Source organism: Nocardia sp. NBC_01377 (assembly GCF_045040005.1).
GTDB classification, from domain to species: Bacteria; Actinomycetota; Actinomycetes; order Mycobacteriales; family Mycobacteriaceae; genus Nocardia; species Nocardia noduli.
In genome coordinates this window covers 229795-287149 of the sequence record NZ_CP109567.1, presented here as the reverse complement: position 1 = coordinate 287149, position 57355 = coordinate 229795, and the positions used below count along the sequence as shown (strand labels likewise).

The following is a 57355-nucleotide window of genomic DNA, read 5'->3' as shown; positions in this document are numbered from 1 at the left end:
CCTGCCAGTCGATGCTAGGCCGCTCGACGAATCGTCCAGCACCCGAGCCGACGCTGCGGCAGCGCACCACAATGTCACTGTTGAGGTCATGGTCTTGCCTGCCGAGGCGCACGTACACAGCGAATGGTCCTGGGACACCGGCGGTCTCGACTCGACCGCTGCGGGTCGAATGCGATTGACCTGCCAGCGGGCGGTGGACATGACATCGGGTTGCCCGCGATCGCGTTCACCGAACACCTCGATCTGGACCACAACTGGCGCACCAGCGTCGAGGAGACCTGATAACCCGTACCGCCGAGAATCAGCCCTTCTCGGCGGTCAGCGCATGACACGCAGGTCAGGACAGTCGGCGGTCCAGCCACGCTCGTCCCCTCGCTCCGTCCTCAGCAATCCTGGCGTCTCGGAAACCCACAGGTGGCGGGCCTCCTACTGACATTGTGGTGACGAGAACCTGGAGGACGGTAGCTATTCGGCCGTTGCACTATTCCTCGCGGAAACCCGGCCGAACCTCGACAAGCCTGCGAATCCGTACTGGCCAGCGGCACGAGTACGCTGCGGCATGAGCGCATGCGCTTGAAGATGGTTGATGTACCAACCGGGTCGAGCCACTACCGGATGTCCGCCGAGTCATGTGGGTATGGTCGGGGCTGCGGCCTGGCCGAATCCAGCTGGCGAGCAGTCGTGCGGTTATGCGCTGAAACCTACTGGTTAGAAGGGGTTTCATGCTCCTGGCTGACGGTGCGTGCAGCCTTGAGGATCGAAACCGTGGAACCAAATCTGAGGTGCTTGTCGCCTCTCTGCTTGGCGGTATCATCGAGCCCGACCCCGGTGCAACGGTCTCCCAAGTCGACGGTCGCAGGGCTACGCGAGGACTCGGCCACGGCCAAGAAACGCCACCTCCGCCTGTCCCCGAACGACGGCGAAACCCGCGTTCGGGAGCACCGTCGCCACCTTCGCCGTATGTGCCGTACTCCGCACGCGATCACAAGCGGCTCTCACCGGCGGCATGTGCACCCCGTGCTCGGCTCCGGTCTTCACCTACTTTCTATCGGTGCTCGGCGCCGCGATGGGATCGACCACCGAACTGACCCGGCTCACAACTCTGTGCACCATCATCGACCTCGACAACCCGATCCACTCGATCCCCCGCCATCCGACGCCCACCGAGCCTTCGTGCACGGGGGAGGCGTTCAGCAAGTCGTCCCAAGCTGCGAATGCACTGTCCGTCAGAATAGGTCGTAGGTTTCGCGAGCCAGTCGGAATCCGTTGCCGGTCCCGGTGTCGCGACATGTGACGCCGTTCTCGGCGCTGTCACACGTGAACGGCCCGGCAGTCGAGTGGGAGCCGTAGGGCAGGCGGGGCAGGGCCTGTGACGGCAGGGGCTGCGGCGCACATGGGAAGCGGGGACGGTCACCCACGACCAAGACGACTACGTGTCCGTATCGGTTCGAATCGCAATCGGGGACCGGTGGAGCGGTGAAGGCTATATCCGTGGCCTCGCACACCACCGCCGGTGGTGTCGCATTCGGCTCGATCCTGCATGCGATATTGCCGCTCGGTGAGACGAATTCCGCTGTTCCCGGCGGTGCGGTGTGTGTTGCGCTGCGGGTGTCCCGCGTCGATGGCCCCGATCGATGGAGGAAGACCGCTGCCAGGATCGTGACCACGATCAGCGCGCCGACGGCCGCCTGCGCCCGTCCCGCCTTTTGATCGTCGGTGAGTTCGTCACACCAGACGCAGTCGGTGGTCCAGAACGGGAGAGCGCTCTCGCATTGCCGACATGTTTTTCGGGAATGCTCGGGCCTGCCGGGTGCGGGCAGACGACGCGGGTAGGGGCCGCTGCGGAAGCCCGCCCCGTGCTTCGAACGAATGCGGTGAATCTCGAATCCGGACAATGCCGTGATGGTGATCACCGACCCACACAGCGTGATCGCATAGAGTCCGGTCGGCAGCGAATTCGGCCCATCGGTGAGGACGTCGACCAGTGCCGACAGCCAGGAAACGACGATCGCTATCACGGGTGCCAGCAGTGGGTGACCGTCCGCGGCGTTGAACCAGTACTTTGCAACCAGGAACACCATGCGCAGTACGAGCGCCGCCAGCGCGAGACCGACAGCGAGGAATACCGGAAACACCAGCAGCATCACCAGCGCAGCCCAGCCGCCGAGCAACGCCCACAGCACTGTGCTCGCTATTCGGACGACGAAGGGTAGCGCTGCGAGAATCGAAACGAACAGCGCTCCGAGACCGAGGGTGCGTAGAGGCCACTTCATCTCGCGGACTGTGTCGGACCGAACCCTGATGTCGCTGATTACTACGAATACGCCGATGGCGACGAGAGAAACGGGAACACCGATAACCGCGGGAACAAGCGGACGGATGAGCAGGCCGGTAAGGACCTGCTCGCTACGGTCACCGATGAACGTGTCCAGCAATATCACGTTGATCGCGAGTCCGGCAGACGCCCGCACGCTGGCGAGCCGATCGACCAGTATGTCCTTGGGTATCAACCGGAACTCCGGCCGAAAGACGTTCTCGGCGATTTGCCAGCCAATGAGAATCGGCCGGAGCAGGCTCTCCCACAGGAGAACCCACCACGTGGCCGAATCGTCGTCTCGAGTAGACATTGTTCACAGACTTTCGGGGTGACCGCGGGGCATGCGGTAGCCGACGGATCGGTAGGCCAAAGGGAATGACCTACCGTCCGAGATCGGAGATAGAGCGAGTCAGCGGCAGCTTGCCCAGTTCTCATGATTGCCGTCTTCGAGACCAAGAACTCGCGGCAGGTCGTAGCCGAGGTCGGTGTTCCAGACCTGGAAATATTTCGTTTTGCCGTCGGAATGGTCGAAGGTGAACTTGTAATCGCTGTGTGAATCGGGATAGTAGGTGCGGGCATCGCAAGTTTCATGCGGCCACGCGAAGGCGTTAGCCTGTGCGGCGGCGCCGATGGCGAGAAACGCGGCGATGACGCCACTGGCTGTGAGTGCGGTCAATATCGTGCGGGCGCCGACGATATTCGAGAGCATGATGTTTGCACCTTTCCTCGGTGATCAGATCGGCCTCCGGTGAGAACCACCCGAGACTCGTGCGATGTCAGCGGCAACTGGCCCAGTTGTCGGGGTGGCCCGGGTCGCCGAGTCGCAAAGGCAGGTCGGGTACCTGATAACCGTTCATCTTCTTGCCGGGCATCCAGACTTTGAAGTACTTCACGTTGCCGTCGGAGTGATCGAATTTGAACCGGTACAGGCTGGTGGCGTCGGGTTCGTAGGTGCGGGCTTCGCACGTCGAATGTGGCCACGCGAGAGCGTTTGCCCGAGCGGCGGTGCCGACGATGAGAGCGCCAGCAGTGAGTCCGATGCCGGCCAAAGCGGCGAACGTCGTATGAATATAGGGCATGAAGGATTCTTTCTCGTCGGTGTTCGGAACACGCGGACCGTGCAGCGAGAACGCCGCGTCCACGACAATGTGTGCATGTGCCGTATTCAGTGGTGCGATCGCAACCACTATCGGTTCGGTTCAGCGCCGGAATCGGAATCGATACGAGTTGGTGAAGCGTTGTCCCCACCGGTTGCATCCGAACGAGCGGTGGGGTGTAGACATCGAGTGCGACAAGGCCGTTTCAACTCCGCGATGCGCAAGAGTCGCTCGACGGGCCGTCGCGGTCGACCGGTTCGGATCGCCGTCGCACCGTAACGAATCGGCAACGGTGGGTCCGGGCGCAAACCCGTTGCTCACCGAATCGCTTCCCTGTCATGACCTTCCGATCGAACTGACAGGAGCAGCGACATGACACCCGAGTCGTCCACACACAGTGGTGAGCACGATCGAATTTCGTGTGCAACGACATGAGAGCGGCTGTCGATACTCGCCTGGGCGAGGGTGGCGAGCGAAGTGGCGGCGGCTCCGGTGATGACGTACTTTGCGTGACGAGAACGGTTACCGTGCAGTCGAACCGGGGTAAGCGGAATCGCCGGATGTGGGAGGGAACCCCTGTGGGTACTGGGTCGCGGCACGCGTTCGATGAATGGTTGGGGCGGCCGATCACCGAGGCTCCCGTGGAGTCGCATCGGGCGGTTTTCGAGCACATCGTCGGTGTCGATCTCGCTGTGGCCGCCGCGTATGCCGCACAGAAGGCGTTCCACGTCCTGCGTGAGATCGACGCGGACATGCGTTACAGCTACGAAGACATCGCCCAGGATGTGATCGTCGGTCTGACCGATCCGCTTCCCGCCGAACCGATTCGGCACTGGCGGGCGATCATCGTGCAGAACGTGCGATGGCGGGTGCTGCATCTTCGCCGTGAGCGACTCGCCGCGATGCGCCATCCCGGTCGACGTGTCGACTACGACAGTGCGGTGGCGCAGTTGAGTGATTCGAGCGCGGTGGACGATCACGACCGTCTGCTCGCTCGTGAGGAAATCGCGGCGGCTTTGGACGCCGTCCCGGATCCGGAGGTACGGGCGGTGCTGCGGGCGACGTTTGTTCTTCCGACCCACGACGGCGGCTATGACATCCGATCCACCGCGGAAGCCTCCGAGCTGCTGGGCATCAGCCAGTCCAAAGTCAAACGTCTGCGCGCCAGCGGAGTTCTTGTCCTCAGACAACTTCTCGATCCGCAGCCGGGTCGTGACGACGGTAAAGGATCAGACCGATGAGTTCGGACAGCAACGATTTTCGCAACGCCCAGCTAGATGACCTGGTCGCGAGCATCACCGACGATGACCGTTCGCCGATGCCGATCGAGCCCGAATTCCTGGCGGCCGGAGACCGGATCGCCGACCGTTTGACCGGGCAGTGGGCACGCCGGTCGACCCGCGAGGCCACCGTCACCGCGCTGAGCCACCGGGCGCGAGGCGTGCGGGTGCCGGGCTTCACCGCCGAGATCCGTGCGGCTGCCTCCGATACCGCGGGGCCGGTCCAGCGGATCTGCGATCGTGAGCTCGGTATCGAGTTTCGGCGGTCCTCGCCGGACGGGCATGCCACCAGTATCGATGTGACCGCGCACAGCGACCGCGCGTCGGCGGGCGATATCGTCTCGATCCAGGTCACCGGCGCGACCCAGCGCACCGAACTGCTCGTCGTGCTCCATGAGAAGCAGCAGGGCACACTGACCGGGCAGATCGTCACCTCACAGATCACCCTGTCCGATGACCTCCAGGTCGCTGTCGTCGAATCATCCACCCTGACAGCCGAACACGCGAGCGCGGTCACCGCCGCGGTACGGAACTCCCCGACCGCAGGACGTAACGCGTGGCGGAGCATCGCCCGCCAGTTGCCCGCCACGCACCCGGTGCGCGCGGCCGTGATCAATGGACTCCGGTGAACGATCAAGGCGACCACGACAAGGAAAACCTGCTCGAGGCACTGACCGGGGCGCAGCAACGGTGGATCGCGTTGTGCCGTCGCGCCGTCACCGACGGTGCCGACGCGACTGCGGCGTTGATGGGCGATACCCCCGAGACACGAGTCCTGGCCCAGCGATCTCGTGCCACATGGCGACGGACCACAGCAGAGGCGGCTTCCTCCCTGGATGGGGAGGATCTGCTCGAACTCGAAGCCGAGTTACCTGATCCCGGTGATGCCCGGCTCCCTGCTGATCTGTCCGCCGCGCGTGCGACGGCGGCGATCGCGAACGCGTTGACCGGCGCGATGCCCGTCGACGAGGCGTGTGCGGTGTTCCTGGCACACACCGAGCGGGCAGGCCTGCATTCCACCGGTACCCAACTGATGCCTGCCAGTGCCGCGAACAGCGACAACGAGTCTCTCAATGCCCTGATACTGGCGTTGCTCGGGCACGGCGGGGCACCCGCGCGGGGCTACGGGATCCTGGTCGCGCTCGAACTCGCCGCGGCCAGGCCCCCACGGCGACGGTCCACCCACACCCGGGTGCTGTTCGCGACCTACAGCGGACGCGGCGGAGAAGTCGGCACCCTACGCCTCGAACAGCTCAAGCATGGCCCGTCCGGTTTGCATCCCGACCCGGCACGGATGGGGTTCCTGCAGGCCGACCCTGCGTTCACCGACAGTTTCGCTGCGGCGTGGTCGATCAGCCATCTGGCCGACACCGACGCGTGCGTGCTCTGGTCGGTCACCCTCGAACGAGGCACACCCGCCAACGCCATCGTCGGAAGGTCGATGGCGGCCGCCCTCGCGGTCGCTCTCGACGACCTCGCCCCACGCCATCAACTGCTACGCCAGCTACGACCACGCCGACTCGACCCGCGATGCGCTGTCACCGCGGGACTCGACGGCGACACTCTCACCCCGGTCACCGGATACGGCGACAAACTCGCCGCAGCACAAAAGCATTCGCTACGGGTCATCGTGGCCGCAGCCGGATGCGACGCCGCCGTCCAATCAGCGCCACACGACTTCACCGACCGCGTCCTCGGCGCGCACACCGTCGGCGACGCCATCCGCCACACACGAACACGCCTCAACTACAAACTATGGGCCGCGGCGCTGGTCGTGGTACTCGGTGCCGCGACCGTCACCGGGACGGGTCTGAAGTTCGCTGAGCTACGCGAGGAGTCGGCGCGGGCGCAGGCACGAGCACACGCGAGCCTGTATGCCAGCGTTTCCCAGCTCGCCCGCGACCGGGACCCGGCGACCGCCCGACAGATCGCGCTGGCCGCGTACCGCACCCACGACGGCGAGGACACCCGCTCGGCGCTACTGGACAGCACCTCCACGAACGCGCCCATCCAGCTCGCCACCAAGCCTGCCCCGCTCGCGTTCATCGATGACGGCCCGCAACTGGCCACCACGCCCGACGGTGACCTGCTCGCGCTCGGCAGGGACGACGGCACCGTGGACCTGGCGCGCGTGACCGAGACCGGCGTCATCGGGCTGCCGTCGTTCGATGCCGGTGGCGGCCACATCCGCGCACTTGCCCTCAGTGGTGATCAGCGATGGATCCTCACCGCGGGACAGACCCGAACCAGCTTGTGGGACATCTCGAACCCGGCAACTCCGACCCGTCTGGCCGATCTGGATCTCACCCGAGAACTGCCGTGGTCGGTGGCTTTCAGCCCCGACCAGCCTCTGCTGGTGCTGGGTACACAGAACGGCAAGGTCCTGCGATGGAGCCTCACCGATCCTGCCCTCCCTGCCCCGTTGCCTGACCTGGCTGTCGTGGGAGGACAGCATGTCAACGTCGCGGTCAGTGACCGCGCGGTCGCGGCCGCCGCACCCGTCCTGATTCCGCCCGGAACTTCGCGCAGCGTCGTCCAAATCTGGGACACCTCAACCCCCGAGGTCACCGACTCGGTCTACGCCGAGTCGATCGATCCATTGCGGGGTGCCTATGTACGGTCGATCTCCTTCACCGCCGACGGCACCACGCTCATGGCCGGTCTCGACATCTCCGAAGTGCTGCGGTGGCGCATCGGTGCAGACCTGGCCCGACCGGAGCCGCTGGCGGCGGTGCGTGGGGACGGGGTCAAGCTGCACGACGCGATTCTGGGTAACGGCGGGGAATGGTTGCTCACCGCCGGGGCCGATCAGCGCATCCGCATCCGTGACCTCACCACCGGCGAAGACCAGATCTCGCTGACCAGCCCGATGCCCTTCCAACTACGCCTGCTGCGACACGGGCAATCCCTGGCCGTCATCGGCTTCGACTCCTCACTGCAGATCTACGACCTGCCCGGAGCGATCATCCGCACTGCCCCACGCACGCTGATCCGCATGCCCGCCGCAGGCCCGAACAGGCCGTCGGCGAGTGCTCTACTGCCCCACTTGCGTGCGTTGACGGTCATCGACACACCACGCGAACAAGAGTTGCGGGAGTTGGAACCCACCGGAATCAGCAGTGTCCTGGCCGTGTCCCCGGACGGGCGCCGCGCGGTCACCGACGACGAACGCAACATCCAAATCTGGAACATCGAAAACCCCGACACCCCAGTCGCACTCGGCCCACCGATCACCACCTCGAGCAACTTCGAAGTCCACTCACTGACCTTCGGGCCCGACGGTCTGCTCGCCGTCGCGCGACCGTGGTCGTCGACAGTCGCGCTCTGGGATGTCTCCGGTACCGGCCCACCACGCCCAAGTGATTCGATCAGGTATCCGCGGGGGTTTCCGAGCTCGCTCGCCTTCAGTTCCGACGGAACGTTGCTGGCGGTGGGCAGCGACACCGGAGGAACGGCCACAGTCTTCGATATCAGCGACCCTGCCGCGGTACGCGTGGTCGCTGAGGTGTCAGGTTTCGACACCGACGGCAACTTGATGTCGCTGGCGGTCAGCTCACGGAAGATTCTCGCTGTAGGAACGATCGACGGAACGCGACTCTACGATCTCGCCATAGCCGACTCGCCGCGAGAGATCCCCCTGACCGGGCCACCGAATCTGGCGTCTTCGGTCGCGTTCGACCAGCGAGGTGACCTGCTGGCATCAGCCGACCCGATCGGAGGCCGGATTCATCTGTGGAACCTCACCGACATCGACAACCCCACCAAGTACGCGACCCTGACCGGCGGGAAGCAACGGATGATGCAAACCTTCATCTCCTTTCCCGCCGACGGGGTATTGGCCGAATCGGCGACCGACGGCACATTGCGGCAGTGGCGGATCGACGCCGCCGCCGAAGCCGAACGTCTCTGTCACAGCGGAACAACACCGATCACTTCCCAGACCTGGGCGAGCTACCTACCGGGAATGCCCTACGTCTCGACCTGCCCGACACGATGACACCGAAGGAAACCTGTTGACCAACAACGCAGTACGCACCCTGATCGGGGGACTCGCGCTCGTGCTCGCCGCTCTGACTGTTCCCGCCGCAGCCGCTCGCGCAGAGACCCACGAATGCGCCCCCGCCAAGGAGCATCCGAATCCGGTGATAGTGATGCCCGGCGGTGGGATCTACAGCGACAGCGGCGCCGACACAGCGATCGAGTTCCTGTACGGGGCGTTGCGCCGGACGCTGCGCGAGGCCGGATTCTGTACCGTCGCGTTCCCGCACGGCATCGTCGCCGGAATCCAGGGCGCCGGGCCGATACCGGACTCGGCGACCGCCTTCGCGGCATTCGTGGACCGGGTGCGGGCCGAGACCGGCGCGGACCGAGTCGATGTCGTGGCCCATTCCGAAGGCGCGCTGGTCACCAACTACTACGCCAAAGTCCTACACGGCGCGCCCAACCTGCGCCGCATCGTCATGTTCTCACCGGTCACCCACGGAGCAGACCCCGCCCAGGTCGCCACTGTCATCGGAGCCGGGACCTACCCAGGCGGCCCGGAACAACTCGTCACCGACTTTCCCGTACTGGTCCAGGCCGCGGGCACCGTGCTGACGCCATTTCCGGCCGCGATGCAGTGCGTAGCCGGATCGGAAGTGATCGAGGCCGTCACCAGAGGCGGGATCACCCAACCAGGAATCCGCTACACCGTCCTGGCAACAAGAAAAGACCCCTTCCTGACACCAGCCGAAACGACATCGTTCATCGAGGAACCCGGCGTGCTCAACGCCTACTACGAGGATCTCTTCCCCGCCGAAGCGCCGACGACACACAACACCATGCCCTCCTCACCATCGGCCATGAACTGGGTACAGAAGCAACTGACTTGACGAACACGTCGAGGTACCGTCGGATTCACCGGAGGCACCGAACCTCCCCAGCGGTCGAAGACCGAGGTTGCACCATGACCAGGGGTCGTTCCTGCGCCGCCGTGTACGTGAATTACCGGTCGTCGTGGCGGGCGTGGTCCTGATGGTGTCGACACGGTTCGCCGAGAGCGAGATCGACCGGCGCCAAAACCATTTCGCCGACTGTCGGGGTTCAGCCCGAGATCACCGAAATCACTAGGGCCCGTCGTCGGATCGTGAGCCCGAGGTCGGCGGGCCCGCGGATACACCGCTTCGGAGTTGCGGCAGTGAAGGACGAAGGGTGTCGGTCCGCCCGGATACGCTGACCGGAATGCAGGGACGAACCCGTTCAGCTCAGCTCGAACTGCCACCCGAACTCTGGGGTGGTGAAATTCCTGGCCTCTTCGCCGCCTGCGGCTTGCTCGCCGAACCTCGCGGTGTCAACACGTGGGGTGTCCGGGCGGAGCATCGCGTGGGACGTCCGGGCGGAGCATCGCGTGGGACGTCGTGCTGATCTCGTCCGGTCGTGGACGCTGGCGGGCCCGCGCCGGCGCAATCCTCGTTTCGACATGCTGCCGAGCTATATCGATGAGATCGAACGCCATGAGCTTTCCTCCGAGGCACGATCAGCGATGCAGGCAATGCGTGAAGCCGCCGCTGAGCGCAATGATCTGCTGACACAGCTTCGTCACTGCCAGATCGAGCTCACTCAGGCCGATCCCGAGTCCGCCACGCAACTCACCGAGCAACATTTCGCGCTGCTGGGGCGGTATCGAGAGGCGAAAAGCGGTGAGGTTCCGTTCCCGAATCGCAGCGTGCACGTGGTCGCTCCCAGCCAGATCCCAGCACAAGGACGGCGGTTGGGAAGTACCGGGTCGCCTCGGCGAAGGTGGTCGTCGCCAGCCAATGCGGGTCTGACCGGACGCTGAGATCCAGCGACCGAGAGAAGGTGGTCGATGTGCACTGCGTGGGTCAGCGCTTCGGCCGCCTCCAGCGACCTTCGTGATCTTCGTGATCTTCGTGATCTTCGTGATCTTCGACGAGGCAGTACTGACCTGGCGGGGCTGGGGTCGAGCAGTGGCCTCAGCGGTCAGGAGAGGTCGAGGTGGCGGTTCATCGACATTGCCGCGTCAGCTTGTTCGGGGAGTTCGATGACTTTGACGCCTTGCTGTTCGAGTTTTTCGACGCCGACGCAGTCCTCGACGAAGGTGGGCGGCTCACGCCAGGCGATCACGACTGTCGAAATGCCTGCGTGCAGGATCCGGTCGGTGCACGGGACACGGGTTTTGGTGGCTCGTTCCGAGCAGGGTTCCAGGGTGCTGTAGATCGTCGCTCGTTTCAGGCGCGGGTCGGCGGGGTCGAGTTTGTCGAGCGCGGATTCCTCGGCGTGGATTTTCGGGTCGGTTTCGCGGGAGTAGCCGGTGGCGATCTCTAGGCCATCGGCGACGATGACCGCGCCGACCGAGAACGCCCCTTCGACGACCGGGCACTGTCGGGCCAGGTCGATGGCGCGATTCATCCAGCGAATGTGGTCTTGCTCGGTCACCGGTCGTTCTCCTTGGATGGTCGGTAGCGCAACAGCGCGACGTCGCCGATCTGGGCGATGTCGATCAATTGCATTCTGCGGGTGGATCCGCCGGGGAAGGATGCGGGGTGCAGGAACCGGGGTGCGTTCGGGTCGCCGACGAGGTTGGGTCCGAGGGCGAGGTGTAGTTCGTCGACGAGCCCTGCTGACAGCAGGGCGGTGTGGATGTGGCCGCCGCCTTCGACCATCAACCGGTCGATCCCGCGGCCGCCGAGGTCGTCGAGCAACGCAGCGAAATCGACTGTCGGTCCGAGTGATACGACCTGTGCGAGACCGGCCAGTTGATCGGTGAGCTTCTCGGCGGCGGCCGCGGTGGTATAGACGAGGGGCCGGTGTAGTTCGGTGCCGTGGTGCCAGAACTTCGCTGCCGGGTCGAGGTTGCCGGTCGCGGTGACGGTCACTTTCAGCGGTTGTTCGGGCTTTCCGGCTGCGAGACGTTCGGCTGTGCGCTGTGGGCTCTTCACGATCAGGCGCGGGTTGTCGCTGCGCAGGGTGGCGGCGCCGATCAGGATCGCGTCGGAGTCGGCCCGTACCGCGTCGACTCTGTCGAAATCTGCTGTGTTGGACAGCAATAGCCGCTCGGGGCTGGTGTCGTCGATGTAGCCGTCGACGCTGACCGCGACCGAGGCCAGCACATGCGGTCGGGTCACGACGTCAGTACCGCCCAGCGCCGTCCGGCGTCGCGGAACGCCGCTACCTCGGGTTGGGTGGTGTCGGTGGACAGCATGGCGTCCAGGGTTCGGATGTTGTGCAGGATGCGTTCGGAGCCGGTGCTGACCCCGACCCGCATGGCGGCCTGGCCGAGTTGGGCGGCGGGTTCGGGTTCGCCGGCGTGGGCGTGGGCGAGCGCTTGGCGGGCGAGGTAGACGGCTTGATCGCGGGTGTAGCCCGATTGCATGGCGCCGATCGCGGTACCGAACTGGTCGATCGCGCGACGGTATTCGCCCAGGGCTACCCGGGCTTGGGCCTGGTGGACGTCGACGTAGGAATGATCGAGGAAGAACCCCCACGACGGGTCGGCATCTACGTCCTCGGCCAGGACGCGGGCACGGTCGAACGCGCGCTCGCTGGCGGTTCGGTCCCCGGCCAGCGCGGCACCGTGCCCGGCGAACGCCGCGGCAACTGCCGCGAAACGGGTTCCTGGTGGCGCGGCGCGTTCGGCGGCCTCGGCGAGTTCGAGGGCTTCGGCGCCGTCGCCGTGGTCGTTGGCGATCTGGGCTTTCCGAATCAACGTCGCGGCGATCGAACGGTCATCGCCGAGTTGATGAGACCAGGTCAACGCACGGTCGGTCCAGTGTTGGGCGTGGTCCCAGGCGCGGCGGTCCTGATGCAGCCACGCCGCGAACTCCGCGTACAGGATCCGCATCCGCTGCATCGCGGTGGCGTCGCCGATCCCTGCTCTTCTGAGTTGCCCGATCCGTTCGATGCTTTGCTCCATCAGCGGGATCACCGACGCCGAGCCGTGCAGGTTGTCGCTCTCGATGAGCGCCAGACGCAAGTTGTGGAAGTGGCCGACCTGGTCGATGTCGGCGGCGTTGGCGAGCACAGGTGCGGGCAGTGCACCGACGACCGCGGCCAGGGCTCCTGCCCCGATACCGGCGACGACACTGCGACGGGGGAGTGACACGACGACGACCTCTCCAGAGACGGTCCGGGCGGGCACCCAGACCTGATCAGCTTCTTCGATTCCCGCCACGACGGTTGACAGGACCGAGCCCTGGGGGCCGTTCGCCAGCGTAACTGTTCGAGGCGCGCCGTGATCGACATCGTCGACCGTCTCGTGGGGCTTCGCCAGTGCGAGAGTGAACCGCTCGACAACATCCGCTTGTGCCTCGGACAGGGCTTGCTCGAGCATCCGCTGACTCGAGGGACGCAGATTCGTGGCCGCGCCCTTGGCTTCCCAGCCCTCGACGCAACGAGTCGACATCTTCAACTTCTGCGCGAAGTCTCCGACCGACATCCGCATGGCCTGACGCAGGACTCGGCATTCGATGCCGGTCCAGCGTTCGATCGTGATCATCGGTCCAGCTCCAGCCCCTGGGTTATGCCGCCGTGGTGAACCGAAAACTACACCGGCCCACGCAGTGTGCAGCGCGGATCGAACTGTTGTTGCGGTGATAGTGCGGTGATACTGCGGGTTTGGTTCGTAGCTAGTTCCGCCTCGACCGGTCACGCTGAATTCGGCACCCGACGCCGGCTCGCTGGCGATCCTCATCTCGGAATACGCGAAACCGGTTCCAGGACAACGTCCCGGTCCTCCCCGGTCCGGCGTCGGTGTGCCACTAGCCAGCCCCGGGGGAGCAGCACATGTCCAGTCGTCGAACATCACCGACCCGGTCTGCCGTGCCGCCGCCCGCGACAGCCAGCACCGTACCGGCGCACTGCGATTCGGGCGACCGGCACCGCCCGCTCGGTCTGTCGCCGGGACATATCAGATCGAAGCTGTGACGCTTCGCTTCACACGGAGGACGCTGCAATGAGCGATTCCCACGCTGCGAGCAATCTGCCGCAGGCCAGACACTCCACAACTCGACGCCCACTGCCCATCCTCACCCCCGACCAGCAGGACGCCCTCGATCCGCTGCTGCAACGAGTGATCGACTACCGCAAGAGCGGACTGAGCCTGAACTGGATCGTCGGCTGCCCACTGGATTGCACCTACTGCGTGCGCCACACCTTCGGCAACTACGACATGAAGGTCCCTCGCCGGTTGATGGACGAAGCGGAAGCCGCGCGAATGCTGTTACGCAACAAGCATTTCCGGCCGCACGTGACCCCGATACAGCTGCTCAACCGGGCCACCGACCCGATGCTGCCCGCCGTGAAGCCATACACCCTCGAGATGCTGCGACTGCTCGACGAGCAGGGGGTCACCAACCACGTCCTGGTCATCACCCGCTGGCGGATCGAGCCCGAGGACTGCGCAATCCTCAACAGCTTCAACAACATTCGACTGACGATCCTGGTCACCCACTCGGGCATCGACGACGAACGCATCGAACCGGTCGACTCGAACATCGCCGCCGCATCGCTGCGGACCGCCTCCGCCCACGCCGACAACTACCGCGTCATCCTGTACTGGCGGCCGATCGTGCCCGGACTCAACGACACCGACGTGCACCTGGACCGGGCACGCGAACTGTCCCACCACGCCCACGCCACCGTGTTCACGGGCCTGTTCTTCAAGGACTAGATCCGCGACTACTACCAGGCCAACGGGCTGCCCGAGCTCTACGACGAGGGCCCCTCGCGCAAGATCTTCCCCGAACAGCTCGAACAGCGAATCCTCGCCCACAGCGACGGGTTCGGGTCACCGCTGTTCCGCAAGACCTCCTGCGGCGTCACCTACGCTCACGGCGTTGCCGACTACAACGGCCACTATGGCGTACGCGAGCTCTGCGACATCTGCCCCGTGGCCCAGATCCAGCGATGCGCCGCCGACTGGCGTCGCCCCGCCGAGGAACCGACCGCCGCCTGGGTCGAGCGTCTCGGTGGAGGGATGCTGGAGATCACCGACCGAGCGGTGATCGTGCAGGGGCTGCCCGAAGGGCGACGGAACTTCCTCCAGCACAATCTCGGGTACCAGGTCAACGACCGCGAGCGCCCGCACCACATCGGCCGCCACGGCCGCGCCGACATCGGATGGACCCACAATCGGGAGGCAGCGCGATGATCGTTCCGACCACACTGCACGGCAACGACTTCGCCGTGGTCGATGTCGAAGGCAACGGGCAGACCCCGCCCGAGATCATCGAGATCGCGATCCTTCCGGTGTCCGGTGAGAGCGTGACCGTCGAGGCGATGCGGACCTGGATGGTTCGTCCGTCGCGCCCGATCACCCCGATCGTGACCCGCAAAGTGCACGGCATCACCAACGCCGACGTCGCCGAATGCCCGTCCTGGGACGAGATCGCCGCAGAGGTCGAGACCGCGCTGAGCGGCCGGATCCTCGTCGCGCACAACGCGAACCTCGAACGCCGAGTCCTGTCCGAGCATCTGCCCGAATGGACGCCACCGCTCGTGCTCGACACCTTGCGATTCGCCAAAGCGGTATGGCCCGGCCTGCCCGGCTACGGACTGGACAAACTCGTCGCCCACGCGGGCCTGGACGCCACCGAGGTCTCCGACCACGGCCATCATCGCGCCGGATGGGACACGTGGGCGGCATGGCAGCTGCTGGCCCGGCTCGTCGACGACAGCGGCTCGGACTGGGATCAGATCGTCGCGTCCGCCGCACCGGCCGAATTCGTGCCGCCGAGAGAACCCGAAGGCCGGTTGTGGTGAGAACCGATTTCCTCCGGCCGGTCACCGTCGCGGTGACCGGAACCCATTCCACCGGCAAAAGCACTTTCCTCCAGCGTCTCGCCGACGAGTTGCACCGCGACCGCATCGACGTCGCAGTGGTCGCCGATCTCGGCGCGGAAGCCGCCGAACGAGGCCTGCCGATCCTCGACAAGCACACCTGGGTGTCGACTCTGTGGATCATCACCCGCGGAATCTCGCTCGAGGCTCAGGCATGGGCGCAGGCCGACGTCGTTCTGATCGATCGGCCGGTCTCCGACGCGCTCGGCTACTACGAGGCCGCGCTGGAATCCCGCGGCCAGCAACCTGACCCACAGAACATGCGCCAGCTCGAGGACATCGTCGCCCGACACGTACCAAACTACGACCTGGTCCTGCGGACGGTGCTCGACCCGACCATCCCCTTGGACCTGAGCAAGCCCCGCGGAACCGACCTCGCCTTCCGTTCGCTCGCCGACCGCCACGTCGCCAAAGTCACCGAACGCCTCGGCATCGACCACGACACGTTGCCCGCCAACGGCCACGACCGCGCCCTCGTCGAAGCGAACGCCTTCATCAGAGGCCAGCTCGACCGAACAAACAACGACCCCGGTCGCTGAGGCCGCATACACGACACACGCTGTCCAGTGGCACGCGTGCCGTCACTGGACAGCAGCGGAAGGACATTCGGCCATGAGAACAGCAGCAGCACCAGACCCGCACCATCGATACCTGATCGGGGGCGAGCTGGCGGTCAACCGGATCGGGTACGGCACCATGCAACTCACCGGGCCCGGCCATTGGGGCGACCCCGCCGACATCGGCAATGCCGTGCACGTCCTTCGCCGTGCTGTCGCACTGGGAATCAACCATCTCGATACCGCCGATGCCTACGGCCCGCACGTCGCCGAGCACCTGATCCACAAGGCGCTACACCCCTATCCCACGGACCTTGTCATCGCCACCAAAGGCGGCATGACCAGGCAGGGCCCGAACCTGTGGACACCTCTCGGGCGGCCGGAATACCTGCGCCAATGCGTGGAGATGAGCCTGCGGCGCCTGCGTCTCGACTGCATCGACCTCTACTATCTGCACCGCGTCGATCCCGCCGTCCCGCTCGAGGACCAACTCGGCGCACTCGACGACCTACGACGAGAAGGCAAGATCCGACATCTCGGCTTGTCCAAGGTCACCGTCGAACAGATCGAAGCCGCCCGCGCAAGCACGCCGATCGCGGCCGTTCAGAACAAGTTCAACCAACGCGAAGCGGGGCGCGAGGTCCTCGACTACTGCACCACAGCACAGATAGCCTTCGTTCCCTACGCCCCGCTCGCCGCAGGAGCCCTGGTCGCCGGACGAGACGCAATCGACACGGCCGCGGCGGCGACGGGCTCGCTTCGATGGTTGCTCGCGCAGTCACCTGCTGTCCTGCCGATCCCTGGCACCGCGTCGCTGATACACCTCACGCAGAACAGTGCCGCATCCCAAGCCCAGCACAGCTGTGAGGCGACCTCGGCGGAACCATCCGCCGACCGCGCCGGTCAATGACTTGCGGCACCCACGGCAGCGGTGGAGGCCGCGGCGGGCGCGGGATGTACTTCGGTGGCCGCACCGAGCCCGAGGAGCAGCGCGATCCGGTGATGGGTGGCCTGCTCGCTCGCGTCGAACGGGCGACCGACGACCGTCGCCGGGTCGACTCCTGTCAGCTGTTCGGTCGGTGTCAGACGGATCGCCTCGTCGAGGACGGCCAGAGCTTCGGGGACAAGGCGTTCGATGAACGGTGCGGTGTCGATCAAGGTACCCGCGCCAGGTATCGTTCGCAGTCCCCAGCTGATGGGTCCGTCGAGTCGGTCGAGGAGTGCTGTGAGGGCGGCCACTTCGCTGTCCGGGATTCGGACCATCGTCTGCAGAGGCGCGGATTGTTCCTGTAACGCGGTGGATGAGAGTCCTTCGCCGTGAATCGTGTTACGCAAGTTCCGGCACGCCGCGAACACGTCTGACCCGCGGGAGCTGTTACCGAACAGATCCGATAATGCGGTGTTGTTCAGCGACTTTAGCCATGTGGGATTCTGCCACCCAGCCTTCCGTTGGTCTTTCGGTAGGTTCCCAGCGCACAGATGTGCCACTCGGGCGGCAGCATCGAAGGCGCCGACCAAGTTGTAGAGAAGGTTGCTCAGATCGGCCCTGACGTTTTCGGCGGTGTCGTTGTCATGCGGCGCGAGCAACGCGATATGGAGGCGGTCTCGGTACCGAAGGACCCAGCTGAGCCGTTCCCGGAAAGCGTTTACCAATCGCGACGGCTCCTCGATATCGTTCTCCCAGCGCAGTTTGTACAACGCGGCGGCCCACGGACGCCCCGACGGCATGATCGCGTCCACGGCGATACGGAACATGTCGCTTGGCGGCATGACCAATTGAGCAGGTGCCACGATCGGACAGTCCCGATTGCGTGAGCGGAGGTACAAGCCGAGCACGAAGAGCGCGTCCTGAGGTGCCATCGGGTTGGCTTCGGTGATGTAGCGTCCGTCGTAGCCCAGCGTCTCGCCCCGCGTTGTTATGAACACATCGCAGCGCAATTCGACTGCCACCCGGGCGACCAGGATCTGGTCAAGCCATCGGTCTTGCGGTAAACCGACATCGGGAGCGTCGCGTTCGGCGAATTCCTCCCACTGGGAGTAGAGCGAAACAGCGCGGCCGACTGTACGCCCACCTTCACTCCAGACACGGAACTGTAGGAAGTCGGCGGACGGTTGCTCATCGATGACCACCGAGCCCACGGTGAGTGGCTCGTCGGGCTCGTTGACCCACAACAGTTCGACGTCGTCGCGGCTGGCCAAACCCCAGCAGAACGAGACAAGATCCGACGGCATCTCGACTCGGTCACCGACCATGTCGCGATCACCGGACGAACGTCGCTGTCTCGGTGCGTCGATGAGCACACGCAGACGTCGGCCCGCGTACTCGAACGCGCCAGGTGGATCTCCCGCGCGGGGAGAATGGCGGGCAACCCGAGGAATTGACATCGGTCCACGTTAGCTGCCATGTTCGGGCGCGGTCACTGGGTTTTAAGCCGTGACGGCCCAGCACCACACCCGGCGCCCGTCCCGGCAAGGACGTACGGTGTGCGTGATCATCCGGACCGCAGCGAGGATCAAGTTGGTACGCCACCCTAGACACCGCGTCCTTGCCCTCCCTTGTCCTGGGCCACCACCAAGACCGGCGGCCCGCACTGAACGCGGCCGAGCACGTGTTCGCCCCCTCTTCCGTGGTGATCGGGGAGGCCGTCGCAACCGGATGCACGCCCCGCTCCTGGCAGGTGATCCCCAATCCACTGCTCATCGACCCCGCCAGATCACCCGCCCTGACCACGAGGAGCGAGAACGACAGCGCCGCAATGGAACCGTGCGCCTGGTGACCAGGCGCGGCGTGGAGAAACGCGTCGCAGATCTCCTGGCGGCGCCCAACCCCACGGGCAGAGCGGTGCACATGGTTGCGGCTCAGGCGGGATTCGCGACCAACCCCGGTAGTCAACAAGCACTACTTACACAACTGCACCAGCACGCCGCCGATACCGGCGCCACGATCTTGAGACCACTGCTACGGCACGCGTTGCCGCGCTACCTCGCCGGCGCGGCCGTCACCGTGGCGCCCTCACTGCTGGAGACTTTCGGAAACCTCGCCGCCCAATCGCTCTCGGCCGCAACACCGGTTGTCGCCTACCGCGTCGGGCACCTTGCGGAACTCATCGGCGAGGACGCCGGAATCTGTGTCGATCCAGCCGAGGGTCCGACCGGGCTGTGGCGCGCTGTGGGGGAGCTGACCGTTGACCCGCTACGCTACGACGCTACATGTGGAGCTGCGTACTGCCGGTCTCGGAACTACTGCCCCACCCTCGTCGCCGAAACATTTGTGAAGGGGTGTGGTCGATGACCGCCATATCAACCGATGACGTGACACTGCTGCTCGTAGACGGCCACAACCTGTTGTTCCGGGCCTGTTTCGGCTCACCGGCCGAGATCTACTCACGTGACGAACCCCGACGTGACATCACTACCCAGTTCATGTTCGCGGCCATGTTGCGCAAGGGCATCAACGACGAGCTCGCTACTTGGCCCGAGGTCCTTGTCGTCTTCGACGGCCAGAACGGCACCGCACAGCGCAAGGAAGCCGACGCCAACTACAAGGCCCAACGGCCCGATCTCGCCGAAGGGCCGGGCCGCAACCCGATCGAGGCATTGGACGATGTGAAAGCGATTCTCGACGTCTACGGCATTGCCTGGATCGAGATCGACGATGCCGAAGCCGACGACGTCATCGCCACCCTCGTCGCCGCGAACCCACACCGCGACATCCTGATCAACTCCATGGACCAAGACTTCTACCAACTGCTGCGCGACCGGCAACCCGGCGGCGCCAGCGTGCGGGTCCTCAACACCGCTATGCGCCCCGGAGCCCGGCTCATCGGCCCCGCCCAGGTCAGCGAACGCTACGGCATCACCCCAACGCAATTCGCCGACTTCCGCGCCCTGTGCGGCGACACCAGCGACAACATCCCCGGCGTCAAAGGCATCGGCGCCAAAACCGCGGCGACCCTGCTCGCCGACGGACTCCTGCTCGAAGACCTCGCACGCTCGGATCGGCTCACCCACGGCACCAAGGCCGCCGCGATCACCGCCGCCTGGCAACAAGTCCTCACCTGGCGCGAGATGATCCGGACACGCCACGACCTCCCCTTGCCGATCCAACCCACCGGCCGCCCGACCCATCCGCTGCCGGTCCCAGGCGAAGTGATCGACAAACTCGGCCTGTGGGGAACCGCGCCCGCCGCGAAACCTCGATCCGCCACCGCGTCCCAGATCACCTGCCAAGAGTCGCTGTGGTGAAAACCGAGCCACGGGCCGCCTCGATCATGACCATCCTGGCCCACCCCGACGACGCCGAACTGTGGGCCGGGGGAGCCTTGGCCCTGCACATCGCCGCTGGAGCCACCGCCACCATCGCCATACCTCACACCGACGACCAACGCATGAACGAAGCCGCCACCGGCGCACAACGCCTCGGCGCGCGCCTGTACCCCCTGCCCGCGGAGCCGACCGACGACGACGTCCGCGATCTGATGATCACCTCACGGCCAGAAGTGATCATCACCCACCGCATCGACGACGTGCACCCCGACCACCGACACATCGCCACCACCGTGCTCCAAGCACTTCCCGCCGCGGTCATCTCCACCGGCCACCCCAGGCGGCTCTACTCTTGCGACAGCTACAACTCTCTGACCTTGACCGGGCCTGTACCCGCAAACACGATCATCGATATCACCGCTACATTCCCCACCAAAATCCATGCACTCCACGCCCACGCAGGCACCCAACCCATCACCGACCACTTCGCGCCCATGGCCGAAAACCTCGCACGGCTCTGGGGCGCCCGCATAGGCGCCACCCACGGCGAAGCCTTCACGGCCCTACCCATCCTCGGCCGCCTACCAGCCGCGTCCCACCTCTGACAGATTCTGCTGTGCCACAGGTGTTTACCGCTGTGGTCGGCGCGGCCGCCTCCGGGAAGGGCAATCAGCTGTGGGCGTGACATGCGAGTGCGAGAATACTGGCGTGAATCGCCGCGTGGTGCTGACCACCCGACGGCTTGCCCTCACGACCTGGCTGCCGTCCGATCTCGATGAGCTTGCCGAATTGCATTCGGATCCGGAGACGATGCGGTTCGTCGGTCACGGACGACCCGATACCGTCGATGAGGCGCGGGCCAGACTCGCGGGCTATCTCGATGAGCAGGATTCCAGGGGCTGGACGAAGTGGCGCATGGTCGACTGTGACGGCAAGATGATCGGCCGGGCAGGATTCGGGGAAGCCTACTCGCGCCGCGATCTGGCATACACCCTGCTCCGCGAGCGATGGGGACAGGGCCTGGCCACCGAGATTGGTGTCGCGCTGGTCGACTGGCATCTCCGACATCGTCCATATGGCTTGTTCGACGATCTATGCGCCCACGTCCAAGTCGGACACCGCAACAGCGCTCGTGTCCTGGAAAAGATCGGCTTCGCACTCGTGGATCAACGCCCCTGCAAGGGCGTGCCCTGCGATTATTTCGAGCTCCCCGTGGAGGCCGATCTCCACGACGAACTTCAGACGCCACAGTCGGTTGACGCCGACCCCGTGTAGCCAGACCGTCACGGGGCGAGATCCGTTCATGACTACCGAAGCCCAGCAATAATGATGACTGCCCGGACACGGGGCAACGACGGCGCCCGGGCGCATCACCCAGGCCGCCACGGACGCACCGAAGCCGCATGTACTCACAATCGGGAGGTAGAGCGGTGATCGTTCCGAAAGCACTGCGCGGCAAGGACTTCGCCGTGGTCGATATCGAAGGCAATGGCAGACTCCACCCGAGATCATCGAGATCGCGATCCTCCCCGTGTCCGGAACGACCGTGGACGTCGACGAGATGCGGACCTGGATGGTCCGACCACAACGCCTGATCACCCCGACCGTGACCCGCAAGGTGCATGGAATCACCAACGCCGATGTCGCCGATTGCCCGCCCTGGGCCGGTGTCGCCGAGCAGGTGCAGAACGCGCTCGGCGACCGGATCCTTGTCGCTCACAACGCGAACCTCGAACGCCGAGTCCTGTCCGAGCACCTGCCCGAATGGACACCGCCGTTGGTGCTCGACACCTTACGATTCGCCAAAGCGGTATGGCCCGGCCGGACTGGCTACGGACTGGGCAACCTCGTCGCCCACGCGGGCCTGGACGTCACCGCGGTCTCCGATCACGGCCATCATCGGGCCGGGTGGGACACGTGGGCGGCGTGGCGGTTGCTGGTCCGGCTCGTCGATGACAGCGGTTTGGACTGGGAGCAGATCCTTCACTCCGCAGCACCCACCGAATGCATGCCGCCGACAGCACCCGAAGGTGGGCTGTGGTGAGCGCTGGTCGTCCCGGTCACGGTGCCAGGCACACATTTCACCAGCAAGCAGCCGTAGGTGCCCTCTTTGCGGACCACCACCCGCAGAATCCCACTGAAGGACCGAGTCCAGGAGCGATGGTGACCGATGGCGATCAGTGATTCCGATATCTCGGACACGCTTTCGGCGTATCTCGAAAGCTACCCGGATGAGGCTGCGCAACTGCGCACTCCGATGCGTCTGCTGGGGCAGGGCAAGAATGTCGCCTCGAGGCGAACCTTTCCGCTCCACGTAACAGTCGGTGCCCTGCTGGTGCGCAACAATGCCGAGATCCTGCTCATCGAACATCTCGCGTACGCGATCACGCTTCAGCCCGGCGGTCACCTCGAACCGACGGACGTCACGCTGATCGACGCGGCGGTGCGCGAGCTGGCAGAGGAGACCGGCGTCGAGCCCGGCACGGTCAGCCTGACGTCGCCGACGCCTGTCTACGTCGAGTACGGCAAGGTTCCGGCTCGACCAGCGAAAGACGAACCGGAGCATTACCACCTCGATATCGGGTATTCCTTCTCGACTGTGCAGGGCGACGTCGGAAATATTCAGGAATCCGAAGTAGCGGGTGCCGGGTGGTATCCAATCGAGCTGGCCGAGCGCGTTGTCGGGCCCCGTATCGCGCGAGCGATCAATTCACAGACCCGGATCAGTTGAGAGGCAATGCGTCGAGATGTCGGACCGGACGGTGTCGATAGGGAAAGCGGCCCATTCGATCTCGCGTAGAACTGTGGCCGCGAAGAACCAACGGTGAACGGTCGATGCCGTGCTCGCCGACCCTGTTCGGTGGCCGCGACGCGGCCCTGGATCCGGGCTCTGACCGTGCGGGTGAGGCCCCGCGCGATGGCGAGCGCGCGCCGGTGTCCGGATCACCTCTGCCGCCGCAGGCGGGGCGATGCTCGCGCTGTGCGCCGACATCGTCGCCGCCCGCGAGCGCGTCATGCTCAATCCCCACTACCGCATGGGGCTGACCGGATCCGAGCTACACACCCTCACACTCCCGCGCCGGGTCGGAACCGCCACAGCCACACGCCTACTCGTCGACGGGGAAACCCTCGACACCCACACCGCCCGCGACCTCGGACTCATCGACCATATCGGCCCCAATCCCAACGGCGAATTCGATGCCTGGCTATCCAACCTCGCCCACAGCCTCAGCGGACCAGGAATCCTTACCCGCACCACCAAGGCCCCCTCTGGGATCGCGTCACCATCGACCATTTCGAGCGTCACGAATCGGACGGCCACCGGCCGCGTGAGGACGCGAGATCACCTCGGTCGTGGCGGTAGTTCGACACCGCAACGGAATTCCTGGGTCCGCCGGTGTTGCGCACCCGAGTCGTCGATGGCCCATTCATCCATCAGTCCCCACTGCGAAAAGATCGCTGTTACAATGACATTCGACTTCCGTATGCCGGGAGAGCTGTGTCGTCGCCGTTGGCGGTGACCGCGCGGGTGCCGGTGGTGGCGGGGTTGTGGCGCACCAGGGTGGGGTGCCTGTATCGATCGAGAGGGTGGGGCGATATGGAATCGACCGATGATCTGTTGCTCGCGGTGGAATCGCTGAGCACTGTGCGAGGGCGGCTCGACAGCGGGCATTCGGATTCCAACAGCGATGGGCACGGCAGTTCGGGCGGTGACGGGCTGAATCTCGCCGAGTCGTAGAGCACGTCGGGTGCGCCATTCCCTGACCGAGGCGATCGAGAAGGCGCTGAGGTGGAGCGGGCCGGATGGGCTCGGGGTCGGGTTCGCACGCGGTGTCCTGCCTGATCCGGGGCTGTGCACGCGGTTGCTGACTCCGTCGAGGCTGCTGGATGTGGTCATGCGGCGTGCGTTGTCGCCGCCGCAGTTCCGGTGTTTCCGCGACGGCGACGAGTTGGCGCCCGACGCTTTCCTGTCACAGTTGGTGACCCGGCGTTCCCAGGTGTTGCCGGTCGCGGACATGGACCGGCTACACGTGTTGATGCGGTCGGGGTGTTCTATCGTGCTGGACGCGTTGGATTCCTTCGACCCGACGATGGAGATCGCGTGCCGGGCGCTGCAATGGTGGTCGCGGGAACTGGTGCAGGTCAACACCTATCTGACCACCAACGACGCGGCCGGGTTCTCGCTGCACTGGGACGACCACGATGTGATCGTCGTGCAGATCGGCGGCGAGAAGTCGTGGCAGGTACGCGGGACGTCGCGACCGGCGCCGATGTACCGCGACGCCGAACCCAACACCGTGATCCCCGAACAGATCGTGTGGTCGGGCACGATGCGCGCAGGCGATGTCATGCACATTCCACGGGGCTACTGGCACCAGGCCACCCGCGCCGGACTCGGCACCGGCTACAGCCTGCATATGACCTTCGGGTTCGTGAAACGCACAGGGGTCGACTGGATGTCATGGGTGGCCGACCGCAGCCGAGAGCGCGAACCGTTCCGCCACGACCTGCACCGGTGGGGCACCCAGACCGAGCGCGGGGACCAGGAACACGCCCTGGTCGCCGAGATGGAGCAGTTGCTCCTGGACTACCCGATCCAGGCATATCTCGCCGCCCGTGAACAGCAACGCCCTCCACCCCGCCACGTCGACACCGGCGGCGTGTTCGGTCCACCTGCCGCGGTGGTGTGCGTGACCGATTTCCCCCCGCACCTCGAGATCGGCCCGACCGGTGTCGAGGTCGTCGCGGCGGGCAAGAAAATGACCTTCGCCGCGCGCGCCGAACCCGCACTACGCCGGTTGCTCAGCGGGCACCCGGTCCAGTTGGACGCGGTGAGCGCGGCGACCGGCGTCGACGCCGCGGCAGTGGCGGGCAGTCTGATCCAGGAGGGTGTGTGCGCGGAGGTCACCGAGGCGTTGTCCTCGGGCTATACCGGCATGATCCCGACCGACGGTTGATCGAACACGCTCTGCGCCTGGGAGTGTGCGGGGTGGACACCGCGTTCAACTACCGCGACTTCACCTCCCAACGACGGCTCGCCGCCGTCGCCGGGGATCTGCTCGCACAGTTCACGATCTCGACCAAGGTCGGATTCTTCCCGAACCCACACGGCCGCCCCGTCCACAGCCTCGACCCCGCACGCCTGGCCACCGCGGTCGAGCAATCCTGCCAGGATCTGGGCCGGATCCCGGATGTGGTGTTGCTGCACAACCCGGAACACAGCCTCACCGCCCTGCCCACAGACCAGGCCGGTGACCTGTTCGCCGCAGCGTGCGCCGCGCTCGCCGATGCGGTCAGCGTCGGATTGGCCCGGGAGTGGGGAATTTCCAGCTGGAACCCGGCACCGGTCCTCGGGGTGATCCGCGCCGGCGAGATCGAGCATCGACCGTCCGTGGTGATGGTCCGCGTCGGGCTGACACTGCCCGACCCGGCGCTCACCGCGGCGTGCGAACTGGGTGAGGCGTTCGCGATCCCTCCCGACCGGCGTTGGGGCATGAGCCCTTTCGCGGGCAGCACCACAGATCAGGCATGGCGAACGACGAACCTCTCACCGCTGGTTACCGGCCAGCCGCACCCGTCGACACCGCAGGCCGCGTTCCGTCTCACCTACGAACTGCCCCCGGTGACCCGAGTCGCCGTGAGCACCAGCGATGCGACCCATCTGCGGGAACTGGTCACCGCGACCGGCCTCGATGTCGACGACGCCGCCCTGCACCGCTACCGCGCACTCCTACGAACCGGCACCTGAAACCGGGCCGCCCCACCGCGCCGCGATATAACTTCCGGGTCGGACCACACCACATCCATCACAGAGGAGCCGGGTTCGTGGCACACACAGCCCCACGCGACCGACCCACAGCCGCTGTCACCGATCTACGCAAGGCCACGATCACCGACCTGCTCGCCGACGTCGCCGCCCGGCTCGCAACCTCACTGGACCACTCCACGATCGTGCGCAAACGACGCACCCTCGGCATCGCCACCGACCGGAACACCTGGGTCCGGATCGAGGCCCGACCGCACGCCACCGCCACCGCGCAAGGGCAGACCAACAACGGCATCGAGACCTCCGCGCTGCTGCACGGTATCGCCAAACCCCGCTGGCACCAAGCGGTTTCCTGGCTCGACGACACCACCGACACACTCTGGCGAGCCGACGAATGCGACCTCGTCACCGGACCGGCCGCCACCCCGATCGGTTACCCGCTCACCGAACCCACGCTCACACCACACTGGTGGACCACGCTCAACACCTCCCTGGACAACCTCGCCCGCCAGTCCATCACCCGCCGAGCCACCCCCGACACCCAACCGATCACCCAGGCCCTGGTCACCGACACCATCGAAGGTGTCTTTCCCGGCGCGCTCGAAACCACCATCGACGACACCCGGGCATGGGTACCCGCACACGCCGACCTCGTCTGGTCCAACCTCACCGCCCCGGACTGCCAGATCCTGGACTGGGAAGACCTCGGCCTGGCCCCCCGCGGCCTCGACGCGGCGACCCTGTGGACCAACTCACTGATGATCCCTGCCCTGGCCGACAGAGTCTTCGGTGAGCGACAAGCCGACCTCGAGACCAGATCAGGCAAACTCATGGCCCTATTCACCTGCTGCAAAGACCTCACCAGCCCCGGCTTCGCCACGGCCCCCGCATACGCGCCGACCACCGCCCACGCCACCAGGCTGATCGCTGAGCTGACCCACTGAAACTTACACGCGCGAATCGGGCGTATATGGTGCCGCCGTCACCGAGAGGATGGTGTTTTACGACGTTGTATCGGCAGTCCACACATCTTGAAGACCACTGAGCACCGCGTCACCAAGGTTCGTGTGGCAGGACCACGCGTCGTCGGCCTCGAACACGCCTCTACTCGGTTTCGGCGTCAGCGCTCTTGGCACCACCAGTACGCCGAAATGTGGCGGCCGCGCCAGCCCGTTGCGTGCCATGATCTGGGCGTGGCCGAAGCAGATCTCAACAGCGACAGAACAATAGGACCGGTACCGCGCGATCAGGACGAACTGCCTGACGCGACGCGCGCCGGGCTGGTGGCCTACGTCGCCGGACTCATCGATCAGGACTGGTTCGCCGAGCGCTTCCCGGAACGGTGCCGCGATGGAAACAGCATCTGCGCCACGCACAAGACGAGCCTGGGCATCGCCTTCCAGGCGATCATCCCCGGCATCTCGATACCTCCGAATCCCGACCGCATGAGTGACCTGGAAGTGTTCGATCTCCTCGAGTACGCCTATCCGCTCATCTCCAAGCCCAAGCAAGGTGACTACCACAGCTTCCGTCGGCATCACGAGTACACGTTTTTCAACCGCAGGTCCGCGCCGGGCGAATTCCGTGACCAGGTGAATCACCTGCTGGCGCGGGGCGGCGCGAACTACGAGATGGACGACGAGGGCCAGATCCAGCGGCGAGGGTCTGCGTCGGTACGACGGCTCGTCCGCGAGCTTCGCCCCGACACCGGTGACGACGTCCTCGATGAACTGATCCTGCGTGCGACCAGGCTCTACACCTCCACCGACCCGCAGGTGCGCCAAGACGCGCTCGAAAAACTGTGGGACGGGTTCGAACGCCTCAAGTCCATCCGCGATCCCAACAAACAGCGCGGAGCCGAAGCGCTGCTCGAAGGGATCGAACCGCCCGACCTGCGCACCGCAATCGAGAAAGAGATGTTCGCACTCAGAGACATCGGGAACCAATTTCGGATCCGCCACTCCGAAGTCGGCCAAGTCCAGGTCCCGGACTCGGCCCGTGACTACCTGCTCACCCGAATGGGCGACCTGCTGATGTACCTACTCGCGGAAAACAACTGGCTCTCAGCTGATCACGACGATTACGACGAGTCCAACGCGTTCGATGAGTAGATCTCCGTGCACTCGACTCCGGCCATGTCTATGATCCAGTGGTCCGGTCCTGCGAATTCAATGGATCGAAGGAGTCGACCGGCGCTAACGCGGTGTCGAGGTGGCCAGGATTTCCACGATCTCGACCCGATCGGCGTCGATACAGAACACCCCGTCCAGATCCGAGGCCGGATCCAGCGCGGTGGCCGGGTCGATGTCCCACCATCCTTCGCCCGGCGCGGCCGGCCAGCCGGGCAGCCCGTACTGGATCAACTCCAGCACCTCACCAGCGGCCACAGTGCGTGCGCCGCACCGAGATTCCTGTAGCACCCGGACCCGCGCCCTGACCCACCACGAGTGCGTCGAGATCTCGACTCGCTCGGCATCCGGGATCGCCGGTGCAGGGACGGGTGTGCTGGTGTGGCACCGGTATTCGTCGAGCAGCAGTTGCGCGGCGGCATATTCCTCCGCGGCGGTGTGTGCTGTCGCCGGTGCGGCGGCCGCGGTCCGAACCGCCACCCGCGCCAGTTGGGCGGGCAGCGTCGCCGCCGACAACGCGGTGACGCTCACCTGGCGCAGTCGGGTGATCCGCGCTGGTACGGCGAGGGTGTCACGAACTTCGCGCCAGATCTTGTGCGCACGCCACACCAGATCCGGCAGACGCGGTCGTGATGACCGCAGGAAAAGGTGATGTCGTAGAAAGCCACGACTGGACTCCTCGATGCAACAGCGGAATGGGACGGGGAATCACCGCTGCCGTGGTCTGTGGAGAAGACGCGCGGGAGCGGCATCGAAAGGCGCTGTGGCTGTTGGGATTCTCAGTCCGAACGAATCGGGCTGCTGTCGCGACCCGCATCCAGTGATCGGGTTGGCGAGGTCAACGATACCCCGTCCTGCCGACACATACCGCGAAGACCCGCCAGGGTGAGCGGGCGCGCCTGATAACCACCCGGACGCCGCTGGCCGAGAACCCGGCACAGGGACTCGACACCGCGCTGTGCGGTTGGCCGACGTCGAAACGGAGCTAACCGACGACCGACTCACCGAACAGACTGAACGCCCACCGCGAGAGGCGCATCCAAACGGGGGAAGGGACCGCGCGGCCGATCGCAGAGCGTGTCGGTAGCCACGGCTACCGTTGGAGGACAACACTTTTCCTGTGTGTCAACGATTCGTCACTCGAACGAGGGGGGCATCTCATGCCGAAATCCAAAGGCCGCAAGCCTGCCAAGAGCCGGGCTCGCACCGAGCCGCGAAAGAAGGCGTCGCGGATCCCCGCCGCGCCCACCCGGTACGCGGCGGGCCGATTGAAAGGGTCTATGGAGCAGATCGCGGAGCTGCTGTTCTCCGGCCAGGCCGCGCCCGACACGGTGGTGGAACTACTGCCACCGATGTTGTGGCTGGGCCACATGCACGGCCAGCCCGCCAACGTGTGCGTCGACGCGTCGATGGTGCTGCACTACGCCTACGCCGAACTCGGCATCACCGCCCACCCTCGCGCGGTCGACCTAATGATCGAGGACCAGCGCACCGGCCAGACCATCGCCTACGGTCGGCCCGACCCCGCATGGGAGGACACCACTTTCGCTGGGCACTGCATACTGTGGCTGCCGGGGTCGCTGCGCATAGTCGATGCCACCGTCGAGCAGTACCCGGAGGTACGCCGACACCGGCTCGGTCCGATCGTCGGACGCGTGGCAGCGACGTCAGGAAACACCGCGCAGCGATCAGCGGTGCAGCACGGCGAACTCGCCCCTAACGCGCACATCGCGGTGCAGCGCAAGGATCTTCAGCTGCTCTACACCACCGTGGACAATGAATTCGACCAGATCGTCACCGGACATCCAGGGGTGATCGCGAACGCCGAACAGCACCGGCTCGCCGGTATAGACCTCGCCTCTCACGCCCTGATGTTCTGGCGGCTGCCCGGCGTCGTCGACCGCGTCCGCGCGGCCCCCTACCCGCGGCTGCACGCGCTTCTCGACGCCGTCGGCACCGCCGATCCCGTTCCCGACGACACCGGGCACCTGCGCTTCCCCGTTCCCGTCGGCGACGGCACCGAACTCGCTCTACGCCTCGACGACATCACCACAACCACCCATCGCGACACCACATCGCCAAGCGCACCCGCCGAACCCCAGGTCTTCGATATCCTCACCGACCGCCGCCGAGCGGCCGAAGTGCTCGACGACGTACGCACTCACGCCCGCCTGATCGCCGTCGCCGACGAGGCGACCGGCGGCGGCGACCTCCCGGTGATCGTGTTCGAGCCCCTCGCGGCGGTCGTCATGACCGCTCCGGGCACCGGCCACAGGGTCGAAGCCCAGGCCGCAGGGATCATCAGCGTCGGATTCGCGCCACTGGGCCCCTCCGCGCCCGTTCGCGTGCCGCTGCTGCCCCTATGGTCGATCCGGCGCACCCTGACCGGCCTGCAACTGTGGGATCAGGCCGCGCAGTGGGCCGTCGCCGAGATCGCCGTACCCGCCGAATGGCTCGCCGCCGCCCACCAACACGGCCAGGTGCAGGTCATCTACGGCGTCAACACCGGCGCGCGGATTCCCGACGCAACAGACCTCGACACCTACACCGACCGCCACCGCACCGACGAACTCACCGCCGCCCGCCGTCACGGCACCGTCGCCATCGCACGCATCCCCTACCGCACCAGCGCACTGTAAAGCCACCGGCCGCCAACAGCAGGCGGGCAAGGCTCGCTGGACCCGCCCACGACCCGGCAGGTTCTTGCTGTGTCACGCTCATACCGTGAGTGATGTGGTGGTCGTCGAGCGTCGCTCCGCGCACGTGCCGCGAGCCTCGCTGGCACGCCTGCTGCACGCGTTGGCGGCAATGCACCAACTCGCCGACAGCGACTTCGCGAACCCGAAATGGCTGAGCGAACCCCCGCCGGGCGCCCGGTCATGTCACCTTGTCGCGATCCACCGTGACGAGATGGTGGGCTTCCTCGCAAGGCGACCACAGGACGGCCACATCGCGCTCATCGGATCACTGCGCCCCGGCACCGGAATCGGCGCTGCCCTGGTCGAGGCCTTCGCGCGCCATGCCACCGCGGCGGGTGCACCACAACTGAGCGCGGTCATCGACACCGAAGCAACACACCGGTGGCAACGACGAAAGTTCCTCGAAAACAGAGGTTTCCGGCTGCTGGATGCAAGCGCGCTGCACTTCGTGCGCCCTCTCTGACACGCGGTCGTGGGGACGCGCAACCTGCCGCCCTCAGGCGAATTCGTGCGGCCCAACCCCCGGCGCCGGATTCGATGACACCCGCGTCGGTCTGTATCAGGCTCCGATACCGGACACATCTGTCCGGGATTGTGGAACCGATCTGATCTTGGCGGCGTTGACCTTGAAGACCAGGGCATTCCCATTGTCGGCCTCTGGCTGGAACAGAAAGTGTATGAAATGGCTCAAGGCACCGTGAAGTGGTTCAACAGCGAGAAGGGCTTCGGCTTCATCGCCCAGGACGGAGGAGGCCCCGACGTCTTCGTGCACTACTCGTCCGTCAGCGGCTCCGGATTCAAGTCCCTCGACGAGGGACAGCGCGTGGAATTCGAGATCGGCCAAGGCAACAAAGGCCCCCAGGCCCAGGACGTCCGCGTCCTCTGAACCATCGCAGATCGACGGCCCCGCTACCGGCGCAACGTTGCGGGGCCGCCATCGCGCCAACCCCACGGCACTCCGAAACGCAGGCCGATGTCAGCGGAAGTCGTTGACACAGAGTAGATTACAGGCCAGCTGCGTACTTCATCCGGACGATCTGCCGTGCGTGATCAGCGATCGGGGTTCGGTCCTCTGGAGAAGGGCGCGCATCGAGGGGGGATTCACAAGGGGGTGAACTCCCGAGCCGTGCTCAGACTCGCTGCGGCGAGGTCGAGGGGGATGCCGTGAATGCCGATGCCATCGATACGCTGCCCGACAGCCCACTCGTCGTGGCCACATTCGCTCGACGCGATGAAGGCGACACCCCCACCGCTACAGGGTCGGTACTGCTCGATTCTCTCGGCGGCCCGCTCGACGCACACCGCCGGATGGCAACCCGAACCGCCACCATCGAGGTGTCCGTCGCACCGGGCCATGCCGTCGCGATACCGGAGACGGCAGACGCCGGACTCGATTCGATGATCGAGATCTGGCACGAGTCCCAACGCCTGATCGCGGCCATCGGTCGGCAGGCGCGTCGGATCCTCGGCGCCCCCGCCCCGGGGGCCACCGAGCATCCCGATGGCCTGGGCGCGGTGTACTCCCGTCTCGCCTACCTGTACTCGATCTCATTCAATCGTTTCGTGCTCGACGGTCCCGAGGGTGCCAACCGTCGCCGATTGGGCCGCGCGTACATCGACCACGACGACCTCGTCCACCACCTGACCCGCGGCACGAAATTCCTGCCCACCGTACTCACGGCTCCGGACAGGTGACGATTTCGATCAGGTCCACCAGCGGCCGCTAGAGACTCGCTCCTGCCTCCCGTGCCGACCCGACGGAACGGCGGTTTCACCACCGGGACAGGATCATTCGCAGATCAGCGGTAGGCGTATCCAGCTCGCACGCCCGCCTATGATCACCGGCTCGATGGCGCTCACGGCGGCTATCGGTCCGGTGATCATCACGATGCCGCGACTACTCGCGGCCGCCGCACGCCAATTCGCGGTCGTGGGCATTGTGCCGTCGTACATGACCGATCCACCAGGGAAATGGATCAGCAGTTCGTCGGTGGCGTAGGTGAGGTGGGCCTGCCACTGCGGAGCCGGGTCGCCGGGGAAGCTGAAATCCGGTGGTGCGATCGGGCGTGCGCCGTGCTCACGAACGGCGAACTCGGTGCTGTCGCCGATGAGTCGGTGACCGTCTCGGCCGACGTAGGAGTGGGTATCGGGCTGCACCATGACGATCACCGGGTGCCCGGCCAGCTGCGCGGACTGCGCACCCAGCCGACCGATCTGAGGACTACCCGCACCGTGCGTGGCCGGCGAGCCCTCGACACGGCGGTTGCTGCGATCAGTCATCGGCGGCCCCGCATCCAGGCGGCACCGAACCAGAAAGGCGTGTTCATACGGGCGAGGCCAGCTCCGCCCCGCACGCCACGGGCAAGGCAGCCTGTTCCGGGCGGGGCATGAACCCCTCGATCGTGTCGGTGGACACTTCGAGACCACACCCGATCCTGATTGCGCGCCGACGAACTTCTCGTCTGACCCCAACGCCGGGCAGAACGCACCGTAACGACGCAGGACCTCGGCTGATCGCTCCTGGCCGGGAAGGCCAGAGTCTGCGAGAACCGCTGGCCAACGCCCCCTGCCGCACCCCTCGATCCACCTGTCGCGAACGAGTCACAGCCAATACGAACAGATTCCGTCCACTGTCTCGGTAGAGACGGTGCCGCCGCATGCGTGGATCACACCCCGGGATCCGAAGTTGTCGGCGCGGCAGGTCAGCAATGCCGGGCTGATACCGAGTTCCGCTGCCAGCAGCAGTGTTTGGCGCAGGATTTCCGTCCCGTACCCCAGCCTGCGGAATCGGGGTGCGACGACATAGCCGATGTGCCCGCCCCACCGGGTCATTTTCTCGGTGAGATGGTGGCGGATGTCGCTGCTGCCCACCAGCACGCCGCCGGTCTCGGCGACGAGGAAGGTGTAGGGCACGGTACCCGGCGCCAAGCCGATGCCGACCCGCGCATCATTCTGCACGGCAAGGTATTCCGGCCAGGAGACACCCGTCTGGTAGTCCTTGGCGAATACCGCGCCCTCGTCCGTGATCGCCGAGCGAAGCGTGAGGAAACCTTCCTCGTCGCCAGGAGCCAACGCACGCACGGTCAGGATGTCGGCTCTTGTCATCCGTCGATGGTCAAGCCACGGTGCGCGCGATGCAACCAGATTATTCGCGCGGGCCCGCGCCAGCCAAGCGGGACGCCGGTCAAACTTCAGCGCGTGACGATGGGGCCTGTACCTCGAGGACCTCGACGTCGCCCCTCGAGCGCCCTCTTGATCGCAAGAGCCCATGTGGGCGGGGTCGGGCGCTGCGCCGTAGGGAACCTGTCGCTGTCGATGGGTCAATCCGTCATGTCGCCGTACCTGCGCGGCTGGCTGTCGAGTTCTGTCTGCACGAGCTCGTCAGCTGCGCGCATCAGCGTCGACACTGCAGGATGATCCGAACCCATCACCGCGGCCACCCCTTCGGTGATCGCCTGAATGTCATCGCGCAGTTGCCGCGATGACGTCGTATCCGAACTCATGGCCTTGACTCCTACCTTCGGGGTGCGCATGTTCTGGCCGCCAGGTCGACCGATCCGGACCTGTCACTGAAAGCGAACGATGCCCCTGGATACTGCCCCAAACCTCCACAGCCGCGCCCCACGACCTGCATAGCACGGTGCTGACACCTCGCAACGTGCGTCCGGAGCCGGAATCGTGCAGCTGTGCAGCGCCACCGACGCAACCTCCCGCGCGGAGGCGGGGTCTTCGATGCGGATGTCGGGTTGTGCTGTGCCGCTACCGGCCGCCGACAGCACCCTGATATCTCGACCAGCTGATGTGGTTGATCCGCTGAATCATCTTGCGGCGCAATGCCGCCGAGTCGACGCACTGGCGACGGCCCGCACCGTTACCGGTTGCGGTGCTGTCGGACCCGGCAAGGTTCAGAAGACGCGAACATCCTGGGCCTGCGGGCCCTTCTGGCCCTGGCCGACCTCGAACTCCACGCGCCGACCCTCGAGAGACTTGAACCCGGAACCGCTGACGGCCGAGTAGTGCACGGAGACGTCGGGGCCGCCGCCGTCTTGTGCGATGAAGCCGAAGGCCTTCTCGCTGTTGAACCGCTTCACAACGCCTCGAGCCATTTCATACTCTCTGTTCGGCCAGCATCTGACACATCTCAATGCTCTGGCTTGTTCTTGGCCACGCCTTCACGATCGGATCGGTTCCCCACGTACGGGTCACGGCTCGAGGCTGTGCGGCCGCGATGCGCGCAGCCGAGGATTCAGGCATCCTGGTGAGTGCACGACCCTGCCCTGTCACGCGGGAGCTCTCCATGTCTACTCATCAAACTGCATCACAGTCGCTGTCGGACAACGAGATCCGCACGATCGCCGAGGAACTCAAGGCCGGTCACAGACCACCGACCGTGTGGTTCACGGCCGAGGCAGTGGGACTCAGCGAAGGCCGATCCGGACGCCTCGTCGCGGTCGTGGACGCCTCGGAACCGGATTACCTCCGTGTCCGGCCGTCGGGTTCGCGAGACACTCTGGCCCTGTCGCCCAATGAGGTGACGCTCGTCAATCCGTCCCGCCACCCTCGCCGGTAGCGCCATCACCGACCACCGATAAGTCGATCCGCCGACAGGCGATCGCCGTCGCGTCAGGCCGACAGCAATGTGGGCCGCGACATTCCGATAACGCCCACTGCGTTGTCGACGGATGGCGAACTCGACCGACGCTTCGGGCATGGGTCGGATGAGGGGAGGTTGAACGAGATTGTGCGGATATCGGGTGCAGCGGCTCAGAAAAGGTGGCGAAACCGACGACGGGAGAAGTGCACACACAAATCTCGCGTTCGGCGAACGCGGCTTCGATCAGTTGCTGGTTCGAGAGGGACCAACGGAGAGCCCGCAAGAGTTCCATTTACCCTGCGACCGGATCATCGACCACAGCATCTGGCCCGAGATAGGCTGCACTGCGGAATGGTTCGGCCGGGTTAACGCTCCACATCCAGAATGCTGAGCTGGAAGCCGACCTTGCACAATTCGACGTATACGCACGGATTCACACGCGGCGCTACCGCCTCAGACCGGCATATGAAAATGCCGGACAGAACGAACCAGACAGATTGTTAGCGTACAGAATCGAGTGCTAATCTGCGCGCATGGCTAAGTCTACTGTGACCGTCACCCGAGATGACTGGACCGGCGATATCGTCGAGCCAACCGACATCGCACCCACGCAGGTCACCACTTTCACATTCAATGGCCGCGAATATTCGTTGGATCTTTCGCTGGCGAGCGCTGAGGAACTGGAGGCAACACTCACGCCCTGGATGAAGAAGGCGTCCAGGGTGACCGTCGTCGGGCGCCGGGCACGACAAGGCGGCAGGGTCGGCCCTAGTCAGTCCGAAGAGGCTAACTCCCAGAGCCCCAACGGTATTCGCGAGTGGGCCCGGAACAATGGATTCCCGATCAGCCCGCGAGGCAGAATCCCGGAATCCGTCATCAAGGCCTACCAGGACCGCGACGACACGCTCCCGGGCTCGGTCGATGATGGAGCCTCCGACCGCGAAGCCGATGTTGAAACGACTTCGGCAGCGGCCGTTTCGGTACCGGCCAGCGAGCCGCAGGACGAGCACAGCGGCGACGCACCCAAGCCGACGGCCGCCGAGCGCGCCGCTATTCGTCAATGGGCACTCGACCAAGGCCGCGACGTGAAGTCCCGCGGACCTCTGTCACCGGAACTCATTCGTGACTACCGCCAAGCGCTCACGAGCTAACCCCATCGGCGACACCGGTACCGACATTCACCTTCTCGAGAATCGGCACACGCCGACGTGACCTCGACTGGACGCGCCTGGGTCCGCGCATGTGCCTCTCGGCACGGAGTCGATTCCGTTGTCTCGCGCGCGGGCGATCATCGGACATATCCCAGCGGTTGAGTGATGAGATTGCTCGGCGTCGGTTCTCGGCGTTGTTCGCATGGGTGTGGACCGTCGCGAGTCATTGAATCTGTTCTTTCGCAGCGTGTTTCATGATCTCGATACGACACTCGACTACGCCTCATTCACGTGAGTCGTCGCGTCAAGGAGCCGTTCTGGGCTATGGCCTTGGGGTCGGGGTGGATTGGTCATGATCGCGGTGACCGTCCTGTTGGTCTTCCATGGGCCGTTCATGCTGGCCACATTTGTCGCTGTCGAGTTCTTCGGCGTCGCCAACTCGTCGACCGCGCCGGTGGTGACCGGTTGGGTACTCGAAGCGCCATAGCTTCTGTTCCTGACGTGGGTTGCGTATCGATTGGTGGTCGCCTATCTCATGGAGAATCAGAGGCGTAGCCGAATCGTCGAACAAGAACGCGCGGTTCAGTGGCGGTAGCCGACCGTTCGGATCTTCGGGCTGGGAAAGCGTCGACATCGCCGATGCGGATCGGTTCGATCCTGACAGCGGCCGACAGGGGGAACATGGTTGCCGATCTGCCGAGCACACCGGCGCGGGTGGTTCTCGTGCGCCACGCGCAGTCGGCTGTTCCCATCGCCGGGGGACCGGACGACTATCAGCGGCCGTTGGTCGAGGAGGGCCTCCGCCAGGCCGAGTTGCTGGTGGATGTATTGAGCCATCCCCGGCCGGTGGCGATCGTGTCGAGCCCGTACCTGCGTGCGATCCAAACGATCCAACCGCTGGCGCTCGCCATCGACGGTCCGGTCCACACGAAACACGATCTGCGTGAATGGGATTCCGGTCTGGCACCGACGCCACACTGGGAACGCCATTACGCGCGGAGTTGGGCGGATCCGGCCTGTGCCCGCGACGGCGGAGAAAGCTTGAACGCACTCACGACCCGGGCAACGGCAGCCGTTTCCGCACTGGCGCGTCGGTACCCCACCGGCACGGTAGTGATCGCAAGTCACGGCACCTTCATCGCCTGCGCGCTGATCGGCTTCGGAGTCGGGGGAGTGGACTGGCAGTTCAGTCGCGCCATGCCGATGCCCGCGGTCTACCGGCTCGAGATCCACGCGGGCACGCTGCTGCGCGCACGGGGCCCCGGCCTGTGACGTCGAGAGCGCAACCGAACGCGTACGCGTCATCGTCCCACGGGCGCTGGTCACCGCTGCACGATCGCGGGTGGTGCCTATCGGCGGCGAGGTCTTCTCGTGTGAGGGGTGTCCCACCTGCGGTGTCATCCGCCATCGACGCCCGGCCGAGTTCGACCATCTCCCGGGCAGACTCACGGCATTCGACATCGCCCGGCCGGGCTATCGCGGGCAGGGGAGCGGTTCGGCTACCCGGCGACGCACGGATGTGGACCTCACGGCGTCGACTGAGCTCGTGACCGTGGGTGGCTCGCGCTGTCGGAGCTGCTCACAGGCCCGCATCAGGTTCAGGAATGTCGTTTCCTACCTCGGGCACGCCACCGAGTGCCTGCTCGAGTGGTTGGTGGACGTGGTGGTGTCCGGTCCGGGGCAGGTCGGTGAGAAGGTCCCAGTCCCGGGTGAGGCCATTGCCGGACATACTCGTGCCGAGGGCGGCGGGATCGAGTAGTGGTTGCGCGTCCAGCCATGCCCGCTGCAAGGACTCCTGCCATACGGAATCCATTCTCGCGGAGAGGCTCTGGAAACCCGCGAGCCATTCGATGCTGCGCTGGAGATCCCATGGACGGTCGCGTTCGGTGGTGATGATCTGGCTGGGAGGAATGTCGGACATCCACGCGCCGTCGGCATCACGGCGGTTTCGGCTCAGCTCTTGCCCGCCCCGGCGGTAGACGGTGATCGAGGAGACCAGCGGATTCTCGAACAGCGCGTCAGCGGTGTGCGGGACGGAGTCGTAGCGACTGTCGTGCAGATCGTCGCCCGGATAGCGGCCGTGCCCGACAGTCTCGAGCGCGAGTTGGCATCGCTCGAGCATTCCGCGGCGGGAGTCCGCGACCGCGACCGCAAGGACCGCGACATCCACCGTGTAGGGCAGTGCTCCGGGTTCGACGTGGCCGACGAATCTGTCGAGCATGTCGGTGATCTGTTCCATATTTCCGAGGGTGTGCTCGATGATCAGGTCGGTCCGGTGCTGTCGGATATGCTCGAACGCCATTCGGAGCCAGCGGTGGACATCATCGGTGACTCGACGGTCACCTTTCACGCCGTGGCGGCGTTTGATCTTCTGATAGCCGGGATAGAAGGGACGCAACGCGTCGACATCGAGAGCGATCGGGCGACGGTCCGTTCCGCCTCGATCAGTGAGAATCCGGGCCAGCGAGGTCTTTCCGGCTCCGGGTTGAGCACCCAACAGAATCATTCGGGGATCGGACTGCGGGTTGAGGTAGGGGCTCAGCAACGCGGGAAGGATCTGCTTGGTGAAGATCTGGCGGGCACGGCCTTCCGGAAGGACCGATCGTGGCGCGGTGGAATCAGCCATGGGGGTCTAGCGGTCGCGTATCGCCGCCAGATCGGCTGCCCGCAAGCGCAACACAGCCTGAACGGCGTCGGTATCGGCGGGATGCAACGCGCCGAGTTGACCTTGCCAGTCACTCAGCGAAGCAACCCATTTCGGCTCGTCAGGTCGGCTGCTCGCGTAGGCGATGAGCTCGAGAAGGACCTCGCGGGCGACTTCGTAGGCCGCCTCCCCGGAAAGGTCCGGCACATCCCTCACGACAACCTCCCAGAGCCGGGTCCGAGTCGATCTCAACCCGTCACCAGGCTACCGCCCGGACCATAGGGCGACCCAGCCGATAGAGCGGCTCCATGACGCGGACCCCGGGTGTCGACGGTCGAGTTGTCGGCGTCACTGCAGGTTTCCCGCACTGAGGGTGACGGAGGTCCTCGACGCGGTGCGACGTCGGCCTTTCGCCAGGAGATCGGAGATAGGAGTCCTGCAGCTGGGGCGACGTCGCCCGGCCGCTGGCGGCTACATGCCCGAGCCTGTGCGAAATTGCGGCACACCTCGTGCGCGGTGAGCAACACGCGCCGTGCCCCCCGCACGAACCGGACCGAGAATGGTGTCCTCGGGCCCAGCATCCCCTAGCCATCGGTGAACGGTAGGTCTGCACGAAGTCTGTGCGTGGATCCCGCGGACGGGACGTTCACCTGCGAAATGACGCGGCCATGGTTTCGGTGCACGATCGGCGTCGGCTCGGGTGTGCCTGCTCGAGCCGTCATGCCGCCGGGCGGTCGGTTACGGGCAACCTGATGCGGGCCATGGAGCACCGCGAAGCTTCCAGCGCGAGCTAGTCGAATACGCCGCATCGAGCTCGTATTTCACCGTGAATCCAACGCAAGAGTGGCGTCGGCGTCGGTGCGATGCCGGGCAAGCGGTCCGGGTTGAGAGCCGCAGTCGCGGCCGCGTGCTCCCTGTGCGCCGAGCAGGACCGGGCAGGGGCCGCTCGCCGGACGATCCTCCGGATCGCTGCAAGCAAACGAGCACATAGACAACGTTCGAGTCAGCCTCGCCGTGACGACAGGGCTTTGTCGGCTGTGTGCGAGCGATCTCGATACTCCGGGCACATGTCGAATGCCAGCAATGACCGAGGGCGGCGCTGGGCGGGTTGCCCTACAGATGTTGAAGTTCTGGACATCTCAACAAAGTGTGCACAGGCACCGAGACCTCGACCTCGGTACAGATCCGCAACTCGTCGCGCGCCCCGCCGAGATGGACGTAGGCGGTGCTCTGCCCAAGAAACCCGCCATGGCCCTCGATGGCCTCAACGCCCAACGCGGTGCACCAGTGCTGGGTGAGTCTTTCCACAGCCTCGAGGGTTCGCATCGAGTCCGGCTCGCCGGTCGATGGCGCCGGACCCAGCACAAGCAGACCGTCGTTGCATGCGAGCATTCTGTGCGCGATCTCGGCGATCATCCACGCCCCCAGACCATGCCCGCGCAGGGGATCGGTCAGCAGCGCCGAGATCACCAGTACGACGGCGCTCACCGGCATGCCATCGAATTGATCCTGCACCGCGTCACATACCCAGGCACCATCGAAAATCGGCGCGAGTACCGAGGTCTCGTGCGAGAAGCCATCCAGCAATTCCGCCGTGAAAGGATCCGCACCAGTGCGTACGGTAACGAAGTCGCAAATGCCGACACAGACCTCAAGACCGTCGAGTTCCGCGACCGACATCATCAACTGTGCCTGCCAATCCAGGCACGCATCACCGTCGAGGCTATTCACGCTCGTGTACCGCACTTGCGGCGCGCACAGAGTCGCCGAATTGCCTCCGTGCGAAGTGACGAGTTCGGCCAGTTCACCCATCGAGATCGACATCGCAGACAGTATGCACGACCCGCACCCGTCCCCGGCTTCGCGTCAACGCCCACAGCGCGAGGATGGTCGCCGCGCTGGCAGGACTGCGGGGACTGCGGGGACTGAATTCTCACCGATCACGCTCGAGAGATAATCGCTGATCAGCGATCCCTCAGAGCAGGAGAACGACCACAGTGGACAACGACGCCGACCTATCCCAGGCCCACATCTACGTCGAGGTGCGCGAGACCCCGATCGCGGGAGGCCGCTGGTACGTCCTTCCCGACGACAGCGTGCTCTACGAACGGCCTGCCACCGGCGTACTAGAACCGTCCACGATCAGCGCTGAGCTGATCAGGTCCTCATCGAGTTGGACGCAGCTGCCATCACAGAGTTGACCTACCTCACGGGCGGGCAACTCGACCGTCGTCCGTAGGCTGCACGGGTTCCTCCCAGGGACTGCACCGAAGTGTTCCGTGATCGGGCTTCAGGCCGTGAGCGCAGTGGCCCGATTCGGCGGGACACAACCAATCCGCTCTCGGGCCATCTGGCGGTCCGAGAGTCATGCTCGCACTACGTGGGCCGTTCCTACACCAGCCGACTGCTCAACCGCGCCAACTCGTCCGCGCCGTCGTTGCAGCACAGCCCACACACCAGCCGCCGGACCGGGCCGACGTGGAGGCACTCCTCGGCGGGGTCATGGATGTGGTAGCCCGCACGGCGATTCGGACCATTCGGTCGCAGATCGAAACCGCATTCGGCACAGGTCCACCCCAGGACGGCGGTCTGCTCGTAGGAGGCCGACCACCAACCGCGTGGCGGCTCCCACCGCACCACCACCATACCCTCGGCCCGGGGATCCAGGTATGCGAAACTCCTCGATGACATTCGGTTCTGTCCTCAGCTCGGCGCAGATGAATCCGTGAAAACCGTAGACCGTTCTGTCTGCTGCGGGAAGCAGCGCTCTTGCGGCACTCGGCGCTCCCGACCGCCGACATGGTCGAACTCATTCGATCCAGGCACGACCGAATGGAACATAGGCACACCGGATCTCGGGATGCTCCAACAGCTTCCGCGAGTCGCTGCCCCCGCGCGGTCCGACGGTCAGCGAACGCCGCCCAGCACGATCTGAGCGGCAGGGGAAGACATCGCTCCTGCGGCGCCCGGAGCGTGAAGCTCGGCCTGCTTGCTCAGCAGTCTGCTTGGAACGGGAAACAGCCCGCAGGGAACCTCGGCGCGGGGGTAGGGGCTGGTTCAGCGGCGGCCACGGGTGGAGGTGCCAGCTCCGCCGGGATCTCCGCTGGTTCGGACGTTTCCGAATTCGTGCTGTGGCGGGTGTCGGGATGATCGGGTTGCACGGCCAGCCATACCCCGCCGACGACTGCGGCGATCAAGAGCACGGCAGCGATCAATGGAGCGGCGACAGGCGTGCGCACCGATACTGGTACCTGTCGAGTCCGGCGGTGGGCGGGAGAGGGGGCGGGCGGGCCCGTCGTGGCGGAGGTCTGCTGTGAATCGCCGAAGCGGGCGGCAGCGGGGATGACTGTGCGCGGGGCCTGCGGTCCAGGCGACACGGGGTCGCGCTGGGGTGCGGTATGCCGCGGAGGTTCGAGCGGAGGCTGCTCAACCACGACCGGGGCAGCGGGTCGCGGAATCTTCTTGACGGCTTCGAGTTGGCCGGCGGTGACGATCAGCTGATCGGTCTGGGTTCGTTCGTTGCGAGACAGCCGGGTCCGGGGCTGGGTCGGGTACCAGCTGACGCGGGACCCGCGGCCGCCGTGGAACTCACCGGCGCATCGGCACACACACTCCCACACGGGGATCTTCGCGTCCTCGCATTGCGAGGTGCAGAGGCTGGTGGGGACGAACTCCACCCGCATTTCGGCGGTGCCGTAGGCGTAGGCGAGTTCACCGGTGAGGGTGAGTAGGTGTCTGGGGCTGAGTTGCCAGGCAGCGAGGCCGTGGCGTCGTACTGGTCGTAGTCGGACTCGGGTGCCCAGCACTTGCCGAAGCCAGTTCTTGGCCTGCTCCTGGTCCTCGGGCAGATACGCATACAGCGTGGGACGGTTGTTCTTGCTCTTGGGCGCGATCGCTCGTTCCACCCAGGCATGGGCCGACATCGGTTTTCCCCCTTCGGGTTTGGTTGGATGTCGGGTCAGTGTGGGGGTGGGTACCGACAGTTTCGGCGGTGATCATGACGGTAGCCGTGACACTGTCACGGCTACCGTCATGATCAGAAAACTATTTTTCGTGGACACGTCGGCGATGCGCGCGTTGGCGGCATCGCGGTGAGCAGTGGCGGGCGTCAGCGCGGAGGTTCGCACCGCCGGGATCGATCAGTTGACCGCAGCCGGGACAGCGGATTTCGACGACGTGCACCTGCTCGCCCACCACGGTCGCCCGCTTTCGTTCGCGATAGGCCCGCGCAACGCACGCGGGCGTGCAATAGATCTTCCGCGGATGAGCGTCGCGGGGAAGTAATTCTCGACAACGAAGACATCGGCGAGCGGCAGGGCGTGGGCCCACGCCTTCGATTGTTCGCCAATTTCTCCGTCACCGTGAGAGAACGCGCTGCTTCGCGCCGCGATTCCACTGATCATGCGGTGTCGGTTGCGCTGAATCCTCGGGTGATCGTGGGGATCAGGTCCGCGTATTCCGGTGTCAGGTCCGCGATGCGGTCGACCGGTGGCCGGTCGCCGATGTAGCGTCCATACACCGTCAGCCCAGGGGTGGTTTCAGGCAGCGGTTCTGTTGCGCCGCTGGACAGTACCCGCCGTGCGGGGGAGGTGGAGGATCGGTCCCGGATGGACACCACGTGCACCTGGGTGCCGTGGGTGATCGCCACCACGATCAACTCGCCGATCTCGATATGGTCGGGTCGGTGTGGTCGGCGGTGTGGGTCGCCGAGCACTCCGGAGGGGACCTGGCCGGTCTCGTGTAGGCGACGGATCCGTGCGCCGGTCGACTCCTCGATTCCGTCGGTGCCGAACCAGAGAACGCGATCCGGCCACCACCGCCGAGGTTCGCGGTCCCACAGCCACAGCTGGGACCCGGCCGTGACCAGGCGTGTGTCCATGCTCGGCGTGGCATCGATGTAGGCGCGCAGGTCGGTCACCTCAAGACAGGAAGTTAAGGACGTGGGGCCGTGGACATTCCACAACTGCTGTAACCCCTCGACGGACTCGCGAGCGTGTGCAGCATCCCCGAACAGTTCGATTCCACGATGGGCGCGTTTGCCGTTGACCTGATATCGCGAATGTCCGTTCCACGCGTCGGTCATCCAGTTGCCCCAGACTCGGGGCCCTGGCCGCGCGTGCAAGGCGCACAGTGGGCAGTCGTCGGGGTGGCGACGGGCCGTTTGAGGGACACCGTCGATGGCATCGAGCCGTGTCGGATCCCACACGGCTTTCATCATGAGGTGGGCCAGGTTTGCGTGAGCGCGACCGTCGCGGCTGTCGATCGCGTGTGCGCGGGTTGCACCGGTCTCGGGATCGGTGAGTTCGATGACGGTCACCGCGATGCGCAGTGGGCATGTGTCGGGCGAGAAGTGTTGGCTCATGGCTGATCTCCGGTGGGATCGGATGCGTCAGGGACGGCCGAATACACGGCCGGGAGCCGGTTTGGTTGGAATTCTCAGCCCGCCGAGGTTGGGCTGCTGTCGAGCAAAACTAGGCGCTCGAGAGACACAGACTATCACCGCGATATGCCGCCGCGAGCGGCCTGGTGCGGCATTGGCCCGCGCGGCGATCGACGCTGACCTCGCGGTACAGTCGCCGGGCAACGTCCGGCTGCTCGGTCTCTGCAAATCGGTCGGGTCGAGTCTGCCACCGCCGGGTATCGCGGCGACCGAGATCATCGACAGGAAGGTGGTTTCATGGCGCGCAAGGTCGTTGTGACGCTCATCGACGACTACGACGGTACGTCCCCCGCCACAGAGACGGTGTCCTTCGCCCTGGACGGGGTCGCCTACGATATCGACCTGTCCGGCAGTAACGCCGACTCCTTGCGTGCACTGATGGAACCCTGGGCGTCTGCGGGCCGTAGGACCGGTCGCTCGGGCCGGTCCCGGAAACTCGCCACCCCGTCAACGTCGCAGCGTGGCAACTACGCTGACGTTCGTTCGTGGGCAAGAGAGAACGGGCATCAGGTATCCGCGCGCGGACGGATCTCCGCCGACGTAGTCGCCGCTTACGAACGCGCGCTCGCCTGATCCGACCCCTTTTGCCTCGTTCCGTTGATTGGTCCGCGGCTCGACTGCGCGAGCGCCTGTCGGCGGGACCATTCGCCACCTTGTTCCGTGGGGGACTGGGGAGGGCCGATCGGGGCTACTACGCTTAGGTCAGGGCGGAATCGACACCTCGCTGGCTTCGATGTCGGTGCGGATTCCGCGGAATGAAGCGTGTCTCAGCACGCCTATGTACTCCCGGTATCGAATGTCGGCGACGATGATCGGCTCAACCCAAGAAGCGTTCTTCTCAATATCTTTCGGAGCAACCTCCGCTAGAGGGCTTGTGGTGCAGGCGATCTGGTCGAGCGCGGCCTGAATCACCGTTCGGGAGTATCTGGAGAAACCAGTGCCGACCAGCCCGATGTAGACCAACCCGCGGTCGGGATGATGCGCCGCCAGCACCAGCGAGCCGAATGTGTCTCGCGGAGAGCGTCCCGGGACGGTGGCCACGATGACGCCTTCGCCGACCCGACGGATCGGGTGTTTGACCCAGGCAGCGTGACGACCCGGCCGATAACTCGAGCTGGTCCGTTTAGAAACTATGCCTTCGACATGGGCGGCGCGGGCAACCTCGAGCATCTGTGTCGGATCGGCGAGGAAATACGGTGGGGTCCGGACGATCCGGCTTTCCAGGCCCAGCGATTCGAGTACCTCCCTGCGCTGCAGGTAGGACAGCATCATGACGCTGTGATCATCGACCCATGTGGCGTCGAACAGGAAGAGCTGCACCGGAACAGCGGCCAGGCGCTGCGGTGTCGCTCTCGCACCGAGCCGATGTTGGAGTCTGCTGAAGTTCGGAACCCCGGTAGCAGGGGAGGGCGCCACAATCTCCCCATCGAGCATGCAGCGGCGACCGGTCAGGCGGAGCAGCCCCTGGCAGATGTCCGGAAAGTACTCGCTCAGCGGACGACCGTTGCGGCTGATTATCGTGCAGCTATCTGCTTCGAGTCGCACTGCGGCGCGTATGCCGTCCCACTTGAATTCCCGCGCCCACATGTCCCCTTCCGGTGGATCCCCCGGAATGGCGAGCATCGGTGCCGGTATGTTCAGCACTCACCCAGCATAGTTTAGCTAACTATTCGCAACCACTCCGGTATGTAGCGAATGACGGCCTGCGGCGACCTCAGCGCGTTGCCATGACGACCGAGCGGCGCTGTCTGGCAGCGGCCCCCCTGAGCAATCGAGACCCTAGGCGGCCGAATGGACTGCACAGAATTCAGAGGGCGACCATGCACTAGTAATCTCGACTTCCTTCGTCCCGCAGCATCGGCCGTCGTCAGTCGACTTGCGTTGGCATGGTCCACATCTCGGAGGTGGGTCCGCTGCTTCGCCTCCGGTATAGTCCGCGAGGACAGGAATGTGGCGGGGTGGGGTATGCGAACGGCTGTTGTGGCGATGCTGGCGGTGGGTGCGATGGCGGTGGCGGGGTGCGGGAAGACGATCAGTGGCACAGCCAGACCGATCTCCGCCTCGGTCGGGGGACGCCCCATCGCTCTCGTCGTCCCTTCGGGCTTCGACGCCTGCGCGATTCCGCAAGACGTACTGACCTCGGTCTATCCCGGACTGCACAAGGGCACAGGCAAGACTGCGATCGACGACTCCGTGCGCGGCCACGTCAGGTGGATGGGCTGCGTTTACCAGGTCTCCGACGGCTTCCTCGCTGGCATCAGCGTCACCAACTTGACAGTCGACCATGTTCGCGACCGGCACTTTTCAGGAGAGCCCGAGTATTTCGTCAGCGATCGCACGGTGTTGCCTACCTATCAGGCTGCCGACCCGACCGGCGTGGAGAGCTGCGTGCTGTATGCGCAGATGCGCGATGGCAGCCTCGAGTTCAGCATCAGAAACCACCCAGGTTCCAACAGGTTTACCGGACACATGACCGCCTGTGCGGTCGGACGGATGGTCGTAGACAAGGTTGTTCCCACGATCCCGGCAGGAGTGTGACCACGCCGACGAACCGGTCGAATCCGAACTATCGAGCTATCGGCGATATATCGCGATAGGTTGACATAATCGCAGTTATCGGCGCAGATAGCTTGTCGCACAGCATCTTTCGCTACATCCTGCTATCGGAAATTGCCCGCTCCAATAGATGAGGGTGGGAGGGGGCCGCGAAGGTGTGAGAATCTCCGGGTGTCGAGTCAATTCCAACAGAGCCTGGCTTTGATGCATATTTTTTCCGCATATTTATACGCCCCGGCTGCGTCACTGTGACGAATGTGGTGTATGTCGCGAATCCAGCAGGGTTGTCCAGGCTTCGCAACTCTAACGAGTGCACTCGGATCGTGGGGCAGCGTCAAAACTTGGCCGGACGGTTCTGTCTGACCTGTCCGGTCTATTGGTTGTCGGCGCAGAGGTCGACAGCTTCGAGGAGGTTGCCAGCGATCTTGCAGGCTTCGGCGATCCCGAGTGGCGTGTGGGATCCCGAGAGCATCAACTCCGGGTAGACCCGGCGGGAGCGGTCGCTGTCGAGGGCGACGACTCGGACCGAGACGTCGGTGTCGGTCGAGGTCGGGCCCCAAACCTCGACGGTCATGGGGGCGCTGGCGTGGAAGGCGTTGCCGTCGGTATCGGGTTCGTCCTCGGGGGTGTTGTCGTGGTCTTCGGTGCACCAGATCGGGCATCCGACACCTGCGGGATTGGTCGAGTCGCACAGTTCGGTGGCGTGGAGCAGGTTCACCACTGTCGCTTTGGCCTGCCACTCGGTCATCTGCGCGACTCCGCGTCCGGGGTTGTCGAGATAGATCATGGTCTCGCGCTGCCCGCGGTAGTCGTGCGCAGCGATCTGGACTACGAAGCTCTGGTCATCGGACAAGGTGGGGGGCTTGGGCACCACGATCGTCAGCTGCTGGCCGAAATGCGCGCCCTCGTCGCCGGGTTCGCTCGGATCGGGGTCGACGTGCTCGCTACACCACGCCGGACACGCCATCACCTCAGCCATCACGATCACCCTCCCTTTTCGCACCGGACGGGCACTGCGATGCCTGTCCCCTCAGTCGAGCCTAGCGCCGACCAAACGCAAACATGCTGACCCGCACGACGTCTACCGTCCACGCAGACCGCGTCAGGGTCGTCGGGCGACGATTCAGTGGCCCGACCCAACAAATGACAGGCCGACACAGCGCTGAACGGGGATCAGGCTCCCGTCGTCTTAAAACGTGTCCCATGTCGCTGATTTCGCTTTGGCGAGTGCGGTGCCGATAGTCAACCTACGAATAAGCTGCACACCCGAGCGGATCAGACCTTGAGAACCGATCATTGAGTGGCGAGCAGGGCGGTCAGGCCGAGCGTTGCACCGGATGCAAACTGGACAGCGCCAATGTCAGGACTCGACGAACCTCGGCGCGACTGACCGGGGCGTCATCGCTCTGGTCCTGGGTCGCCGCCGCCATCCCGATCGTGAGCCACTCACGGAACACAACGGCAAACGGCACTCCACGGTCCTTGGCCTCTGCCTCGATACTCTCATTGACTTCGAACGGAATACGGACAGTTTTGGACACAGTCACCGGAGTATCCGGACCGGGGAGGTCCGGCTCGGGGGCAGAGTCGTCGAAGCGCAAAGCGCCGAGGAACTGCTCGGCCTGGTCAGCATTGCTCGGGTATCTGTTCTGCTCACTCATGGTGTGCCTCCCATTTCTCGAACTCGGCAAGGAGTTCACCGGTCACCGTTAACACGCCGATGACCTGCTGATCCCATTGCGCGATTGGTCGGGCGACCACCGCGAGCGGGACTCCGGCAGCGGTACGACCGATGATCATCAGAGCGGGTAGATCACCGGGACCGCGCACAGGACGCGGCCATCGGCGTCCCGGCCCGTTGAGTACCTGCATGATCTCGTACGGCTCGATACCGAGCCGCCGCTTCCAGCGCCCACTCGGGTATGTCGTATACCACCAAACCATCCTACCAATGTCTTACGATCGTAAGCGACCGAGCCGGCCAAGTCAGCAACATTTCACAGTCACGCCGGCTGGTGACGTGTCGGACTGTGGTTCGCCTCCTCGACTGTCGGGTTTTCCAGATTTTTCCGGTGCTGTCATGTTTTATCGGATTTTCAGGCCCTCTCCCCTGGTTGCATTGTGCCGCAAGGGTTTTGCCCGAACACAATTAGATATGACATATCGCGAGCCGAAATAGACGAGTTTCGGCGCTGCGCGGTCTACACGTCAGCCATTGATGCGTTCGTTTCGATGGATGAATTCACCATTCGAAGTTGAGATCGCGGTCGTAACCTTCGATTTCGTACTCAATATAAGTCGATACAGTATTCTCTCGAAGATGGCGAAGCGCGGTCTCGACTGCACTTCGTCGAAAGTTGACTGCGAGGCCCTCATTGATCCAGGGGAAGTAGGGCAGGGATTTAAACCATGCTTCGATTTCGCCGATCTTCGCCAGTATCTCTTCGGCTTGATCAGAGGTGACCGCAGGTTGGCTCAGCATATATTGGTCCGTGAACTCACCGCGCTCGGTGACGATCGAGTGACAGCCTGGAGCCCATTCGATGTACATGCCGTCTGCGAGCCGTCCGCCTCCACCATGTAGCAAGGTGTTCCTGTAAGTCCTTGCCAGATTCGAGAGATTGGTGAGCGCTTTTTGATCGTGAGGCGACGTCCGACCTGCCATAGCCGCGGCGAACTGCTTTCGCCATTCCATCGTCAGCAGTTCATCCACGGAGAAGTCGTTCTCCATCGCCCTCGGGGAGAATCCGGTCAGGAGGATGAGACGGTGCTGGATCAGTGAGAAGTACCCAGCCAGGAGCGCCGTGGCAAGGTAGGCGATCTCGTGGCGGCTGGCGACCTCGGACTGGACCCCCTGCAGGAGGTGGGTCAGGCCCTGTGCGAGTTCATCGGCGGGCGACCCGGTCGTGAGAGGTGTCGTGCTTGTAGGAGAAGTTTCTTCCGATGTCGTAACGTGCAGAGCTTCGTCGAGCCTGTCTCTGAAATAGGAGAACAACCCCTGGTATCGGTTGTGCTGGTTGACGATCTCCACGTTGTTGTTCTGTCGCTGTTCAGCGATCCGGGGTTCCACGATCCGTTCTTGTATATTCTTCACCGCTTTGCGGAGCTGCTTGGCGATTTCATCGCCGATTGAACGACCAAGTGTGTCCCCCTTGTCGGCAACATACACCTGTAGTGTTACGCCGAAATTGGTATGCCGCATGGTGCACGGTACTGATTTGAAGGTGAAGTCTGTTTCCCACAGAGTCTTCTCCATCTCCGGCGCATCTTGTGCTTCTTTGCTTAATAAGGCGAGGTGCAGGAGATCGCTCATGGTGGCAAAGGTGCTGTCCAAGTGAACTTCGACGACGGTAGAAGAAACCTCGTACCTTTCCGAGGGAGCTCCAAAATCTCGGAGCTCCCGGTTGGACAGGTAGTTGAGGGTCGCCAGGAGGTCGTCAGTGTGGTCGCTGTTCACGTCGGTCATCGGTCCTCGGCTTCTCCCCTGTCGTCGGCATATAGCGCTGTTGTCTGTCTGGCCGAAGACGTACGTCGGCCATCTCCGGCATCCGAGAGTAGCCCAGCCCGGATCTGTCAATTCGACACTGCGACCGTTGGAAAGCGCCGTGGCAGGGGGTGCGAAGGCCCGATAGAGATCCGATGCACAGTTTCCGGGCGTGTCGCGGACCTTGTCCCGACGTGGCGGGATCTGGCCGGTTGCCACAACAGACGGATTGAAGCCAAAGCCAGCGACGGGGTCGGCCTCTGGCAGCCCGTGGTGCACCCGGCTGCGACTTCATCTGCGCAACCATCCACCGTCGATACCGGCGCTGCTTAAAATACCGGCCGTGATCCGCGGGCCAGCGCCTGGATCAGGCGTCGGTTCGCGTCGTGCTGGACCGCATACGAGAGTCGTCGCCACGATGGCATCCACGCCGTCGTTCCCCGACTCGACCAATCCGGAGACGCGCTACTGGGAAGACCGGGCCCGGCCAGTCGTAGGGCATCGGCAGGGCGAGCCGGGATCGGCCCGACTGCAACGACTGCGCCAGCCATTTGGCGTGCGTCCCACTGGTGGGGGAACTGTGTCAACTGCGCGAGGGCGTCGGCAGCGGTCTCGATTCGGAACGCAGATAACGACATCGGTGGATCGCTGCCGATCAGTCCGAGTACGCGAACACTGCCCTTGCAAGTGCGGTCACATACTGTTCGGCCGGTCGAGGTCTCGTCCTCGCCAGGAAGTACTGCCACCATCGCCGGTCGCTCGGCGGCGTAGGGCATCCGGTGCAGTTTGAAATCTGCAAGTCTGCGCGGGTCCTGAGGTCGGTGATGGTTGCTGCCGCGCGATTCCAGAAACCCGCAGTGCGCGGGACGTTGCGGGTTTCTGGGCGGTCTTTGCGACTGTCGGTTAGCTGAGTTGCTGCCTGAGTAGTTGCCCGTATGGGTCGACGGTGATGCTCGCGCGGTGCTCTCGTTGCGCGGCGGCCACGATCAACCACCCGATGCCCCAGAAGCCGCAGGTCGCGAGGGTGAGGATCAGGTGGAGGACGTGATTGGGTTTCGAGCCGGTCACGATGATCGCCATGGTTTCGGTCTGCGACTCCACGCGGGCTCCACGGGCGACCTCGTGCGCGACTGCCATCGCCAATGTCTGTCGGCGATGATCGATCGACACCTCACGCAGGGGCGCGGTCGGCATGTATCCGGCTGTCGGCATCTGCCCGGTCGGCGGCGGGAACCCTGCTGCGGGCACGAGATTGCCGGGCTGCGGGACTCCGTCGGATGGGATAGCTGTTGTGGGCCACTCGGGGACACTGCCGGACTGTGGCTGATATGGGTCGGTCATCGTTCCTCATCTAGAAGGCGGCGTAGACGCTCATGCCGCGCGACCCTCACGTTAGCTGGCGGGAAACAGTCACGAGCAACTGATCGGATAATCGGATGATTTCGATGCCCGAAACCCGCAGGGATTCAGGCTTGCTGGCGCCACGTCGGGGGCGTTCACCAGTCGATTCCGCGGACGCGCTGTGGACGGTTCGAGGACGAACGCTGCGAGTCCGTGGAATACCTCCGCACTGATATGCCCGCCGATGTGGAAGCCAGGCCGCGGTGCCGGCCCCCACCTCAATGGGAGTAATCGGCGCCTGATGGACCGGTCTGCAGACCGCCGGTCTCGAATGGCCCTAGCGAGAAGCAGGTTCTGGCGTGATCGGCTGCTGCTGGAGGTCGACCAGTAGCCGACGCAACGGACCGATTCCGGCCTGGCCTGCACGATGGCGCTGCGACCAGGAAGATGTCGCAGGTGGGTATTGCGGACTATCTCGGGGAAACCTCGGGTCGCTCGGTCGGATTGGTCGTCAGCGCGCTCGAGGCGATCGGACATGACACTGCTGGCCTGGATCGTTTGGCGCTGGCGAGTTCGTTCGCGCAGGGAGAGTCACAGTGGGTGTGGGAGACGATCCTACGACTTGTGCAGGCAGGGGTTCCACACGCGGCGGTCGAGCGCGAGATACCGGTCAAGGCAATGCTCGGAAGCAGAATCGACCTGCGTGTGTACGAGACCGTCGTGGAGTTCAAGTCGGCGTTCACTCACTTCTTTCTCAACAATCGAGAACAGGCGTCGATCGACTGGTTCAGCAAGGACTGGGAAAAGCTCCGGGCAATGAACGGCCACGGGGTGTTCGTTCTGACGCTGGCGACGGCTGCCGGATTCACCCACCGACACCGAGCAATCACACGGGGAACATCCAACGATTGGCGCTCGGACCGGACACGGGGACTCGCGGCCTATACCGACTTTCTGACACGCCGATGCGGAGGGCCGGTAACACACGTCGAGGTTGGATGTGCCGTGGTTCCAGCGAGCCAGGATCGTGTCATGCTCGACGCGCTCGTGGCACCGATCGACTGACCTCGGCTGGTGTTCCGCGCCTGCACTACGTATGTATTTCCAGAGCGCGACACTGAATTGAGTCTGCGCCGTCGCCGGACATGCTGACTGCGCCGCAATGGAGTTCGCGTTCCGCGTCCCGCCGTGCGTTCACACCGGGCCTGACTGTGTCATCCAACGCCTCTGATGCTGATGCTGTTATCGCAGTTCGGCCATATCCCGGAGCCCTACGGCGTGGTCATCGAGTTCTGCGCTGGTTGCGGGCAGAGTGCCGTCGGGGCTGAAAGCCAGATCTGTTGCCGCAGCGGTTGTGACCGACGAGCGTTGGCCTGACCTGCTGACGGGTGCGGGCATCCCACAATCGCACCCTGCTGGCATCCGACCCCCGCGAGCCTTCGAGCACTACTCCTGGGAACCCACATCCGATGCGGTACGCGCGCAGACAAAGGGCAGGTACTCATCCGCTGCTGCTGCGCCTGGACCACGCCAAAGTCCATCGGAAGCTCCTATTCGGCTGATCGCCCTCGGGGCCGGATCTGGCATTCGAAGCCTCGATCGACTCCAGTCGCAGTCGCACGCGCAACAATCACGATCACTGGATCCGTCGGGTTTCGGACTTCGCTACCCGTGTCGCTGTCGGTGCTTCCGGACTGGCCTACGATTTCGGTCCGAACGGTTTGCCCGGATATCCTGGCGACCGGCCAGCTCGCCAGGGAGCCGAAAATCTCGCAGCTTCGGAACGAGACGTTATAAAAACGCTGTCGGGGTAGCATCGCCCGGCACGGAAAGTGGTTCCCTTGAACAGAATTAGCCCGTGCAACAAAGGGCGGAGTGGAATATGAGGGACGTTCGCGGCCCCGCCCTGGCGATAGGGCTCGTGATGGTGGTGGCAGGTATCGCAGTACCGGTGAAACCCGGCGGCTTTCCTGTTATCTCAGCACTCGGTGCGATATTACTAGTGGTTGTATTCGCAAGCCGTCCATCGACCGATACACCGCCGGCATCATCTCCCGGCGAGCGGCCGACCCTCGACACGCTCCTGCAACGCCACGACGGATCCTCAGTCCGCGAACGCCTCGATCCCGGGCCCACACCGATCGGGTTCACCGACACCGGAGAACCGGTTTTCCCGGTCGTCGGATACACAGCCCAAGGACAACCGGTGACCGCCGACAAGATCAGCGGCGCACCATCATCGACCAGTCACCTCGGAACCAACTCCCTCGCGGTCACCGCTGTCGTACTCGGGATCCTGCTGCCACCCCTGGCGATCCTGTTCGGACACGCCGCACTCCGCGAAATACGCACAACCGGACAACGCGGAGACGGGCTCGCGATCGCCGGATTGATCCTCGGATACCTCTCAATGATCCCGATCATGGGGATACTGCTGCTGATACTGCTCTGACCTCACCCGTTGACCTCGAGAGTTCGGGTCGATGAGGTCGTCGCGGCACCGGGTCGCCTCCGCGGTGAGCAGTCGCGCGCAGCGATGTCAGCGTTGCGGGGCATTGTGTGGGGTCCAACTCGTCCCGTCCCACCAGCGCAGAGTGCTGGGAACAGTGGGGTCGGGATACCAGCCTGGCGGTGCGGCCGGGGGTGTCGCGACCGCACAGTCCCCCGGGGGTAGGCCGGTGTCGTCGATGTCGGTGCCTGCCGGGTTTGCTGTATCCGCGGAACGCGGGGTGCGGTCGCTGCCGAGCGCTTCCGACAGGGCGGCACGTAGGCGTTCGAAGCGTTCGACCTGCTGTTTGGTCACCAGGACGGTGTTGGGGTCGGCCGCGGCCGCCACCGAGCCGTGGGCGGAGGGCTCTTCGTCGGCGACGACGAATCGCAGGTGGCCGTTGACCAGCATCGTGGGCTGCTTCCACTCCACGCGCACGAGGCGATCGAGCGGGATCGGTGTGGAATCGAATGAGTTGATCTTGGCTGCGAGCCTGGCGGTGATGCCGGTGCGTTGTATGTCGATCCACCATCCGTCGAAGGTGACGGTGCCGGTGTGGCCCTTGGCCGTGATCGGATGCTCGAGCACCAGTGGCTCGATCTGTCGAGGCTCGACCGGCGGCGGTGGCGGTGGGTGCACGTGGGGCGGCGGACGATCTGTGGGATTTGCGGGTTTGTTGGCTCGGCCGATGATTTCGGTGTCGTAGATGCCTGTGCCGGGCACCGATATCGTGCGTCGCACTTTGCCGTCGGGGCCGACACCGACCCGCAGCGGCCCTGCACCGACACTCGCGCCGAGACCTTTCTTCGACACGGTGAACCGCACCGGGCCGAACTTTTTCGATTTCCGGAACTGGACCATATTCCAGTATAAGAGTCAGCAAATTGATAGCTACTCAATGGTTCGGCGGATTTACCCGGCACTGTTCGCACAGACAAGCAGCCCACCAACCTGTTGCGCCGACCTCACGGTAGGACTACTGATCCGTCCCGGGTTCGCGACGTCCAGTGGCGCGGGCGCCCACAGCACCACCGCATCGCTGCCAGGGCCGATCAGAGAGCTGAAGAAGAACGGGTCCGCGCGGGTGATCGTCGGCGGTGATCGCGTGCGCGAACGGCTGCGACCGAGTCACCTCCCACCGTGGTCATCGAGGCGCGGCGAGTCCACCGACGAGTGACTTCGATATCGGCGCTGGTCGGATAGATTTTCCCTGCGTGAGCGAAGATCGCTGGAAGCAGCTGACCGACTGGCCGCTCACGGCGGCGGCGGTCGTCTTCCTGGGTGTCTACACCTGGATAGTCCTCGCCCAACCCGGCGGTACAGCGGCGCGGATCGGCGATGCCGTGCTGTGGGGCACGTGGCTGGCCTTCGCCCTCGATTACGCGGTCCGTTGGTATCTGGGCAGGCCGCGCTGGCGGTGGTTTGTCCGACATCTCTACGAATTCGCGATCGTCGCCCTTCCGATGCTGCGACCGCTGCGCGTTCTTCGACTCCTCACCATGGTCGGCGTTCTACAACGGTCGGTCGGTGGCGCGCTTCGTGGTCGGGTCATCGCCTACACCGCGGGATCGACACTGCTGCTGATCTTCGTCGCCTCACTGGCGATGCTCGACACCGAACGCCACGCCCCCGGAGCCAACATCACCACCTTTCCCGACGCTCTCTGGTGGTCGGTCACCACCGTCACCACGGTCGGGTACGGGGACTACACACCGGTCACCAACACCGGACGATTGGTCGCCCTCGGATTGATGCTCGGAGGTATCGCCTTACTCGGCGTGGTCACAGCGACATTGGCGTCGTGGATCATCCAACGGGTCGCAGAAGAAGACGAAGCCAGCCAATCCGCGACCCGCGCCCAGGTAACCGAACTCACCGCGCAAATCGCGGCGATGCGGACGGAATTCGGCGCGAGATACGACCCGAACACCGAACGAACTCAACCGCCGTAACCAGCGCATCGAGCAGAGTCAACCGACGTTCGGCCCCCGCACGGACACCGCCACTCCCGCCGCCGGCACGGCGCTGCGCTCCTGAACCGACCATCCTGAGAGACGGTCGGTCATGATGCGCTTGATGCCATTCAACCTGGACGGGTTCGAGGCCTTCGTGCCGATTGTCGATGTGGACACCGCCCCTGCCGCGGCCGGGGTCTATGTCGTAGTGCGCCGGGTGTCGTGTCCGCCGGTCTTCCTGCCGGTCAGTTCGGCAGGGCGATGGAAGGACAATGACCCGACACTGCCGATCACGGAACTCCAGCGGTCGTGGGTACCCGATGAACCGGTGCTCTACATCGGCAGCGCCGCGGCCGGCGGCACCGGGCAGCGGGGATTGGGCACCCGGCTCGATGAACTACGCCGATACGGGACCGGCCAGGCAGCCCCACACGAGGGTGGCCGGATGATCTGGCGATTGGCCGACAGAGCCCAACTGCTCGTGGGCTGGCGTCTGGTCGACGACCCCGTCGCTGTGAAGCAAGACATGCTCGATGAATTCTGCGCGATGCACGACACGTTGCCCTTCGCGAACCGCAAGAGGTGACCGGAACCGACTGGGTCCCCGGCCCCTTTTGCGGGCTATCGAGCCCCGTTACACGGTGGTCCCCACAGTCCGCGGTCTGCGGCTTGTGCCTGTTGTTGGGCGGCTTGGATCTGCGGGTAGATGGTGGCCGGATTGTCGTCGTAGATGTAGGCGCGTGCGGCACCTGCG

The 57355-nt window shown here is 64.8% G+C and carries 62 protein-coding genes (1 of these 62 cut by a window edge); 36 read left to right on the top strand and 26 right to left on the bottom strand.

Annotation, left to right across the window (positions count from 1 at the left end):
* Nucleotides 1-1226 precede the first annotated feature (1226 nt).
* From OG225_RS41725 to OG225_RS41715, 3 genes are all read right to left on the bottom strand, one after another.
* Complete coding sequence (locus OG225_RS41725; protein ID WP_331757817.1) at nt 1227-2627, bottom strand: hypothetical protein; 1401 nt, start codon at nt 2625-2627, stop codon at nt 1227-1229.
* Nucleotides 2628-2726: 99 nt separating this feature from the next.
* A complete protein-coding gene (locus tag OG225_RS41720; RefSeq protein WP_331757815.1) occupies nt 2727-3026 on the bottom strand; it encodes a hypothetical protein in 300 nt (99 codons plus the stop codon).
* Nucleotides 3027-3093: 67 nt separating this feature from the next.
* Entirely contained in the window at nt 3094-3459 is a 366-nt protein-coding gene (locus OG225_RS41715) for a hypothetical protein (RefSeq protein WP_405183554.1), read from the bottom strand.
* Nucleotides 3460-3992: 533 nt separating this feature from the next.
* On the opposite strand from OG225_RS41715, the gene OG225_RS41710 reads away from it, so the two are divergent.
* The 5 genes from OG225_RS41710 (at nt 3993) to OG225_RS41690 (ending at nt 10512) form a co-directional block, all read left to right on the top strand.
* Entirely contained in the window at nt 3993-4655 is a 663-nt protein-coding gene (locus OG225_RS41710) for a sigma-70 family RNA polymerase sigma factor (protein ID WP_405183553.1), read from the top strand.
* A complete protein-coding gene (locus OG225_RS41705) occupies nt 4652-5323 on the top strand; it encodes a hypothetical protein (protein ID WP_331757810.1) in 672 nt (223 codons plus the stop codon). Before OG225_RS41710 ends, OG225_RS41705 begins: the two co-directional genes overlap by 4 nt.
* Nucleotides 5320-8691, top strand: coding sequence for a WD40 repeat domain-containing protein (locus OG225_RS41700; RefSeq protein ID WP_331757809.1), 3372 nt, complete (start codon nt 5320-5322; stop codon nt 8689-8691). The genes OG225_RS41705 and OG225_RS41700 overlap by 4 nt, the downstream gene beginning before the upstream one ends.
* Before the next feature lie 16 nt (nt 8692-8707).
* Nucleotides 8708-9565, top strand: coding sequence for a hypothetical protein (locus tag OG225_RS41695; RefSeq protein ID WP_331757806.1), 858 nt, complete (start codon nt 8708-8710; stop codon nt 9563-9565).
* 515 nt (nt 9566-10080) lie between these two features.
* The gene (locus OG225_RS41690) at nt 10081-10512 is read left to right on the top strand and encodes a hypothetical protein (protein WP_405183552.1); all 432 of its coding nucleotides are present in this window, start codon (nt 10081-10083) and stop codon (nt 10510-10512) included.
* 161 nt (nt 10513-10673) lie between these two features.
* Here OG225_RS41690 and OG225_RS41685 read toward each other — a convergent pair whose 3' ends face one another.
* Genes OG225_RS41685 through OG225_RS41675 form a run of 3 tightly spaced genes read right to left on the bottom strand, consistent with a single transcriptional unit; the run spans nt 10674 to nt 13188 of the window.
* Complete coding sequence (locus OG225_RS41685) at nt 10674-11102, bottom strand: deaminase (protein WP_331758824.1); 429 nt, start codon at nt 11100-11102, stop codon at nt 10674-10676.
* Between the two features lie 23 nt (nt 11103-11125).
* Entirely contained in the window at nt 11126-11818 is a 693-nt protein-coding gene (locus OG225_RS41680) for a dihydrofolate reductase family protein (RefSeq protein WP_331757799.1), read from the bottom strand.
* Complete coding sequence (locus OG225_RS41675) at nt 11815-13188, bottom strand: hypothetical protein (RefSeq protein ID WP_331757797.1); 1374 nt, start codon at nt 13186-13188, stop codon at nt 11815-11817. Before OG225_RS41675 ends, OG225_RS41680 begins: the two co-directional genes overlap by 4 nt.
* Nucleotides 13189-13644: 456 nt before the next feature.
* On the opposite strand from OG225_RS41675, the gene OG225_RS41670 reads away from it, so the two are divergent.
* The 5 genes from OG225_RS41670 (at nt 13645) to OG225_RS41650 (ending at nt 16997) form a co-directional block, all read left to right on the top strand.
* Nucleotides 13645-14361 (top strand): hypothetical protein, encoded by a 717-nt coding sequence (locus OG225_RS41670; RefSeq protein ID WP_331757794.1) that lies wholly within the window; start codon nt 13645-13647, stop codon nt 14359-14361.
* A 219-nt stretch (nt 14362-14580) separates the two neighbouring features.
* Nucleotides 14581-14841, top strand: coding sequence for a hypothetical protein (locus OG225_RS41665; RefSeq protein ID WP_331757791.1), 261 nt, complete (start codon nt 14581-14583; stop codon nt 14839-14841).
* Complete coding sequence (locus tag OG225_RS41660; protein ID WP_331757789.1) at nt 14838-15452, top strand: 3'-5' exonuclease; 615 nt, start codon at nt 14838-14840, stop codon at nt 15450-15452. The genes OG225_RS41665 and OG225_RS41660 overlap by 4 nt, the downstream gene beginning before the upstream one ends.
* Nucleotides 15449-16069, top strand: coding sequence for an AAA family ATPase (locus tag OG225_RS41655; RefSeq protein WP_331757786.1), 621 nt, complete (start codon nt 15449-15451; stop codon nt 16067-16069). Before OG225_RS41660 ends, OG225_RS41655 begins: the two co-directional genes overlap by 4 nt.
* A gap of 73 nt (nt 16070-16142) precedes the next feature.
* A complete protein-coding gene (locus OG225_RS41650) occupies nt 16143-16997 on the top strand; it encodes an aldo/keto reductase (protein ID WP_331757785.1) in 855 nt (284 codons plus the stop codon).
* On the opposite strand, the gene OG225_RS41645 is transcribed toward OG225_RS41650, so the two are convergent.
* A complete protein-coding gene (locus OG225_RS41645) occupies nt 16991-18472 on the bottom strand; it encodes a hypothetical protein (RefSeq protein ID WP_405183551.1) in 1482 nt (493 codons plus the stop codon). The genes OG225_RS41650 and OG225_RS41645 overlap by 7 nt on opposite strands.
* 388 nt (nt 18473-18860) lie before the next feature.
* Between OG225_RS41645 and OG225_RS41640 the strand changes: the two genes are divergently transcribed.
* The 12 genes from OG225_RS41640 (at nt 18861) to OG225_RS41585 (ending at nt 28231) form a co-directional block, all read left to right on the top strand.
* On the top strand, nt 18861-19379 hold the full coding sequence (locus OG225_RS41640) for a glycosyltransferase (RefSeq protein WP_405183675.1): 519 nt from the start codon (nt 18861-18863) through the stop codon (nt 19377-19379).
* Nucleotides 19376-20332 carry a 5'-3' exonuclease H3TH domain-containing protein gene (locus OG225_RS41635; protein WP_331758793.1) on the top strand — a complete coding sequence of 319 codons (957 nt, stop codon included), beginning with the start codon at nt 19376-19378 and terminating at the stop codon, nt 20330-20332. Before OG225_RS41640 ends, OG225_RS41635 begins: the two co-directional genes overlap by 4 nt.
* The gene (locus tag OG225_RS41630; protein WP_331758791.1) at nt 20329-20958 is read left to right on the top strand and encodes a PIG-L family deacetylase; all 630 of its coding nucleotides are present in this window, start codon (nt 20329-20331) and stop codon (nt 20956-20958) included. The genes OG225_RS41635 and OG225_RS41630 overlap by 4 nt, the downstream gene beginning before the upstream one ends.
* Nucleotides 20959-21061: 103 nt before the next feature.
* Nucleotides 21062-21628, top strand: coding sequence for a GNAT family N-acetyltransferase (locus OG225_RS41625; protein WP_331758789.1), 567 nt, complete (start codon nt 21062-21064; stop codon nt 21626-21628).
* A 232-nt stretch (nt 21629-21860) separates the two neighbouring features.
* Nucleotides 21861-22397 carry a 3'-5' exonuclease gene (locus tag OG225_RS41620; protein WP_331758821.1) on the top strand — a complete coding sequence of 179 codons (537 nt, stop codon included), beginning with the start codon at nt 21861-21863 and terminating at the stop codon, nt 22395-22397.
* A gap of 126 nt (nt 22398-22523) precedes the next feature.
* Complete coding sequence (locus OG225_RS41615) at nt 22524-23084, top strand: NUDIX domain-containing protein (RefSeq protein ID WP_331758787.1); 561 nt, start codon at nt 22524-22526, stop codon at nt 23082-23084.
* Nucleotides 23085-23295: 211 nt separating this feature from the next.
* The gene (locus OG225_RS41610) at nt 23296-23874 is read left to right on the top strand and encodes an enoyl-CoA hydratase-related protein (RefSeq protein WP_331758818.1); all 579 of its coding nucleotides are present in this window, start codon (nt 23296-23298) and stop codon (nt 23872-23874) included.
* A 77-nt stretch (nt 23875-23951) separates the two neighbouring features.
* Nucleotides 23952-24092: a hypothetical protein gene (locus OG225_RS41605; RefSeq protein WP_405183674.1), complete on the top strand. Its 141-nt coding sequence runs from the start codon at nt 23952-23954 to the stop codon at nt 24090-24092.
* A gap of 10 nt (nt 24093-24102) precedes the next feature.
* Complete coding sequence (locus OG225_RS41600) at nt 24103-25311, top strand: JmjC domain-containing protein (protein ID WP_331758785.1); 1209 nt, start codon at nt 24103-24105, stop codon at nt 25309-25311.
* A 32-nt stretch (nt 25312-25343) separates the two neighbouring features.
* Complete coding sequence (locus OG225_RS41595; RefSeq protein ID WP_405183673.1) at nt 25344-26102, top strand: aldo/keto reductase; 759 nt, start codon at nt 25344-25346, stop codon at nt 26100-26102.
* 77 nt (nt 26103-26179) lie between these two features.
* Entirely contained in the window at nt 26180-27064 is an 885-nt protein-coding gene (locus tag OG225_RS41590; RefSeq protein ID WP_331758781.1) for a hypothetical protein, read from the top strand.
* A 249-nt stretch (nt 27065-27313) separates the two neighbouring features.
* Nucleotides 27314-28231, top strand: a complete 918-nt coding sequence (locus OG225_RS41585; protein ID WP_331758779.1) for a hypothetical protein — start codon at nt 27314-27316, stop codon at nt 28229-28231.
* A gap of 84 nt (nt 28232-28315) precedes the next feature.
* On the opposite strand, the gene OG225_RS41580 is transcribed toward OG225_RS41585, so the two are convergent.
* Nucleotides 28316-28858: a hypothetical protein gene (locus OG225_RS41580; RefSeq protein WP_331758777.1), complete on the bottom strand. Its 543-nt coding sequence runs from the start codon at nt 28856-28858 to the stop codon at nt 28316-28318.
* A 551-nt stretch (nt 28859-29409) separates the two neighbouring features.
* Between OG225_RS41580 and OG225_RS41575 the strand changes: the two genes are divergently transcribed.
* From OG225_RS41575 to OG225_RS41560, 4 genes are all read left to right on the top strand, one after another.
* A complete protein-coding gene (locus OG225_RS41575; RefSeq protein ID WP_331758775.1) occupies nt 29410-30888 on the top strand; it encodes a hypothetical protein in 1479 nt (492 codons plus the stop codon).
* An 85-nt stretch (nt 30889-30973) separates the two neighbouring features.
* Nucleotides 30974-31411, top strand: coding sequence for a GNAT family N-acetyltransferase (locus OG225_RS41570; RefSeq protein ID WP_331758773.1), 438 nt, complete (start codon nt 30974-30976; stop codon nt 31409-31411).
* Nucleotides 31412-31630: 219 nt separating this feature from the next.
* Nucleotides 31631-31834 carry a cold-shock protein gene (locus OG225_RS41565; RefSeq protein ID WP_331758815.1) on the top strand — a complete coding sequence of 68 codons (204 nt, stop codon included), beginning with the start codon at nt 31631-31633 and terminating at the stop codon, nt 31832-31834.
* A 278-nt stretch (nt 31835-32112) separates the two neighbouring features.
* Nucleotides 32113-32643 (top strand): hypothetical protein, encoded by a 531-nt coding sequence (locus OG225_RS41560; RefSeq protein ID WP_331758771.1) that lies wholly within the window; start codon nt 32113-32115, stop codon nt 32641-32643.
* Nucleotides 32644-32736: 93 nt separating this feature from the next.
* Here the strand turns inward: OG225_RS41560 and OG225_RS41555 are convergent, their stop codons facing one another.
* From OG225_RS41555 to OG225_RS41540, 4 genes are all read right to left on the bottom strand, one after another.
* Nucleotides 32737-33228: a hypothetical protein gene (locus tag OG225_RS41555; RefSeq protein WP_331758769.1), complete on the bottom strand. Its 492-nt coding sequence runs from the start codon at nt 33226-33228 to the stop codon at nt 32737-32739.
* A gap of 321 nt (nt 33229-33549) precedes the next feature.
* The gene (locus tag OG225_RS41550; RefSeq protein WP_331758767.1) at nt 33550-34053 is read right to left on the bottom strand and encodes a GNAT family N-acetyltransferase; all 504 of its coding nucleotides are present in this window, start codon (nt 34051-34053) and stop codon (nt 33550-33552) included.
* Between the two features lie 215 nt (nt 34054-34268).
* Nucleotides 34269-34451 carry a hypothetical protein gene (locus tag OG225_RS41545; RefSeq protein WP_405183672.1) on the bottom strand — a complete coding sequence of 61 codons (183 nt, stop codon included), beginning with the start codon at nt 34449-34451 and terminating at the stop codon, nt 34269-34271.
* 402 nt (nt 34452-34853) lie between these two features.
* A complete protein-coding gene (locus OG225_RS41540) occupies nt 34854-35054 on the bottom strand; it encodes a cold shock domain-containing protein (protein ID WP_331758763.1) in 201 nt (66 codons plus the stop codon).
* A gap of 1021 nt (nt 35055-36075) precedes the next feature.
* Here OG225_RS41540 and OG225_RS41535 point away from each other — a divergent pair.
* From OG225_RS41535 to OG225_RS41525, 3 genes are all read left to right on the top strand, one after another.
* Nucleotides 36076-36693: an Lsr2 family protein gene (locus OG225_RS41535; protein WP_331758759.1), complete on the top strand. Its 618-nt coding sequence runs from the start codon at nt 36076-36078 to the stop codon at nt 36691-36693.
* A gap of 352 nt (nt 36694-37045) precedes the next feature.
* On the top strand, nt 37046-37180 hold the full coding sequence (locus OG225_RS41530) for a hypothetical protein (RefSeq protein ID WP_331758756.1): 135 nt from the start codon (nt 37046-37048) through the stop codon (nt 37178-37180).
* A gap of 194 nt (nt 37181-37374) precedes the next feature.
* Entirely contained in the window at nt 37375-37965 is a 591-nt protein-coding gene (locus OG225_RS41525) for a histidine phosphatase family protein (protein ID WP_405183671.1), read from the top strand.
* 307 nt (nt 37966-38272) lie between these two features.
* Here OG225_RS41525 and OG225_RS41520 read toward each other — a convergent pair whose 3' ends face one another.
* The 3 genes from OG225_RS41520 to OG225_RS41510 form a co-directional block, all read right to left on the bottom strand.
* The gene (locus OG225_RS41520; RefSeq protein ID WP_331758750.1) at nt 38273-39319 is read right to left on the bottom strand and encodes a zeta toxin family protein; all 1047 of its coding nucleotides are present in this window, start codon (nt 39317-39319) and stop codon (nt 38273-38275) included.
* A 6-nt stretch (nt 39320-39325) separates the two neighbouring features.
* On the bottom strand, nt 39326-39553 hold the full coding sequence (locus tag OG225_RS41515; RefSeq protein ID WP_331758747.1) for a hypothetical protein: 228 nt from the start codon (nt 39551-39553) through the stop codon (nt 39326-39328).
* Between the two features lie 897 nt (nt 39554-40450).
* A complete protein-coding gene (locus tag OG225_RS41510; RefSeq protein ID WP_331758744.1) occupies nt 40451-41161 on the bottom strand; it encodes a hypothetical protein in 711 nt (236 codons plus the stop codon).
* A 173-nt stretch (nt 41162-41334) separates the two neighbouring features.
* Between OG225_RS41510 and OG225_RS41505 the strand changes: the two genes are divergently transcribed.
* Complete coding sequence (locus OG225_RS41505; protein WP_331758741.1) at nt 41335-41538, top strand: hypothetical protein; 204 nt, start codon at nt 41335-41337, stop codon at nt 41536-41538.
* A 190-nt stretch (nt 41539-41728) separates the two neighbouring features.
* Here OG225_RS41505 and OG225_RS41500 read toward each other — a convergent pair whose 3' ends face one another.
* From OG225_RS41500 to OG225_RS41490, 3 genes are all read right to left on the bottom strand, one after another.
* On the bottom strand, nt 41729-42028 hold the full coding sequence (locus OG225_RS41500; protein WP_331758738.1) for a hypothetical protein: 300 nt from the start codon (nt 42026-42028) through the stop codon (nt 41729-41731).
* Between the two features lie 302 nt (nt 42029-42330).
* Nucleotides 42331-43260: a hypothetical protein gene (locus tag OG225_RS41495; protein WP_331758735.1), complete on the bottom strand. Its 930-nt coding sequence runs from the start codon at nt 43258-43260 to the stop codon at nt 42331-42333.
* Between the two features lie 476 nt (nt 43261-43736).
* Entirely contained in the window at nt 43737-44699 is a 963-nt protein-coding gene (locus tag OG225_RS41490) for a hypothetical protein (RefSeq protein ID WP_331758729.1), read from the bottom strand.
* A gap of 315 nt (nt 44700-45014) precedes the next feature.
* Here OG225_RS41490 and OG225_RS41485 point away from each other — a divergent pair, with 315 nt between their 5' ends.
* A complete protein-coding gene (locus OG225_RS41485; protein WP_331758726.1) occupies nt 45015-45350 on the top strand; it encodes an Lsr2 family protein in 336 nt (111 codons plus the stop codon).
* Nucleotides 45351-45479: 129 nt separating this feature from the next.
* On the opposite strand, the gene OG225_RS41480 is transcribed toward OG225_RS41485, so the two are convergent.
* Nucleotides 45480-46421, bottom strand: coding sequence for an ATP-dependent DNA ligase (locus OG225_RS41480; protein ID WP_405183670.1), 942 nt, complete (start codon nt 46419-46421; stop codon nt 45480-45482).
* A 321-nt stretch (nt 46422-46742) separates the two neighbouring features.
* Between OG225_RS41480 and OG225_RS41475 the strand changes: the two genes are divergently transcribed.
* Nucleotides 46743-47315 carry a DUF3558 family protein gene (locus OG225_RS41475; protein WP_331758719.1) on the top strand — a complete coding sequence of 191 codons (573 nt, stop codon included), beginning with the start codon at nt 46743-46745 and terminating at the stop codon, nt 47313-47315.
* Between the two features lie 391 nt (nt 47316-47706).
* Here OG225_RS41475 and OG225_RS41470 read toward each other — a convergent pair whose 3' ends face one another.
* From OG225_RS41470 to OG225_RS41450, 5 genes are all read right to left on the bottom strand, one after another.
* Entirely contained in the window at nt 47707-48312 is a 606-nt protein-coding gene (locus tag OG225_RS41470; protein ID WP_331758716.1) for a DUF6907 domain-containing protein, read from the bottom strand.
* Nucleotides 48313-48649: 337 nt separating this feature from the next.
* Nucleotides 48650-48994, bottom strand: coding sequence for a hypothetical protein (locus tag OG225_RS41465; RefSeq protein WP_331758714.1), 345 nt, complete (start codon nt 48992-48994; stop codon nt 48650-48652).
* On the bottom strand, nt 48987-49277 hold the full coding sequence (locus OG225_RS41460) for a hypothetical protein (protein ID WP_405183669.1): 291 nt from the start codon (nt 49275-49277) through the stop codon (nt 48987-48989). Before OG225_RS41460 ends, OG225_RS41465 begins: the two co-directional genes overlap by 8 nt.
* Before the next feature lie 298 nt (nt 49278-49575).
* The gene (locus OG225_RS41455) at nt 49576-50799 is read right to left on the bottom strand and encodes a hypothetical protein (RefSeq protein WP_331758710.1); all 1224 of its coding nucleotides are present in this window, start codon (nt 50797-50799) and stop codon (nt 49576-49578) included.
* Nucleotides 50800-51720: 921 nt separating this feature from the next.
* Nucleotides 51721-52158 carry a hypothetical protein gene (locus OG225_RS41450; protein ID WP_331758706.1) on the bottom strand — a complete coding sequence of 146 codons (438 nt, stop codon included), beginning with the start codon at nt 52156-52158 and terminating at the stop codon, nt 51721-51723.
* Nucleotides 52159-52614: 456 nt separating this feature from the next.
* Here OG225_RS41450 and OG225_RS41445 point away from each other — a divergent pair, with 456 nt between their 5' ends.
* Both OG225_RS41445 and OG225_RS41440 read left to right on the top strand, forming a co-directional pair.
* Nucleotides 52615-53223 carry a hypothetical protein gene (locus OG225_RS41445; protein ID WP_405183668.1) on the top strand — a complete coding sequence of 203 codons (609 nt, stop codon included), beginning with the start codon at nt 52615-52617 and terminating at the stop codon, nt 53221-53223.
* Nucleotides 53224-54364: 1141 nt separating this feature from the next.
* Nucleotides 54365-54610 (top strand): DUF4190 domain-containing protein, encoded by a 246-nt coding sequence (locus OG225_RS41440; RefSeq protein WP_405183667.1) that lies wholly within the window; start codon nt 54365-54367, stop codon nt 54608-54610.
* An 87-nt stretch (nt 54611-54697) separates the two neighbouring features.
* On the opposite strand, the gene OG225_RS41435 is transcribed toward OG225_RS41440, so the two are convergent.
* On the bottom strand, nt 54698-55507 hold the full coding sequence (locus tag OG225_RS41435; protein WP_331758702.1) for a DUF4236 domain-containing protein: 810 nt from the start codon (nt 55505-55507) through the stop codon (nt 54698-54700).
* 353 nt (nt 55508-55860) lie between these two features.
* Here OG225_RS41435 and OG225_RS41430 point away from each other — a divergent pair, with 353 nt between their 5' ends.
* Together OG225_RS41430 and OG225_RS41425 are read left to right on the top strand one after the other, a co-directional pair.
* Nucleotides 55861-56598 (top strand): potassium channel family protein, encoded by a 738-nt coding sequence (locus OG225_RS41430; protein WP_331758700.1) that lies wholly within the window; start codon nt 55861-55863, stop codon nt 56596-56598.
* A 124-nt stretch (nt 56599-56722) separates the two neighbouring features.
* Complete coding sequence (locus OG225_RS41425) at nt 56723-57187, top strand: hypothetical protein (protein ID WP_331758698.1); 465 nt, start codon at nt 56723-56725, stop codon at nt 57185-57187.
* A gap of 35 nt (nt 57188-57222) precedes the next feature.
* Here OG225_RS41425 and OG225_RS41420 read toward each other — a convergent pair whose 3' ends face one another.
* A protein-coding gene (locus OG225_RS41420; protein ID WP_331758696.1) for a thermonuclease family protein crosses the window boundary here: on the bottom strand, nt 57223-57355 show its end. It continues 341 nt past the right edge of the window; 133 of the gene's 474 nt are visible here — the last part of the coding sequence; its start codon lies off the right edge, out of view; the stop codon is at nt 57223-57225.

Coding starts and splice junctions, on each gene's coding strand:
- OG225_RS41550 (WP_331758767.1), bottom strand. CDS start 34,053: ATGACAAGAGCCGACATCCTGACCGTGCGTGCGTTGGCTCCTGGCGAC.
- OG225_RS41605 (WP_405183674.1), top strand. CDS start 23,952: ATGGAATCGACCGATGATCTGTTGCTCGCGGTGGAATCGCTGAGCACT.
- OG225_RS41535 (WP_331758759.1), top strand. CDS start 36,076: ATGGCTAAGTCTACTGTGACCGTCACCCGAGATGACTGGACCGGCGAT.
- OG225_RS41490 (WP_331758729.1), bottom strand. CDS start 44,699: ATGAGCCAACACTTCTCGCCCGACACATGCCCACTGCGCATCGCGGTG.
- OG225_RS41455 (WP_331758710.1), bottom strand. CDS start 50,799: ATGACCGACGTGAACAGCGACCACACTGACGACCTCCTGGCGACCCTC.
- OG225_RS41540 (WP_331758763.1), bottom strand. CDS start 35,054: ATGGCTCGAGGCGTTGTGAAGCGGTTCAACAGCGAGAAGGCCTTCGGC.
- OG225_RS41555 (WP_331758769.1), bottom strand. CDS start 33,228: ATGACTGATCGCAGCAACCGCCGTGTCGAGGGCTCGCCGGCCACGCAC.
- OG225_RS41435 (WP_331758702.1), bottom strand. CDS start 55,507: ATGGTCCAGTTCCGGAAATCGAAAAAGTTCGGCCCGGTGCGGTTCACC.
- OG225_RS41470 (WP_331758716.1), bottom strand. CDS start 48,312: ATGGCTGAGGTGATGGCGTGTCCGGCGTGGTGTAGCGAGCACGTCGAC.
- OG225_RS41685 (WP_331758824.1), bottom strand. CDS start 11,102: ATGAATCGCGCCATCGACCTGGCCCGACAGTGCCCGGTCGTCGAAGGG.
- OG225_RS41670 (WP_331757794.1), top strand. CDS start 13,645: ATGAGCGATTCCCACGCTGCGAGCAATCTGCCGCAGGCCAGACACTCC.
- OG225_RS41635 (WP_331758793.1), top strand. CDS start 19,376: ATGACCGCCATATCAACCGATGACGTGACACTGCTGCTCGTAGACGGC.
- OG225_RS41460 (WP_405183669.1), bottom strand. CDS start 49,277: ATGGTTTGGTGGTATACGACATACCCGAGTGGGCGCTGGAAGCGGCGG.
- OG225_RS41425 (WP_331758698.1), top strand. CDS start 56,723: ATGCCATTCAACCTGGACGGGTTCGAGGCCTTCGTGCCGATTGTCGAT.
- OG225_RS41465 (WP_331758714.1), bottom strand. CDS start 48,994: ATGAGTGAGCAGAACAGATACCCGAGCAATGCTGACCAGGCCGAGCAG.
- OG225_RS41530 (WP_331758756.1), top strand. CDS start 37,046: ATGATCGCGGTGACCGTCCTGTTGGTCTTCCATGGGCCGTTCATGCTG.
- OG225_RS41650 (WP_331757785.1), top strand. CDS start 16,143: ATGAGAACAGCAGCAGCACCAGACCCGCACCATCGATACCTGATCGGG.
- OG225_RS41475 (WP_331758719.1), top strand. CDS start 46,743: ATGCGAACGGCTGTTGTGGCGATGCTGGCGGTGGGTGCGATGGCGGTG.
- OG225_RS41450 (WP_331758706.1), bottom strand. CDS start 52,158: ATGACCGACCCATATCAGCCACAGTCCGGCAGTGTCCCCGAGTGGCCC.
- OG225_RS41705 (WP_331757810.1), top strand. CDS start 4,652: ATGAGTTCGGACAGCAACGATTTTCGCAACGCCCAGCTAGATGACCTG.
- OG225_RS41525 (WP_405183671.1), top strand. CDS start 37,375: ATGGTTGCCGATCTGCCGAGCACACCGGCGCGGGTGGTTCTCGTGCGC.
- OG225_RS41510 (WP_331758744.1), bottom strand. CDS start 41,161: ATGTCGATCTCGATGGGTGAACTGGCCGAACTCGTCACTTCGCACGGA.
- OG225_RS41520 (WP_331758750.1), bottom strand. CDS start 39,319: ATGGCTGATTCCACCGCGCCACGATCGGTCCTTCCGGAAGGCCGTGCC.
- OG225_RS41720 (WP_331757815.1), bottom strand. CDS start 3,026: ATGCTCTCGAATATCGTCGGCGCCCGCACGATATTGACCGCACTCACA.
- OG225_RS41545 (WP_405183672.1), bottom strand. CDS start 34,451: ATGAGTTCGGATACGACGTCATCGCGGCAACTGCGCGATGACATTCAG.
- OG225_RS41565 (WP_331758815.1), top strand. CDS start 31,631: ATGGCTCAAGGCACCGTGAAGTGGTTCAACAGCGAGAAGGGCTTCGGC.
- OG225_RS41615 (WP_331758787.1), top strand. CDS start 22,524: ATGGCGATCAGTGATTCCGATATCTCGGACACGCTTTCGGCGTATCTC.
- OG225_RS41485 (WP_331758726.1), top strand. CDS start 45,015: ATGGCGCGCAAGGTCGTTGTGACGCTCATCGACGACTACGACGGTACG.
- OG225_RS41495 (WP_331758735.1), bottom strand. CDS start 43,260: ATGTCGGCCCATGCCTGGGTGGAACGAGCGATCGCGCCCAAGAGCAAG.
- OG225_RS41645 (WP_405183551.1), bottom strand. CDS start 18,472: ATGTCAATTCCTCGGGTTGCCCGCCATTCTCCCCGCGCGGGAGATCCA.
- OG225_RS41660 (WP_331757789.1), top strand. CDS start 14,838: ATGATCGTTCCGACCACACTGCACGGCAACGACTTCGCCGTGGTCGAT.
- OG225_RS41500 (WP_331758738.1), bottom strand. CDS start 42,028: ATGTCATCGAGGAGTTTCGCATACCTGGATCCCCGGGCCGAGGGTATG.
- OG225_RS41575 (WP_331758775.1), top strand. CDS start 29,410: ATGCCGAAATCCAAAGGCCGCAAGCCTGCCAAGAGCCGGGCTCGCACC.
- OG225_RS41725 (WP_331757817.1), bottom strand. CDS start 2,627: ATGTCTACTCGAGACGACGATTCGGCCACGTGGTGGGTTCTCCTGTGG.
- OG225_RS41675 (WP_331757797.1), bottom strand. CDS start 13,188: ATGATCACGATCGAACGCTGGACCGGCATCGAATGCCGAGTCCTGCGT.